Consider the following 57,671-nt stretch of genomic DNA (forward strand, 5'->3'; position numbering starts at 1 on the left):
TTACAACAAACAACGGCATCTTCATAAACCAAAATATTAGTCTGTATTATTGATTCATACAAAATAATAGCGTTATTAACTGTAGTTCCAAAAAGAACAATTAATGCAATTATACTATTAATATTTATGCTTTGATTAGTTATTAAAAGTAATAAAAACGCCCCTGAAAAAGCTGGTGGAATAGCAAGCAGCATAAACACAGGTATTATAAAAGACTCAAACTGAGCACCCATTACACAGTACAACAAAAATAAAACAAGAATAATTAAAAAGACAGCATTTTTTAATAATTCATTAAACTGTATTCTTCCTAATGAAATTACATTGTTATCATTCAATAATTGAGTTGACAAATTCTGAATTATTTTAGCTTCATTCCTATTATACCTATAAAATATTTTTTCATTTTCTGTATATTGTACTTTACCAACAGCATCGATTGGAACATTAGTATTTCCTATCATCAATTTAGTTTCTGATAATTGTGAAATATTTGAAATAACATCCTTATTGTATTTTATTATTATTGGTATTTCGCGACCATTTGAATAAAAATCATTTGCAGTCACACCTTCAAGAGTATCATATATTATCTTTGCTGTCTGAACAGAAGAAATATTAAAACGGGCACAAGCAGTTCTATCTGGTTCATATTCAAGTTCTTTTACAATACTGTTAGGAATATACTGCACTCCATTATAATCAGAACTGCTTACGATTGCTTTTAACGCATCTTCATTGTCAGCGAAGAGAATTTCTTCATCATTATTAATCATTAAAACTTCTTCAAGGATACTCATATCAGATTCTATTTTATAGTTTAATCCAGTATTCTCAAAAATTTGATTTAGTTTTCTTTTAGTATTTTTTGTATTATGAGTTTTAATCTGAATCAACAATCTTTCTTTTCGAGTTCCTGGATTTGACAATTCTGTATATGAATCATTTTCTATACCACCAATTGAACAATAATATTCAACATTTTCATCACCTTGTAACAAAGAACAAATATACTCAGAATTTTTGCTTATATACGAAAGTGAAACATTTTCATCAAATAGTATGTCCACAGATATATTATCATTATAAGTTCTAGGAAGTACTTCCTTTGGTAAAAGTTTTAAACAAATAACTCCAACCATCGAACAAGACAAAATAACAACTGGTATAAACCAACGTTTATGAGACTTATTCAATAAAGATTTTTCAAAACGATTTTCTATTTTTGAGAAATTTAAGAATTTACTCTTAAACTTATCTTTAGCTAAAAGAATTGTTAATAATGCAGGTATTAAAGATAACGACAAAGCACATGAATAAACTACAGATGAAATAACAGAAATAGATAAATCACTAAATAGCTGCCCAGTTATCTCAGACAAGAAGAAAAAAGGAATAAAAACAACAACAGTTGTAATAGTAGATGATATTGCTGATCCAGAAACCTGCTGCGTACTTGAATAAATTAATGCTTTTATATCCGGATATTTTATTTTATTAACACGATATTCAGAGATTATATTTTCAATGCAAACAATAGAAGGGTCTATAACCATACCTATTCCAATAGCAATTCCTGAAAGAGCCATAAGATTTATTGATTTTCCGCAAATTGTTAGTGTCAAAACAGAGAACAAAATACTAAGCGGCATTATGCTTGAAACAATTAAAGAAAGGCTAACGTTATGAAAAAAAATTAATATTATAATAATTGTAATAACAATTCCAACTATAACAGAAGCAAATAGTTGTTTTAGAGATTCTTTTAGTTGGTCAGATTTATCAATCAAAAAATAAAATTCATAATTATCTCCGTACATATTTTCCAATTCTCTAACTTCAGAATGAATTGCTCTTGATAAAATTGAAGGACTTACGTCACTTTTTTTATAGACACTTATAGCAATTGCATCATTACCGTTGTAATTGAAGAAAGTCTTTCTTTCTTGATTAGAATACTCAACTGTACAAATATCACGAATTAACAAAATCCCATTCTCGGTATAACCGATTGGAGTTTCTTCTATTTCTGAAATATTTTTGTATAAACCATTTGTTTTAAAAAGAAACTGCTTATTTCCTTCATCTAAATTTCCTGCAGGATATTCGTAATTTGAACTGCTTATTATTTCCGCAATAGACTGTAAACTTACCCCCATTGCTTCAATTTTTGTTTTATTCGGAATAACTCTTATTTCAGACTTATCACCACCTGCTATCGTAATTGAGGAAACTCCTGAAATTCGTTGTAATCTTGGTTTAATATCATTTTCGACAAGATATCTGGAATATTCCAAATCATTATCTTTAGAAATGATAGCCAGCATGATAGTTTCTTTTGAATAAGGATTAAAAATTCTTACAGAAGGTTTAGTACATCCATTGGGTAAAATTTCATAACTTTGGTCGATTAGCTCTCGACATTCTATCATCGCAAGATTTATATCTGTTTTCCACTGTAATTCAATTTTCAATAACGATAATCCATCTCGAGTAACCGATGAAACAGTTTTTATTCCTTTTAATGAAGCTAAAGAATCTTCAAGAGGGATTGTAACAAGTTTCTTCATTTCATCAGCAGGGATTCCATCAAAATCAGCATTAATCAATAAATATCTATCATTCATCTTAGGAAGAAAATCTACTTGAATAACATTTAAAGATACTAAACCTCCAATAATTAGTGCTAAATATACCATGAGAATTGATATAGGATGTCTTACTGAAAAAGATATTAGATTTTTCATTTATTTAACAATTTCTACAAGTTGCCCTTCTCTAATAAATGGAGATGGATTATTAATGACTACGTCATTTTTTGATAAACCTTCAGAAACCCAAACATATCCATTTTTCTGTTCTTTAATTATAACGGTCTTGATGACTGCATAATTTTTATTAACACAAATAACTTTTGCTGTATCATCTGCTCCCTGAATAATTGCAGTATTCCGGATACATGGTAATACTTCAGGATTTGATTTTTGAATTTTACATTTTAAAAACATACCTGGTTTAATTACATTTTTAGGATTATCGATTGAAGCCTTAACTGAAAAATTACCACTTTGAGAATCGGCAATTGGACTTATTTCAGAAATAGTAGATTTTATGTTTTTGTTTAATGAAGGTATTTCAATGTCTACTTGTGTTCCTATAGAAAAATTAACAATGTCTTTTTCCTGAATATACATAACGGCATCAACAGAAGATGTATCAATTAATGTAAGTACTTTCTCATTTTCTTTGATATATTCTCCATTTTCATAATATTTTTGTCCGACAATTCCAGCAACATGTGATTTTATTACCAATTCATCAATTAACAAATTTACAGATCTTAACTGCTGCCTTGCAGAATCTAACTGTGCTTTTGCGGCATTTACCTGAGCCTTTGAAGTACGAGTATTTAAGTCAATTATTTGCTGATGAAAAACTTCTGGATTTTCTGAAGGTAGAATTCCATTTGAAATCAAATCTTCTTTTCTGTATCTTAAATAACTTATTTCTTGTTCCTTTTTTAAGATTTTTAGTTCAGTTTCAAGGGAACTTAATTGCAGCTCCATTTGTTCAATATTATAATCTGTAACACCACCAATCTCATGTAATGATTTTTGATCCTCGAAGTTTTTCTTTTGAGCCTCATATTCAAGTTCTTTTTGCTTTATTGTTAACTCTGCTTTTTCCATTGACAGAAGCTTGCTTTCAACTGCTAATACAGATTCCTGATATTGTGCCGCTGTTAAATCATAAGATGCAGTTGCAGATTCTATACTACTTAGACATTGATCTTTTTGGATTTCCAATTGCAAATTTCTTAACCTTGCAACTACAGTCCCAGCTTTTATGTATTGTCCTTCTTTTACCGGTAAAGCACTTATTGTTCCTGCAACAAGCGAAGTTATATCATTTTTTAACTTATATGAAATTGTTCCAAAACTATTTAATTCATTATCTAATTGTTTATTTTCAACTGTAATTGTTTTTACTGCGAGTCTATTTTTTTCAACCTTTTCTACTTTTTTTTCACATGAAGTAAAACATAATGATAAGAAAATAACAATTAAAAAAAATATTATTTTATGTTTAAGCATTGTTTTAATCCCCCAAATGGTAAATCTAATGCAATCTCTAAAGTCCTTGTCAATTCATGAAAAGATGTAATTGATTCTAAAAGAGAGATTTTCTGTTCGGCTAATTCTTCTAACTGTTTAAGATAATCAATTCTTTTTAGCGTTCCTTTTTCAACCTGTTTTTCACTTATAATTAATCTTTTATTTTGTAAATCTACTGTTTCTTTTATTCTTTCGATATTGTCTATACTATCATCATAAGAAGCTATTTGCTGAAACAAGTTTTCATACATGGAGTTCACAGAATCTTTTATTGATTGTTTTTTTTGTTTAAGTTCAATATTCTGCATATCTATTGCTGCTTTATAATTTAATTGAGGGACTATATTTGAAGAAACTGCATTAGTGGAACCTGTCAGTTGACCTTTATTGTTAAAGCCAAAATCGGTAGAAATTGAGGCTGGTAAAAATGGATTATTTGGAAAACTAAAAACTAGTTTTGCAGAATAGGAAGGATTATTTAGCGGATAATTTCCTCCAGAAAAAGATATACCACCCTGAAAAGAAATATCAGGAATGAGCAATAACTTATTCTGTTTATTTTGCAATTGAGAATAATACAAAGAAGTTTCCTGCCTACGTAATTCAAGACTTCGAGATTTTAATAGTTGCCATAAAGATGTTGAATATGGTTCAAGATAAAAATATTCATCTAAATCTAATATGTTTTCTTTTAATAGAATAGCAGCCTCTGGTTCAAGGCCTAGTATTACCTTAAAAACCCTATATTGAGTTCGTAAATTTCGCTCTAAAATTTTTACGGAATCTTGTATTTTTCTATATGAAATAAGATATTCTAAATAATCATTTTCAAGAGCTAACCCCAAAGCAACTTCTCGTTCAATTATTTCTAATTGTTTTTTCGTGTTCTGTTCCAAATCTTTCTTAACTTCGAGAGTTTTTTCTAATAACAAACATGAATAATATTGGCTAATGACACTTGATTTAAAGTTTGCTGTTTCAATATCAACAGAATACAAATCACTTGATTTCTCGGCCTGATTCATTTTGTATGAAATATATTTCTTTCCAGCATCAAATACTGTCATTTGCATATTCATACTAAGAGTTTTGTTTCTACTGTCAGCACCGCCAAATCTTATATTATCAGCTTCCGTCCATGAAATATCAAATTTTGGCAAAAAATCTTGAATTGATAAATTTGCCACTTCAAGAGATGATACAGCATTTTGTTTTCGCAATGTATAATTGACAGAATTAATCACTGCAAAAATACTTGCATCTTCTGCACTTTCAAAAACAATTTGAGCAAATAAATGAGAAAAATATAAAAAAGAAATTATAATAATAACTATTCTTTTCATTTTATTTTTATATTTTCACACTTCTTTAAAAATGAACGAATTCTTTTATTCATATGTTCAATTAATTTATAATCAATTGTGCTTGATTCAATTGTGTCTGAACAATCCAAGGAATAAGAGCTATTAAATACTACTCTTTCACTTTCATCGATTAATGAATAAACAAAATAAATTGAGTTTTGCTGTCTGATACCTTTGTAATAAGATCGCTGTTTTATTTCCAAATTAAGATGCAAAGTGGAGTCATAATCTTTATTAATTAAATCAGATAACAAGGTTGTTGAGATATCCTGTATCTGTGAGATTAAATCACTATCACTTATTGTATCCTTTTTTACCTCAATAGAATTTAAACATATTGAATATTCAGTACTTACTTGTGGAAGAATATAATATTCTTTCTCTTTTGGAATATTAAATACGGAAACACAACTGGTTAATGAAAGACATAAAAATAATAACGAATATAATATAAACTTTTTCATATAAAAACTCCTATTTATTTAATATAAAATCATATTTTCTATCTAATTGATTTTTCAATGTATCCTGTATTTCAGTTTCTAATATAAAGTGGACTAACCCAGAATTACTTGAATTAGTAACCTCAAACACAACATAAAAAATATCAACTTTACCTGCCGTGCCACTAAAATCAACATTAAATAAATTTATTACATTTGAAGGAAGCGTATCCATTTTTTCAATTGTTTTTATTACAATTTGACAACAATTATTTGTAGTCGATACAGAAAGACCATCTCTTAAAGAATAAACATCAATTCCATTTGATTGATTTGAAGTATAAAAAAGAAGATATGCTTCTGATTTTCTAGCATTCCCTACGGTGTAATCATTTGAGAAAGAAATATTTGAATAATTTTTTTCTTCACTTAAATAAGCATAATCTATAGTTTCATATAATGTAGAATTTTTCCAATCAGAAGTTTGAATAATACCTTCAAGAAATTTTGGAGGCATATTCAATTCATTATCTGTTGTAAACGTGTATACCTGAACATACTGATATCGTTGACCATAAATATCTGGCATTCCATTTAAGAATGTTAAATCATATTTTGCATTCCATTGTGCATTTGTAATATTAAAAATAACATACTTTCCATTTATTTCATCTTTTAGAATTTTGTAATCTACAATCGGAGTAAAATAAAAATAAGCAGATACTGCAGATAAATCCATTTTATGTTCAAAGTCAATTCTTATAGAACAATTTGCTGGAATGTTATGCTCATTTGCGTTTGGATTAAGTTCTGTAATAAGCAAATCATCAGTATCATAAATAGAAACTTTATAGTCAGGAAGAATATCTTTTCTATTATAAAAAAACATATATTTTTTTTCTTCCAACATTGTATTTCTTGCTAGATCTGATAATTCTGTATTAATTGTAATTACATAATCAGTATTTAACGTCAATGGCTTTTGAGGAATTATTTTTACCTGCGAATTGTTATCATTAAATTCAAGAAAAAATTCTATACTTGGTGAAATATCTAATGCATTTATAAATGATTCTTGTAAAATTGGTTCTGAAAAAGTGATATCAATATAATTTAACTCTGTATCTATATATTGCTGATTAGTTGGAACAATTGAAATTACATGAGGTCGTTCATGTTCATCTCTAGTTGAAAATGAAAAATGATAATCTTGCATAAGACTATTTCCATTTCTATCTTCACAAGCAGTTGATATAATCAAATCATAATCATAATTTTTTTGAATTCCATTAGAAGGAAAAAAAACTATTTGACTGTCCAAGCATTGAAAATAACCTATTACAGTTGCACTATCTTCCAGCAAAGTTATAGATTTTTGAACAGAATCTTCATCTACATCTGTTGTAAAAGTTATTGTTATTTTGGCATCATCATAAATAACATCGCTAACATTTAATTTTTGAAAAAGAGCATCTGAACACGAAACTAAAAAAATGACAAATGAAAATAATATACTTATGAAGATATTTTTATATGGATACATATACTATCCTCCATATAGCGTCCATTTCCAGTTGATATACCAGATTTTCCACCATTAAATTTTAAATCGTAATAACTTTTGTTTTCACTTGTACTTTTAGTTATATTTCCCCAATTTAATGTTAAAACAGTATTAGAAGAATCCCATTTTGATGAAAGCAATATAGGAGATGCTGATGTCATTGGAAACTGCAAATTTAATGATATATTATTCACAACAGCATATCTTGAGTTTATATCAATTGGATTTGAAAATGTAATTACAGCAGCCAAGATTTCATTTGCATTTACAGTTGTAGTTGAGGCTTCTAATTCATCAGGAATAGATGAATAATCAATACCACCAATATTTAAAGACACAATCTCTAAATATGAATCTCCTGAATAAAATTCTTTTTTTATTTCTTGGTATAATGAATTTCCTATTGAATCTTTTACAGAAGATGAAATTGTGATCAAATACTTTGTTTCAATTTCATAATTAGATAATGGGACAAAAAGAAATCTTTTTCTATCTGATGTAGCTTGATAAAAATATCCATTAATATTTGGTGAAATTGAAATCCCAGATTTTAATGTAGAAAAATCCATCGATTTTGAAAATATAAATCCAATACACTCTCTTTTTGAAATATTTCTATCTATGTCTGTATTCTCAAACCCATATCGTGGGATCAGATGTATCACTTACAGGACAAATTTTTAATAAATCAGGATTTTCGATATCATTTTGTATTTTAAAGAAGCCATTTGTTATCCCTGACAATCCCCAATTATCAATTGATATTAAATTACTAATTTCCCATTTATAAATTGTATTAATTTTCCAGCCTGAAACAGGAGTTATTGTTATAGTTTTCTGATCAGAGCTAATTGAATATGATATTTTTTCTGAAGGGGAAATTTTAAAGGCTTTGTTAAAATTTACATACGATACTTCATGATTAAATGAAAAAGAGATACTATCAGACACCAATAATGCAGTATCATCAACAGGTTTGCTTATTAATGTAAAAGAATCATTATTATTCCCATAAACAAAAGAACATTTATAATCAACAGAAAACAGAGAACCATTATATTTAAGTACAGAACCATTTACGACTAAAATATAACATCTTCCGTTTACCCAACCAATTTCGGGCTTTGCGTATAATGTATTCGAACCCCATTTAAATACTAGTTCCAATGGCTGATTATTATTTTGTATTTTTATACATTGTTCTGCAGAATAATGATCTACCTCACAATTAAAGGCTACTTCCACATATTCCTGACTATAAGATTCTGAATCACTGGAAGGCAAACAAGATATTTCATCATTTCCAAAATCAACAATATTACAAGAGCTTATTAATAAAGTAAGTAAGAAAATAAAAATTATCTTATTTCTCATAATGAATCATTTCCATTTCTTATATATCTTTTTAATTCCTTAATCGTTTGAGAATCTTCCATGACAACTTCCGCTTTATCTAATTCATCCAAAGCCCGTTCTCTCATTCCCAACATAAGCCATATGTCTGCTAATTCTAAATAAATTTTTGAATTTTCACTTAATAAACTTTCAGCTTTTCTATACATTGACAACCGTTCATCAATCCTACCTAATTTCGCACATAAACTTCCATATTGATAGAAGACTCTGCAATCACCTGAATTAAATGACAATTCTTTTATTAAAGCAGTTTCAGCTTCGTCATATCTTTCTTGAGCAATAAGAACTCGAATATACCATATGCGAGCATCTGTATATTCAGGATATTTTCTGATTGACTTATGTAGTACCAAATTTGCATCTTCCAACATATCCTGAAAATAGAAAATTTTTGCTTTTAATAAATCTGCTTGATAAAAAGAAGAATCATTTTTTTTTGCGGCATTCACAAATTCTAAAGCAGTTTCAAAGTCCTGCTTAGAATAAGCTTCCACTGCTCTTAAATAATTAAATTCAGCATCTTCTTTTTTTGTACATGAAAAAAACAAAAAAGAAACAAGAACAATAAGAAATACTTTATAAACTCTTTTTATTACTATAACTCTCTTAAACATTTTTTACTTCTATTGTTTTATTCAACTAAGAATATAATTAATTCTTTCTTTCAATCGCCCACTTGCAGTCAAACTTTTTTCATACAAAGCCTGACTAAGTGTTTTATTATCTATATTTTGTTTTATAACTTGAGTACCCTGAATTACGTAATCACAATCCGGTAAATTCAGAAGTGAATAAATATATTCCAAGGCTCTTTTATCACTATCATTAATATAAATTAAAATTAATCTTTGAACTTCCTGAGGTAATAATATTTTAGATGCATCAGAATCATTTAAGCCACATAATTTTCCTAATATAACTCGTGAAGAATCATAGTAATCTGAATTACCGAGCATAATAATTTTTTCGAGTATCACTTTCCAATTTGATAAATCGCCAGCCTGAACCTTTGGGAGCATAGTCCACAAATTCCAATAATAACAAGGGAAGTTCTTAAAATATTTTTCCAATGCCATATATTCATTAAATTCTTTATTGGACCAAGCTCTATTCTTTGCAGTTTTCTTTAACTTTATATATTCAAAAGGAAAGAAATCGATTTTAGGTTCTTCTACATCTGTGCCCAAATACAACGACAACATGTAATCAACTGCATTTATTGATTCCTCATCTTTAGATTCAGATACTAATTTATTACGTAATTCATTTAAATTTTGTACAAAACGTTTATCATCTGCATTCCCAAAACATGATTGATATTCATAATCCAAAAAAGCACTAAAAATTGATTCAACGAACAAATTGTTTTTTTCATATACTCCGGAAGCAAACAATCCAAGTCCAGAAAAGAACTCACCTTTTTCAAAATATAATTCAAGTAATTCCTGAGCTTTTTTATAGTTTTTTGATTCCCCTAATAAATACATATAAGATCGGATCTCTTCACCTGTAATTAGATTAGGATATTTCTTATATGTTTCATCAAAATACTTTAAAGCTTCTTCATTTCTTTCTAGAGTTGTTAATATTCTACCAGCTAAATATCCATATATAATTCCATATTTAGGTACAGCACATGCTTTTTCAACATATGAATACGCAGTCTCTACTTCATTATTCATTAAATAAAGAGTTGCATAACATCCATATAAGGCTGCTTCATTTTCTTTTGAAACTTGTTTTGGTGACTTTTTTGCAATTGACTCAGCTCTTACTAAATAAGGCCAAGACTGATTATAACTTCCCACTAATATATAATAACGTGCTAAATCTAATTTAGATTCAAAAAAATCAGGATTTTCTAAATCATATAAATAAACATCCTGATACATGCTTTCAAGATTTTTGTGAGATTGCTTAATCTGTTTATAAGACTTCATATTTTCCGAAGAACAACCTAAAAAGAGAAATGTAAATAAAAATAAAACAGAGAAACACTTTTTAATAATCATTACTTTATTTGTAATGATGTTAGTTTATAAAACAAAAGATGTCAACAATCAAAAAATCTTTCTGTCTTTTTTAATAATTCGTAAGCGATTTTGTCCAAGAAAATCGTAAGGGATTTTGTCATATACAATGGAGGCATGAATTACATGGACAAAAACAAACTGAAAGTGATGTGGCAGGTTGTAGATGGATATCAATCTGTACACTGGGCCGCTGCAAAACTTAAGAAGTCTGAAAGGATAATAAAAAGGTATGCTGCGAGGTTGAAATCAAATCCAGATGATGATTTGATTCATAAAAACAGAGGAAAGGAACCCGTGAACAAAACCGATCATGAAAAAATCTGGCAGCTCTACATGAAAAAGTATTACGGGATGAATATTACTTTCTTCTGCGAAAAACTTCTGAAAAATGGAAATACAAAAGTCAGTGAAGGACTTGTAAGGTTGATTTTCAAGGAACATGATGAGTTCTCTGTTCAGGTATGGCACAGGACAAAGAATGAGCTGAGAAAGAGACTTCGTGAAATGAAAAGGCTCACAAAGCAGCAGAAAGAAGTTCTCGTGCAGCTCGAAGCGGAACCTTACATCAAGACAACTCACCCGACTCAGCCAAGATCGAAATATTTCGGAGAAGAGCTTCAGATGGATGCAAGCATACATCTTTGGTTCGGAAAAAGAAAATGTGCCCTTCATACTGCCTTAGATGATGCTACCGGAATGATTGTAGGCGCTTATTTTGACTGGCAGGAGACACGAAATGGGTATTATCAGATTACACGCCAATTCGGATTTTACCCTTGTTTCGGGACGTGAGGTCCTTGTTTACTTCACAACCGGAAACAATGTAGCTGCTCCAACGCTGAATTTTGCCGGAACAGGCACGATTCCGCTTGCAGCTATGGAAGGAAAATCTGTACATCCGTTTGCGGCCGGAACCTGGCTTCATCTAAAATATGTGGATGTAACTATTTCGGATACCCGGCATCAGAAGTGGCTGATTATGGGCTCAAACTACGCACAACAGGATCACAACGTTCCTCGTTGGATTAACGGTGTTTTAGGTAAAGATATCACAAGCTACTACAATGACGGCACTTTATGGAAGCGTCTGAATGGCACAGACGGCTTTGCCCTTTTTGAAGATATTTATGCCGGTGATTATTTTAAAATGAGTCGAGCAATTACCTCTCCTAAGCAGAGTTCACAATATGCGGTTACCGGGTCGCAATGGGTTACGAATGCCGGAATAAACTCCTTGAAATGTTGTGGTTATGAGATCAGTATAGATTATAACCATCTTGTCATGATACCGGGCAAAGGCGAAGAGGGCTCTTTTCACTTTGGAAGAAACAGAATGTATTCTGCAAACACAATAACCGGCGGCTATAAGGCAAGCGAGATGAACACTGATATAATCGGCGCTGTAGTATCTTTTGGAAGCATTGCAGCCGGGGCAACTGTCAATCAGCAGCTCTACGCTGAATTTGGCTCTCACTTAAAAACAACAAGAGAATTGATTTCAAATACAGTTACAGCATCTTTATATAACCGTCTTGGCAGCGCGACAGGAGCCTCCAGCAACTGGAACTGGGAATATATGCAGGCGGTTTTTATGAGTGAGGTTGAAGTTTTCGGCGCGACAATATGGAGATCTTCCGGTTATGATACAGGAACAGCGTGCATGAGGCTCCCCCTCTTTATGTACTCGAGAAAGGCAATCAATAATCAAAGTTCGTATTATTGGCTAAAAGACGTTGCATCTGTCGCAAATTTCTGCATTGTTAATTTGTATGGTGGAGCGTTATACAGCTACGCCAACAGCGCAGACAATTATGTTCGACCTCGCTTCGTGCCCGGAGCATAGAAAGCAAATTTTACAAAAAAGTGGTATATAAAAGTGGTACAAAATTTCATGTACCACTTTTTATTTTATTGTATTAAAATATACTGAAACACACTTGCAATAACTAACAATTTGTTGTAACATAAGGAAATAACAGGTTATAACATACTTGTGTGAATTGTACTGAACTATACTCTTAGGGGCCTTCTAAGCAGCAGGTCGACAGTTCGATTCTGCCAAGCATCAATTTAAATCTTCGCTTAAAGCGGAGATTTTTTATTTAACAAAAAAACTGTAAATCAAAATAAGTTTTTTAGTTATCGGCGGAATTTGAATCTATCAAAATAGTCCCCAAAAACAACGGAGTGCTATAGATTTCTTTAAAAAGAGTATCTACGCCTACCCCGACGGCAAACATCGCAACGTACCATCTGGAGTCGGAAGATGAACCCGACATATTTACATCGAGATTTCCATCAGCTTCGTTGTCATTTGCCGGCACAACATCATTTTCTCCATTGCGGCCAAAATTAAATGTTCTATTGGACTGATAACGAACCGGGACTACTCTTACGAGCGAATTATAAGGATTGTTTCCATCTATCAATATTTTTGAGGCAAAATCAGAACCTGACGAATAATCTGTCAACCTGATTACAACTGTCCTGTTTCTATTTTCAGAGGGAATTAAAACTGATGAGTTTTCAAAATTTTTTATAAGTGCTTTCAGTTTTTGATATTTATACGTATGAATTAATTTATCTGAGGCATTAGAAGTTGCTGTCAGAGAATTGATATTCGATACTTCACTTTTCATCACACTCGAACTTTTATATATTTTGTAATATACATCAGTCCCGCTGAAAGTAAATCCGCTTACATTTTTTTCATTTGTTTGAAAAGAAAAGTATCGCTCTGCATAACCAAGACTCGTACCGGAAGAGTTTTCATCTTCGCTCGGTTTGTTTGAACCGCTATATGGAGGGTCAATGACATAAAAAGTGTCAAGTCCGCACGAGATGTTAAACAAAATAAAACACACAACAAATGAGTAATTTATAAATTGTTTAACAGTTTTGCCTCTCTTATTCATAAAGTTTATAAGCTTTAGCAGTTCTGACAGTCAGACTACTCGACCTTTCCTTGAACTTTAAGCGCAATAATTCTTGACTTTGCAAGTTTTGCCCATGAATCATCAGGATTGCTGTCATTAATTTCTGTGAAAACTGAAACTGCTTCTGCATATTTTCCCTGAGCTTCAAGAACGCGTCCGTAACTGAACTTTGCATGATTTTTTATAACAAACGACTTATTATCAGCTGCAATTTTATAATTTTCCGCAGCAGCATCAATGTTGTTCAATTGTTCATAACAAACTCCAATATTAAAATAAGCGATTGGAGCAATGTATGATTTTTTTGCCTTTTTTGCAGCGGCTTTCCAAAAATCAGCCGATTCCTGATACTTTTTCTGTTGGAAAGCAATTTCTGCGCAAATCATGTTTGCACGAGCACCTGCAATTCCATTTTTTTTTGTAAAAGGAGCAAGCTGTTCAATAGCGGTATTGCTTCTTGCTTCGAGCTCAGACTCTTCCAGAGAACCGCTTTTATCTGTGAGTGTAAAAGTAATTTCATCAATCCTGCTCAGATTTTTATTTTTTAAACTATTGTAAATTGCATAAGTGGTAATGTATCCTGCCAATGCACATGCAACAACAATTAAACAAACGATAAATTTTACTTTATTTTTTTCAATCAAGTTGCCAATTTTCTGGCTTGTTGCCAATTCTTCTCTTTCTGCCATTTTTATATCCTCAAACTCAATTTTTCGTTATTTTATAGTTAATTCTTACGAATTTCTAATTCATTGATCAATTTAATCACATAAGTACGTTGAATTTCAAGCACGCGCGCTGCCCTTGTCTGATTCCAGTTATTTTCTTCAAGAATCTTTGTGACATATTCTTTTTTAAACATATCGACAGCTGTCTTAAGAGATTTGTCGTTTCCAAAGTCTGCTATATTTTCAACAACTCTGTTCACGACAGAATCTTCATTTATGAAGCCTAAATCAGCCTCATCAATCACAGGAGGTTTCCCAACTATAAATGCCCTTTGAATTGAATTAATCAATTCGTCAACATTTCCCTTCCAAAAGTGTTCGAGCATTGAAGTTTTTGCAGCCTCAGAAAAACGGACAAATTTCAAACCCGATTTCTTGCTAAAACTTGTCAGATAACTTTCTGCAATCGGTATAATGTCTTCTTTATGAAGTCTCAGAGGCAAAACGTTGATAACGACAGTATTCAACCTAGATAAAAGCTCAGGCAAAAACTTTCCATTCGCAACTTTTTCCTCTAAGGAACATTCGGTGGAACAGATAATTTTCAAGTCAAGCTCTTTGGCAGCTGTTTTTTTTATCATTTCAATAAACGATTTTTGCAGCTCCAGAATCATATCTTCGACATGACAAACAAAAAGAGTAATTCGCTGGTCAAAAGCAATCAATCGGCTTACATCATCAAATACAACTTGAATCTGCTCTTTGTCAAAGGATTTACAATTGATTTCAAAAAAATGATCAATCTTCGCCGAATTTGAATAATGAATATGACGAGCGACAAGACGTTTCCCAGAACCTCTCTCTCCGACAATCAAAACAGATGCATTGTTCGCAGAAAGAGTCTGGACCAAAGTCTTAATTTCCTTGATAAAACTGCTAGAGCCAACCAAAGGAGTAATGTTTTTGTTCATTCCACCAAAACAATCAATTTAGTTATTTTTTTGTGATTTAATCATATCACCAAGTGTATATGCTCCGTCATCATTATCGCTGGCAGTCATATACTGTGAGATTTCATCACGTTGCTGCTTTCTCTTGTATTCACGCACAGAAAATGCAACTTGTTCTTTGTCAACTTTTACGTCTACAACAAACACATTGATTTTGTCACCAACTTTATACTTTGCAACAGCTTCTTCAAATGGAACATCTTTATCATCGCTGAGGTTAGCTTTGTTTACAAGGCCTTCAATTCCGTTCGGAGCTTTCACAAAAATACCGAAATCTGTGATCGAAGTGATTTCACCTTCAAGTGTAGAACCCGGTTTGTATTCTTCTGCGAATGCTTTCCAAGGATTGTCAGTGAGCTGTTTGATACCAACTTTAATTCTGTGAGCTTCAGGGTCACATTCGATGACAACAACATCAATTTCAGAATCAACTGTGAGTTCGCTTCCCGGATGTTTAATTTTCTTTGTCCAAGAAATATCGTCAGCGTGAAGGAAAGCATCGATTCCGTCCTGAAGAGCGACAAAAGCACCTATGTTAGTGATTTTTACAATTTTACCTTTTAATTTTGTTCCTACAGGATATTTTTCAATTATAGTATCCCAAGGATTTTCTGTAGCCTGTTTGAAACCAAGAGAAACGCGACCGGCCTGAATGTCATATCCAAGTATCATCGCTACAACTTCGTCTCCAACATTTACCATGTCGCTAGGCTTGTTGATTTTCTTTGTCCATGAAAATTCAGAGATGTGAACAAGACCTTCGATTCCTTCTTCAAGTTCAACGAAAGCACCGAACTCAGTGAGCTTTGTAACTTTACCTTTCACGATGTCGTTGACATGGTACTTTTCTTCAAAATGAATCCAAGGATCTTCTGAAAAATGTTTGAGAGAAAGATTTATTCTCTTTTCTGCCGGATCAAGGCGGATAACTTTGAGCTCAATTTCCTGACCTTTTTTTACAAAGTCTTTAGGACGAGCAACATGACCCCAGCTCATATCATTGATATGAAGAAGTCCGTCAAATCCACCCAAATCTATAAACGCACCGAAACTTGTAAAACTTTTTACAGTACCTTTTACTGTGTCACCAATCTGCACCGAATTGAAGAATGCGTCGCGTTTTGCATCGATTTCTTCTTCGAGATACTTGCGGCGGTTTACTACAGGATTAAGTTTTTTGTCTGAATAAAGACGTTCAATATAAAATTTTGATTTTAAACCGAGTAATGATTCAGGTTTTTCGATTTTTTCCGAATCTGCTTGGCTGATCGGCAAAAACGCAGTGCGGTCGATTCCAAGATCAACTTCGTATCCGCTTTTAACTACTTTAGAAATCGTTCCATCAACAGGAGTCTTATCCTTAAATGCTGCTTGGATTTCTTTCAAATAGCGTTTTGAATCAGCTTTTTTCTTTGACAATACAGGACCGTTAGCGTTGTATCCTGATAACAAAGCCTGAACCTTATCCCCTTCCTTCGGCATTTCGCCTGCGAACTCCTCAACGGGAATCAAACCCTCTGACTTATCTCCAATATCAACATAAACGTAGTCATAAGTAACCTGAATTACTGTTCCTTCTACCAACTGACCAGCTTGTGGTGCATTAAATTCTTTCAGAGACTCCTCTAATTGTGTCTGAAAGTCTCCCTTGGAGTTCTGGGATTCTTTCTTTTCCACTTCCATTTCTTCCATTGTAAAACCTTTAAATTACGAAATTTGTTTTAATATTATCTCACAAACATTGTCTATCGTCAAGTTAGATGTGTCTATATAGGTTGCATCTGGGGCAATCTTCAAAGCCCCCTCCTTTTTGTTTTTATCCATTTCGTCACGCTCTATGATCGATTTTTTGATTTGGTCAAGAGTTAAATCACTGACTCCTTGGTCAAATCTCCTTTTTGCTCGAACTTCCGCTGAAGCATCAAGATAAAATTTGTATTGTGCATCTGGAAAAACGACTGTAGTCATATCGCGCCCTTCACATACAACGCTCAAAGATTTTGTTATCTCACGCATCAAATCGTTCACATAGTGGCGGATTGGGACAATAGCGCTGAGCTGAGATGTATTCAAAGTTACACGATCATCATGAAGATGAGAAGTTACATCTTTTCCATTTAAAATAAAATGGCTTTCTTTTGTATATTCAATCTTTTGTTTTTTGCAAAATTCAATAGTTTTTTCTTCATCTTTGATATCTATCCCTGAATCTAAAGCGGCAAGCGTGAGCGTACGATAAAATCCGCCGCTGTTCAAAAAGGTGATGTTTAATTTTTCGGCAATCATCGAAGCGATTGTACTTTTTCCGGTTCCAGCAGGACCATCGATAGCAATAATCATATTTTCTTCCTCGTTGTAAGTTTTTTTTAAGGGCGACTAAAAAAATCAGCCACTTAAGATAATTCATTCAATAAATTTTCAACTTCCTTTGTTGTCAAATCACGGCTGTCACCGGGCTTCAAATCGTCGAGTTTTATGCAGCCGATGCGAACACGTACAAGCGATTTTGTGCCGATATTCTGACTTTCTAAAACTGTGCGGATTTCTCGGTTTTTGCCTTCTATAAGCACTATTTTTATTTTGCGCGGCTTTAAGATTTTACATGATTTACATTTGTAAAAGACATTATCTATGCGGATTCCTTTTTCAAACATCTGAGGAAAAGTGTTTGGAACTTCCTGACTCGTCTCTACTATATATTCTTTTTCGAGCTGACTCGACGGATGTGAAAGTTTTGCAGCAAAGTCACCATCGTTTGTAAATATAATCATACCTTTGCTGTACATATCAAGGCGACCGACATTATACAAACGTTCAGAATATTTTTCTTTAAGTAAATCTGCGGCAACTGCCCTTCCTTTTTCATCAGATGAAGAACAAACAAATCCTGCAGGTTTATTCAATAAGACATATCGTTTTTTTGATTCGAGTTTTATTTTTTTTCCATCTACAGTGATTTCGTCTTCGTCTGTGACTTTTGTGCCGAGCTCTGTGATGACTTTTCCATTTACGGCAACGCGTCCGTCTAAAATAATCTGTTCAGAAGCGCGCCGACTGGCAACACCACAATGCGCAATATACGCTTGAAGCCTGATTTTTTCTTTTTCTGCATTCCGGTTAGCGGGCAAGTTCAAAACGCTCCTGTTCGTCTTCGTCAAGTTTAGGCAATTCTGCGATTGAATTCAAGCGGAATAATTTAAGGAATTCTTTTGAAGTTCCGAACAAAGTCGGTCGACCAGGCGCTTCTTTCTTTCCAACTTCTTTTATGAGATTTCTTTCAATAAGCAATCGAATCATATTGTCAACTCCAACTCCGCGAATCTGCTCAATTTCTGCACGTGTAATCGGTTGAGAGTATGCGATTATAGCGAGAGTTTCCATCGCAGATTTTGAAAGACGACCTTCACGTTTGGAGCCGTAATATTCTTTTAACACGTCCCAGTATTCTTTTTTTGGTGTAAGACACCAGCCGCCTGTAATCATTGTGAGTTCTACACCTGAATCTTGAGCTGAATATCTTTCTTCAAGTTTTTCAAGGCATTTGGTTACGACTTCTTCTGAAAGTTGAGCTTTGTTTGAGATGACTTTTACGCTCAGAGGTTCGCTCTCCAAAAATAAAATGCATTCGATTAGCGCCGATTCTTTATTAAATTCCATAACATTCCTAATTTGACGTCAGTTCATCTTCGCTTGGCAAATAACCCAAGTTATCTTCTCTTACACATATTTTTATATCACCAAAAAGCTTATTTTGAAAGATGGTAATCATCTTAAATTTTACAGCTTCAAGGATTGCCATAAACGCACAGATAACGTCCATTTCGTTTCCGGTCCGTGTAATCAAATCTGTAAAAAGGCATTCTTTTTTTTCTTCCAGGAGTTCATTCATCAAAGTGATTTTTTCGTTGACAGAAATTTCCTCGTACATATTGAGGATTTTTTCATTCGAATACTGGTTCATGATTGACTTGAACGTATCTTGCATTTGCTGCAATAAATCCCAAGTGTCAATCTCTTCCCAGATATTTTCATTTTCATCAAATGGAAGCACTCTCTGAATTTTTTTGCGTTCAAAGTTCCATTCAGATTCATCTTCTTGCTCTTCCATAAGCAAAGAAAGTTTTTTGAATTTCTGATATTCGATCAACTTATCTACTAATTCCTGACGAGGGTCTTCTTCATCTTCATCATCATAAGCAACTTCAACAGGAAGCAGCATGCGGCTTTTTATGTATATAAGTTTTGCAGCCCAACTGTAGAATTCTGAAAGGTCTCCGAGATCTGTTTTTACTGCATAATCAAGGTATTCAAGATACTGTTCCGTAATCTGAGCAATAGGAATATCATAAATATTTACTTTACTTTCACGGATTAAAGACCACAACAAGTCGAGTGGTCCCTCAAATTCTCCGGCTTTGTAAGCATGTTTTGCAAATGTTTCGGTTTTAGTTTTTTTAGCTGTTGCAACTGTAAAGTCGTTCTGTTCCATTTTCTACCGCCTTCGGGAATTCAGATATTTTTTGAATTCCATAACCCTTGCCGTTTTCCTTTAATTTGGCAAGGTATTTTATATATCGTTCTCTGATAATTTCATCGGCAGAATCTGTAAAAATCTCAAGTGCCGGAATTAAAACAAATTCTCTTTCGTGCATCCTTGCATGTGGGATTTGTAATTCATGAGTATTGATTTCTTCGTCACCGAACAGCTCAATATCTATATCTAATGAACGAGGTCCGAATCTGAGTTCTTTTGAACGGTCACGCCCATATTTTTCTTCAATTTTATTTATTGTTTTTAAAAAAGAAAAAGCGTCTACATCGTCTTCAACGTAGCCAACGGCAGCAGAATTATAAAAATCATCTTGATCTTCAACATACATCGCTTTTGTTTTGTATACATAAGAAAACCGAACATCTTTCATAATTTTGCGGAGCTCAATTCCAGCAAGGAAAAGCAGCTCCGCAGGAGAAAAACCGTTGTATGTTTTGTTAGATCCAAGTCCCAATAGAACGCGTTTCACTTACAAACACCGCTACATATCAAGTTTTGGCTGAGCGCCGTTTTCTTCAGCAGCAGTTTTTGCTTTCTTTTTTTGGTCTTTACTTTCGATTACCTGATCCGGAAAAACAAGAGCTCGAACTTTGGCTTCAACTTCAGCAGAAACTTTTGGATTAGTCTCAATAAAGTTGACAGCATTTTCTTTACCTTGTCCAATTTTTTCTTCGCCCATTGTATACCATGCACCGCGTTTGTCGATAATTCCGTGCTTTACAGCAGAATCGAGCAAACTTGCAGCCCATGAAATTCCTTTTCCAAAATAAATATCGATTTCACACTTTCTAAACGGAGGCGCAACCTTGTTTTTTACAATCTTAACTCTTACACGGTTTCCAACAGCATCGTCGTCACCTTTTCCTTCAATAGTCTCTATTCGCCTAATTTCAAGCCGAACAGAAGAATAAAACTTCAATGCCTGTCCACCAGTCGTAGTCTCAGGGTTACCGAACATAACGCCAATTTTCATACGAATCTGATTGATGAAAATCACTATACAATTCGATTTCCCAATAATCGCAGTTAACTTTCTCAAAGCTTGGCTCATCAAACGCGCCTGCATACCCATAACAGCGTCGCCCATTTCACCCTCGATTTCCTTTTCAGGAGTCAAGGCTGCAACGGAATCGACAACAACAACGTCGACAGCACCGCTTCTCACCAAGTTTTCTGTAATCTCAAGAGCCTGCTCTCCCGTATCCGGCTGGGAAACCCACAATTCATCAATGTTGACACCAAGGTTTTTAGCATAAACAGGATCAAGAGCGTGTTCCGCATCAACAAAAGCAGCAACTCCACCGAGCTTTTGAGCTTCAGCAATAGCGTGCAAAGCAAGAGTCGTCTTCCCCGAACTTTCAGGACCATACATTTCAATAACCCGCCCGCGCGGATAACCGCCGATTCCAAGAGCTTCATCAAGCAAGATAGAACCCGAAGGTATAACTTCAATTCCCGAAACGTTGGCTTTATCGCCAAGCTTCATGATAGCACCCTGACCGAACTGTTTTTCAATCTGAAGACGTGCAGCCTCCAGCGCTTTCATTTTCTCCGCAGTATCCATTGGAGCTGAACTAACATTTGACATACTGCCACCTTCCTCCCAAATATAATATGGTCATCTATTTATGATTTTTGACAAAAATTTACAAATTTTTATAAGAAAAATGGAAAACTTTCAAAATCAATTTCGACACATTCTACATAATTATAAAAAAATAAGGAACACATAAAAAGGAAACGTATTATAAAATTTGAAACATAATCTTTACATTTCAATTATATTTTGCAGTGGCAGCGACAAACCCATTTATAATAAAAAAAACTAATTATGAACACTCTGATAAACAGCTCGTCCTTTCAGAACAACACTTCCGTCCTGCATCATAACTTTTCCAAGTATTTTTACCGGTTGACTTCCGTCTATAACAGGAACAGAATCGAATTCAACTTTTATAGTGCCTTCATATTTAGAAAGAGTCTGGTCACCAACAAGCAAATCACAAGAATAAAAACCGTTTTCATTTGTGACCGCATTTGAGATTTTTCCACCCCACACTACCCAGCAATCAAGGTAAAGTGCGGAATTTGACAAAACATCGGAATAAGACGGAACATCAGTGATAGAGTCAAAATCAGGGATTTCAAAATACCCCATCAATATGCGAGCTTTTTGCTTGATAGCAAGAGAAGCGTCTGAATTCAAAATTACATTCACTTCAATTTGAGCAGCATTGTCTCGGTGATTTTGAAAATACATAAGAGCATCATTGTAGCGTTTCGTTATCTCTTTATTTGAAAGGATGTATTTGTAAGATTGAGTTGTCAAATCTTTTTCTTTAGCGTCAGTTTTTTCATCTAAAGAAAGTTCAAGGCGGCTCAAATCTACGCGTGGACCTCTGTAATTCCCGGCCTTTGAAAATTTTGGAAAAAAGATAAGCGCAAAAATGGCACCAATCATACATGCGATGATTGGAATTGCAGTCAGCAAAATTTTATCAGGATTTGGACCTAACGGCGGATAAAATTGCTCTATTCTGCCGGTGTCGACCCAACGACATATCGTATCGTAATCACCGTGAAGTCTTATAAACTCCATTGCGTTAGCTGCCGTTTTATTCTGAGGCTCATTTTCTCTTATTTCAAGGTAGTATTGAAGAGCGCGTGCAGTGTCTCCACGTCGCAAAAAAATTGCAGCCTGCCCGAGCAAAAGCCGTGTTTCCGTAAGCCTTATTTTCCTTGCCCTTTGGAAATACGACGAAGACGAACCGATATCTCCTACATAAAGACATGCAATGCCAAGAATAAGATAATATTCAAAATTTCCTTCATAGATATCTGCACGAGCTTCGAGGCGTTTGATGGCGGTTGCAAAACGCCTTCTTTTCATATCCTGCCACGCAAGGCTCAACACATCTTTCGCCATAAAAATTATTGCTGCCTCAATGCTTCAAGGATTGCATCTAACTCTGCGTTAAGCTGTAGAAGTTCTTCTCTGTTTATATCAGGTTTATTTTCTTCAAGCGATGCTATTTTATCGAGAAGAGCCTGAACATATTCAGGAGAAAGCTGTTCCTTTCCCAGTTTTTTTACAGTAAAATCTACGCTTTCCGAAACTTCAGGCTTAGAAGGAGTTATCTCGAGCACATCAGCAGGTTCACCCATTTTTTGCGTACTCTGAACTTTTGTTTTTTCAGTTTCTTCATCTTCAAGATATTCTTCGTGAAATAAATATTTATCGCCATTCGGTTTTCTTAAATCAGAAGCGAGCGCTATATAAAACACATTTTTAGAAGTTTCGAGAGGAGCTATTTTTGATTCTTGCCAAATTACACCTACAGCAGAATTGTTGTATGAAAGAACTGTATCAAAAGCTCTGTAACTCAGCATGTCCGGTTCCCAGCTCCTCTTTTCTAAAGTCGAATAGTTTGCAAGAGCGACAAGAGACGGGGCTGTGCAGTCGCTGCCGTCAAACAAAAGCTGCATCGATGCCAACTCATTTTTTGACAAAACCCATTTTTGATTTTGCATAGTCCTGAACATAACTTCATTTTTGACAGGCATCCCATCTGAAGTGTAAAAATGATATTTATCAGATTCTCCGAGCACAGTATCTAAAATCGCCTTCAAAGAAAAAGTCTCATTTTTTTTCCCTTTATTTGTTATCGTAGCAGTCACTCTAATCATATCGTCATCGCCGGGAGTTTCAGAAGGGAAGCAATACATATCAACAGCGACATCTGCTACTTTTGGAATATTGTATAATAGCCTTATCGCATTTTTCCCGACAAAAGATTTTGTGTAAACACCTGAACCGGCTGTCAATTTATAGATTTTTTTTGAAGTTTTCAGATACAACGATGTCGATGTATATTCGTTTGAAGACGACAAAACTGAAACATCTTTATTGTCGTCGTTGATAACTCCGATGTTGAACGTCCCGAGGTGAGGTTTTGTCTTAATCCGAATAATTCCGCTTTTGAGACGATTGCCTTCTTTCGCAGACTCAATCCAGCTTGTGTAATTTTTATCTTCGGTATTTTTGTCATCCTGTTTTACGGCTTCGTTTTTAACTTCGCTTTTTTCAACGACATCAGCCGATTTACATGAAACAAGCCCAAATAAAATTGAAATGACAGCTGTAGAAAACAATAATTTATTTTTGCTCATCATTTTCCTCACTTTTTCCCTGATTTCGCTGATTAAGAATTTTCTGCGCTTCTTGGGCTTTCTTTTTCAATATTCTAATCTGCTCCGTCCGTTCATCGTAAGGCTCCGACTCAGGCACGTCAACTTTTTCCGCCGCTTTTTCAGCTTCGAGAGACGTAATTTTTGACTGAAGCTCTGCTATTTCAGCTTCAAGTTGTTCATTTTTAGATTGCGCTTCAACAAGCCTTTGTTTTGTCAAATCTATTCCTTCAGAATTGTAAAGCCTAAGCTGTTTTTCATACTCTTCTTTTGCAGAAAGATATTCTTCTCCAGTCTGTTTAAGAAGATAAAGAAGTTTTTCTTCACGAGTGCGCTGCAAAATCGTATCGATCCTGTATTGTGCAGCCGACGTCTTTGGAGAATCTGGATATTCCGTGACGATTCTGACAAAAATCTGCTCCGCTTCATCGTATTTATAGCATGCAAAAAGAGACTCGCCAATATAGAAAAGAGCATACGAATACAGTTCATTTTTTTCATTTTGATGGCAAAAATCGCTCAAAGTTATTATCGCTTTTTCATATTCACCGAGATTGTATAAAAGTTTTCCTTTTTGATAGCAGATGTACGGATAGTAGATTGTGTCCGGAAAATTTTCAATGTATATATCGCAATCTTCGAGGGCGCTTTTGTAATCAGAATCGTACACTTCAGATGTAATCAGCATATAATAAACGTCAGGATTTAAGTTTTCGGGATAATAGACAGCTTTTCGCAGCATAAATTTTGCAGACTGCCAATCTCCTTCGGCATACGCTTTGCAACCTTCAACAAAGGCAGAAACGGCAGATTCAGATGATGCTGCAAAGATAGAAAATAAAGCTGACAGTGTAAGGATCGCCGCCGCGATAATTTTTTTCATAAAAAGCTAAACTCCACTAATTCCACTTGAGGCTTCCGTTAAAAAATGAGGAACCGGAAACAATTACATCGGCACCGGCATCTAAAACAGTTTTTAGGGTATCATTATTTATGCCGCCATCTACAGAAATTAAATAATTGTAATTGTGTTCCGCTCTGATTTTTTTCAGTTCTGCCACCTTGTCTGCACAAGATTCAATAAATTTCTGTCCACCCCAGCCCGGATTTACAGTCATCACTAATATAATATCGGCATATTCAAGGATTTCCGACAGTGCAGATACGGAAGTTCCCGGACAAATTGAAACGCCTGCCTTTAATCCTCGTTCGTGAATCATCTGAATAAGACGGTGAGAATGCGCAGTTGCTTCAATATGAAAAGTAATCCAATCTGCGCCGGCATCTGCAAATGAAACAATATGATTTTCAGGTTTCTCGACCATAAGATGTACGTCAAAAGGAAGTTTTGTCAAGTTTCTAATTGAACGAACGACAGGCTGACCGTACGTGATTTCAGGTACAAAATGGCCGTCCATCACATCGATGTGAACTACAGAACCGCCGTTGTTCTCTATTTGTTTGATTGCACTTTCAAGATTGCTAAAATCAGCAGATAAAAGTGACGGAGCTAAAACTGGAGTTTTCATTTGTAAGTATTTTAACAGAAACAAAGCGGATTTTCAAGAAAACAGACTGATATCAGTCTACAATCTGGCACATCACTTGTAGCTTATTCTAGTCCATATAATTCATACCTCCATTGCAAGAGACAAAATCGCTTACGGATTAGTTAAAAATACACAAAATAAAAAAAATACTTGACAGATTCAAACGTTAGATGTATAAACTTTATCCCAAAATTTTTATTTTTGTATATTTTTTGATTGACTAATAAACTCGTTTTTGTATAAAATTGAATTCAGACCTTATGGAGATTCAAACGAAAGACAGCTTAAAAGATGCTCTGAACTTTTTAAAGCAAGGGAATCCTTTTGAAGCACAGAGAATTATAAGTACCTTATTTGAAACTGAACTGGAAAATAGGGAACTTATATACACTAATAAGTGCTGTATCTTTTGGATTGATTCCATTAAACGTCTGAGAGAAATTGAAGACTCTTACGAGCGCAGCGAAAATATTCTTTTGGAATGGAAAACTTTTCAGCATTACATTTCAAGGGAAAACAGCTGTTTTGAGCCGGCATTGATTGCGGTTCAGCAGGGATTTTTTACAAACGCTCTCGCCGAGTTCAACAAATTACTGGAAGAAAGAGACCCGCAACAGAAAGCAGAAATCTATCGAAAAGCGGGAATTTGTTACAAAAAACTTGGAGATTTTGAGAACGCAAGGGTTTTTCTGACAGAAGCAAACAAAATCTGCCCGAATCTTGCTTCGGTTATTGCGGAACTTGCAGATTGCTATTCTCTTTGCGGAGATGACAAGATTGGGAAAGTCCTGTTCAGGGAAGCATTTTTTAATGACCCCGACAGCATTGATTTGGATTTTCTTGATTCGCAGCTCATAAAGTGCCTTATTGAGCGGACAGAAAAAAAAGGTTATTCGGGAAAAGAACTTCGATACTGGATTCCGATTTACGGCGTCCTCAGCGGAGTTTTCAATATAAAACGAGAGTTGACTTCTCAGGAAGTCGCCAGACTAAAAAAAGACATTTTTGCATTGGAAAACGAGATAAATGACCCTTCGTGCAAGAGCGAAATTCTTGTTCCTCGTCTGCTAAATTGTTATTTCTGGCTTATGGATCATTATGACTTAGCAAACGAAAATCAGGCTAAGATTAGTGAAGTTTTAGTAAAGATTAAAATTTTGGATTCTTCCATATACGAAGCATATACAAAATAGAAAACTTTAATTCAAAATCAAAGGGAGTTTTCCAATTTTAAGGAGATTAAGATGGCAGATTTAATTCAGTCAATTCAGGACATGTTGAAAGAAGAAACATGGACAAGAGCGACAATTAGCAATTACACTCAAAACAATCTAAAAGAACTTGCAAATATCGTTGAGCAGGCTCGCAACGAAAACTGCATAAAAGATATACAGGCTGTTTGTACAGAACACCTAACACATTCAAAAGACAGTATCATAGCACTTTACATCTGCGGAATTCTTGATTTGCAGAAAGGGTCAATCGACAACTCTAACCTCATGACTCTTGTTGACATTTTTCAGAAAAACCACAAAGAAAACATCGTGACTTACCTTTGTGAAAGCATTCTCGAAGATGATCCGAATAACAGGTTTGCACTTAGAACTCTCGCGCAAAGTTATCTCGCAGAAAACAATGAAAAAGTATGGGGACTTTATGAAAAAATCGTAAAAATCGATATTGAAGAAGCAAACCTTGCTAAAGTCCTCGCTGAGCATTATGAAAATGCCGGAAACAGAGAAAACGCTATAAATTATTACAAAAAATCAATTATCCGCTTCATAAACAACGGAAATTATAACGCCGTAAAAGAAGTTTGGACAAAACTCGTTCAGTTCATTCCTGAAAAAATTGAAACATTTCAGATGATTCGCAGCAAAATTGCTAAAATGATGGGTGAAATAAAAACAACTATCTTGATGCAAGAACTCTACGACTGGTACGAAAAAAATAAAAAATGGGACACTGCAATCATGATTCTAAAGCAGAATCTTGAGATTGATCCTAAAGATGACTGGGCTCGCAAAAAGATAACGGAATGTTTCCGCCAAAAATATGCTAAACATGCCCGTCTCAAAGAGTACATTGATGCATCTAACCTTGAAAAAAATTACCGCGACGTTTTTGTAGCTATAAATGACTTTGAAAAACACATAGCTTTTGACAAAGGCAACTACATTTTCCACAGAAACTGGGGCGTTGGCGTAATAGGAAAACAAGATAAAGACAATCTTTATATTTATTTTGGAAGAAAAGATGACCCACGTCAGATGAAGCTTTCAATGGCTGTGACGGCTCTTAAGCCTCTTTCAAAAGATCACATCTGGGTAAAAAAAGCGACGATGAAAAAAGATGTTCTTTCAGCTGAAATCAAAAAAGATCCTGCAAAAGCTCTTGAAATTATCATCAAGAGTTTTGACAACAACTGTGATTTCAAACGCATAAAAGCGGAGTTGTATATTCCTGATAATCCGAACGCTTCGATTCTCAAACAAGGCGAATGGACTTCATGGAGCGCAAAAGCAAAAAAAGAGCTGGCGACAAATCCTAAATTCGGGGTAAATCCAAACGACAATTCAATGTACATAGTCCGCGACGGAGAAATAACTCTCGGTGAAAAACTTTCAAGCGAATTTAAAGCGCAGAAACAGTTTTTTGCACGCGTAGACATCCTCATGAAATATTTTGAAGAAGATGAAACCGACAACTCAAGCGAACTGTTTACAGAAATGTATTCATATTTTACAGGCTTCCTCAACAATATTTCCAAAGTTACAGAGCAAGTTCTTGCATCTTACCTCATCGTAAAACACATAAGCGCAATAGACAAAAATCTCGCTTATCCTGTAAAAGAGACTTTTGCGGAAATTTATAACAGAATCGAAGATCCTAGAGAAATATACACTCGTCTAAAAGATTCTAAGAATACAAACCTTCGCGAAGAATTCCTCGCTGCAATTAAGATGCTTCCTGACTGGAACGTTCAGTACATAAAATTGTTCCCTACAGTTCTGAACGAGAAACTCCTTAAAGAACTAATCGACAACGGCTATACGGAAGATTTACAGAAATTTGTAAGGACAGCGTTTGACATGTACAAAGATTATCGCGAAACTGTCCTCTTTTTCTTTGAAAAATGCCGAGAAAAAGAATGGTATAAAAACGCCGATATTTCTCTCGACAAGCAGATAATCACTATCATCAACATTATTGAGCTCACGTTCCGCGAAATCAACAATCATGTAAATTCAACGGAAAACAAGAAAATCAACAAGAATGCAACATCGCTTCTCTTTGATAACCCTGATGTATTTGAATACATGTTCGGCGGTTCCGAAGACTTTGTAAAAAAGATGTACACTCTGATCGACGATATCGTTGATTTCGATCCTTCATATAAATCTGATGCGCGCAACAAGATTTTATCTAAATACCCGGACTTTAAGTTCCGCGTCGCTTCTGAAGAAAAATCTTTGCAGCCAAAAGGTATGATTGTAACTTCTAAAAAACTTGCAGAAAAGAAAGCCGAAATCGACAATATCAAAAATGTTGAACTTGAAAATAATAAAAAAGACCTTGCCGACGCAAAGGCAAAAGGCGACTTGAAAGAAAACGCAGAATATCAAGCTGCAAAAGAGCGAAAGCATTATCTAGAGCACACTCTTGCAAAACTTACAGAAGAACTCAACAGAGCTGTTATCTTTGACCCGACTACAAGCACAACATCTTTTGTCTCATTTGCAACAGTTGTTACAATGCACAACAACATTGATAATAAAGACGAAGTGTTTACAATTCTCGGTCCTTGGGAATCTGATCCGGAAAACAATGTGATTTCTTACATGTCACCATTTGGAAATGCAATACTTGATAAAAAAGCAGGCGATAATGTCAAGTTCACAATCAATGAACATAAATATGACTACACAATAAAAAATATTGCAAAGGCAAAGAATATCTAGAAATCTGATTTAAGATATTCCGGCAAAGCAAAAGGAATCAAATGGATAACATTTCGGCAAAGATAATAGAATTAGCGTCTGGAGTTTATGTCATACCTGGAAACACGAACGTAGGTGTTATAATAAGCGGTGACTCTCCGGAAAAAGAAATTTATCTTGTTGACTCCGGCTGTACAGAAATTGATTCGGAGTACATTCTTGACGTTTTGACTGCTTTTTTTGAGCAGCAAGGATGTACTTTTAAACTTGTAGGGCTTTTGACAACGCACTCACATCCCGACCACTGCGGCGGACACAATTACCTAAAAGAGCACACAGGAAGCCTTATCTATGCAGCAAAAGGTGAACAAGGAGCTATGGAAACTCCAATTGTTCAAAGTGCTGTTCTCTGGGGCGGCTATCCTCCTCATGAACTTCGCACACTTTATTTTAAACCGGCGCAGACTTTTGTGGACAAAATTATTTCTGAAAAATTAGAAATTGATATTTCCGGCGGCAGAAAAATCAACTTTATAGAGCTCCCAGGTCACACAAACTCAAGCATGGGCGTCATAATAAGCGATAAACGAGGAAAAAAAGTTATTTTTGCCGGAGATGCGATTTTCCCACGCGACGAAATCGGCAGGTACTGGATCCCTTTGATCATAAACCCTGACGAATTTATGCAGTCTCTCGATAAACTCTGTGAAATTAAAAACGTCGACTGGTGTATTCCAAGCCACGGCGATTTTCTTAGAAAAAACATAAACGAAGCTGCGGAGCTGAATAAAATTGCAATACTTTCTACAAGGATGTGTATATTAAACGCTCTAGAAAGCGGGAAAAAGATGACTGCTGACCAGCTCGTAAAATATGTTGCCGATAAAAATTATTTAGAAATGACAGTCAGCCAATTCGCACTGATAAGTTCAACAGTGCGTTCATATATCTCCGTCATGCACGATGCCCACGAGATCAAGTTTGAGATGAAAAACAATATGCTTTATTTTTACAAAGCATAGAGATTTTAGAACAGTATTTTAATCCATGATTGTGATTTCGACACGTCTGTTTTTTGCACGCCCCTCTTCCGTTGCGTTGCTTGCGACTGCTTCGCTTGAGCCTTTTCCCTGAGTATAAATGTGTTTTTTATCGCGGACTCCAAGCGACTCAAGATAATTTGCAACGCTGTATGCTCTCTGTTCGGAAAGCAGTTTCCGTGATTTTTCGGAACCTCGATCTGCACAATGCCCCGTAATCAACAGATCATTTGAGAACTCTTTTAAGATTTCAGCGATTTTTTCAAGTTTCTTCTTTTCCGACGCCCTGAGGATATTCGAGTCCGGTTCAAACTGAATTGCGTCGAGGCTGATTGTAAGACCTTTTTCGCCGCGCTTTACAGAGACGTTGTCGAGTTTCATTTTTTCGACAGAATCCTGAACTTTTTTTATGTTTTTGTCGTCGTTCACTGAATGATATTCTATAACTTCACCTTGAGAAATCCCGTGATAAAGATACTCATTTCGCTTTATATCATACATTTTGATTTCAAATTCTTCTTCATAGTGTGAAAGCTCGCCTTTTTCGTTGTCCCAAAACAACTTTTGTTTTGCATAACCAAATGTCTTTAGATAAGTCGAATTGCGGTACGAATTCTTTCTATATGATTCATCATTCAATTCGTAGTAAACTTCTATTATCTGAAGCGCGCTTCCTGAAGAATTGTCGTCGTCGACATAAGTATAAGTCGCAGTAAAAGGAATCTCGATTGCATCCGTCATCTTAAAAAGCTGGCGGCAGTCGTGTACTTCAAGACCTTTGCTATTCCACGATTCACCTATTTTTACAGGATAATCAGGGAAAGAAGGAACGTTTCGAACTGTTGGCAAAAAAGCGTTATCGGAATCGTAGAGCATTCCTGATGTTGTCCTTTTTATGTTGACATAATCTTCTTCGTCGAGTTTGTAACTTGAACCAAAAGAGCTGTTTGTCTCCTGAGTTGTCATGTATTTTGTATTGAGTTGCGCATCTTCGTTTTCAAATACATCGACTACAGTCGTAGAAGTTCTGTTTACAAAACGAGTGTAATTTACCCTATATCCGTTTATGTATGCTTCTTCGGAAACTGTAGAAACGTGCGAAACCGAATCTCCTTTTTTGTGCTTAAACTTAAAAAGCACGGAATTTTCTGCGGCAATGGCAAAAAATCCTAAAGAAAATAAAATTACAGCGACAAACCTTTTCATCATGATTCTCCTTGTGTTCTGACTGGAACTCCCATCGCACCAAGCTCTTTTTTTATTCCATCGACTGTGTATTTTTTGCTGTGAACCATTGTCGCAATGAGAGCTGCATCGGCTTTGCCTTCAGTAAGGACTTGAGCAAGATGTTGAGGTGTCCCGCCGCCGCCGCTCGCAATCACTGGGACTGAGACATTTTCAGAGATCAGTTTTGTCAACTCTATATCGTAACCGTTTTTAGTTCCATCTGCATCCATTGAGTTTAAAACAATTTCACCAGCGCCGAGTTTCACGCATTTTTTTGCCCATTCAAGAGCATCTAATCCGGTGTCTACACGACCACCGTTTATTGTTGTGCCGTAACCGCTTGGTTTTGAATTGTCGCTGCGAACGTCCATCCCAAGCACAATGCTTTGATTGCCAAAAACGCGTGCGCCTTCTGTTATAAGATTCGGATTTTTTACAGCCTGACTGTTCAGCGAAACTTTTTCAGCGCCTGCTAAGATTGTGGAGCGTATGTCGTCGATTGTTCCTATTCCGCCGCCGACACAAAACGGGATGAAAACTTGGGAAGCGACTTTTGAAATCAGCTCGAGAATTGGACCGCGTCCTCTGGCAGAAGCCATGATATCGTAAAACACAAGTTCATCTACGCCCTGTCTGTAATATTCTGCTGCCATCTCAACAGGGTCTCCAATATCGATATTGTTTTGAAACTTCACACCTTTTGTGGTGCGACCGTCTTTTACGTCAAGGCAAATAATTATTCGTTTTTTCAGCATATATTTCCTTATTCAGCGGCGACTCTAATAAAAGCGTCCCGCATTCCGCATCTCAAAATCATGTCAAATTACAGAAATTTTCGATTATCTTCAATCCTGTTTGCCCGGATTTTTCCGGATGGAATTGACATGCGAATATATTGTCTTTTTGAATTACCGCTGGAACTTTTATTCCATATTCTGTGTACGCTTTTACAACGGATTTACAAGTCGGGCAAATGACGTATGAGTGGACAAAATAAACATCGGAATTGTTTTGAACACCTTTTAAAATCTGACAATCGCCATTTTCAAAAGTAATATTATTCCAGCCAATCTGCGGAACTTTGATTTTTTGTTCTTTCATTCCCGGCTCTATCGAATAAAAATGTCTGATATTTCCTTCAACAAGTCCAAGACAAGCCGCATTTCCTTCTTCTGTTTTTTCAAATATTATCTGAGAACCGACGCATATCCCAAGCAATTTTTTCCCATCTGCCACTTGCTTTTTTACAAAATCATCAAATCCACTCGCTTTGAGCTGGTTCATCGCGTAAGAATCGTCTCCATCTCCTGGGAAAATAAATTTGTCGCAATCTTTTAACTCTTCTGGATTTTTTGAGCTAATATATTTAATTTTAAGATAATCAAGAGAGCGTTCAAGGCTTGTGATATTTCCAGCATTAAAATCAATAATTCCAGTCATAAACTGATTATAGAAGAAATTGGTGTGATTCGCAACTAAACATCACAGCCCATTATTCCGATAAAAAGATATGTCGTTCAAAGAATATTTTTCGCTTATTTTTAGCGTTTTAAAAGATTTTCGCGTAATAGGCACAATTGCCGTTATGATAATTGTGATTGAATTTGCGAAATTTGTGACAACTTATAAAAAAAAGCCGCCTAGACCAAGAAAACGAAAAGCACCGAAATCTTCTCCACCGCAAGCTCCTGAAGAAAAAAAAGAAGAAAACGCTGAATCCGAAGAAGAAGATAAAAGCGCTTCTAAAACATCGTAAACTTCCTAAAATATCACATCTGTGACCATTATATATGTATGGAAACACAGACAGAAATTGAAAAATTGATTGAAAGCGTTGAAGCTCAAAGTGATGATTATGTTGCATTTACCGCTCATGATAATTTTGGAATCAAATACATGTATCCGTGGCAGAGACTTGTAGTTGCAAATATACTCGACGCATTTGAGTATCAAAAATCGAAGCGTATAGAAAAAAAATCTGATGATAATTACGGCGGCGCTGAAGATTTAAGCGATGATGATTCTTGCTGCAAAGGGCGTCAGATTGTGCTTTTGCCTACAGGAGCCGGAAAATCATTATGCTTTCAAGTTCCTGCCATTTTGCTTGATGGTCCGACTTTAGTTATTTACCCTCTTGTTGCGCTAATGGCTGACCAGCAACGGCGCATGGAAGAAGGAAATCTCGAATGCGTCGTTTTTCGCGGCGGTCAGACTGAGGAAGAGCACAAAACAAATTTTCAGAAAATCAAAGATGGCGCTAGAATAATCCTTGCAAATCCTGAAGTTTTGCAAAGCGAAAAACTGCTTGAACAGCTTGCCCTTACAGGCATCAGCCACATTGCGATAGATGAAGCACACTGCGTTTCCGAATGGGGAGATTCTTTTAGACCGGCTTATCTTGAACTCGGTAAAATAATCAAAAAGATTGCTCCGCCTGTTATAACAGCATTTACAGCGACGGCGTCGCCTCTTGTGCTTTCCAGAGTTGCGGAAATTTTATTCGATGGCGAAGCTCACATTGTAAGAAGTGAAAGCGACCGTCAAAATATCCACTATTTTGTCCGCTATACGTCAGCTAAGAAAAAAGAAGCTCTCGTGCTCGCAAAAGAAGAACTCCGCCCTATGATTATTTTTTGCGGAACACGAAACAAATCGGAAGATATGTCTCATGAATTAAATATATGTTTTGGGCACGGAACATCGCGTTTTTATCATGCAGGCCTGACAAAAGAAGAAAAAACGGAAACAGAACAGTGGTTTTACAACAGCAAAGACGGCGTTTTATGTGCAACATGCGCATACGGAATGGGCGTTGATAAAAAAGATATAAAAACTGTAGTTCATCTTGAAGCGCCTGCAACGGCAGAAGCATACATTCAAGAAGCAGGGCGCGGAGGAAGAGACGGAAGCGTTGCAAAAGCGATACTTTTATGGAGCCTTCAAGATTCATTGGATTATTCTGTCTTTGACAAAAATTCCCGGCAAGCATCGATTAGAGAATTTGCAGAAACGACTGAATGCCGCCGTCAAGTTCTGCTAGACGCACTTGGTGCAGAAAAAGCAGTTTGCAGCGGCTGTGACATCTGCAGCGCACGTGAAAAATACCATAAAGCAGACAACCTACCTATAATAAAAAAAATAATGTATCGCCGCAAACTTGAAAAAGCAAGATATGTTGCAGATTGGCAAGAGACGTATTCAATCGTAAAAAAGAACCGCAATTTTTACAGTGAAAACGATATTGAAAAAGAGCTGTTTCAAAAACTCAACGCAAAAGACAGAAAATCAGTTGGCGTAAATATTTGGACGCATGGAGAAAGCGCTCAAATTGTAAAACAACTAAAAGATAGCGGAAAAGTAGAAGCAGATAATTTTTTTTGGAAAGGAAATTTGCGGATTAAAAAAGTCAAAAAACTTCAAAATGAAAACTTCAAAATGAGCTGACATAAAATCCGAATGTTGTCGCAAAATCCGAATGCAGCGGCAAACTTGAATGAGCGCTCGCCTCGTAAACAAAACCTCTAATTTCAAATACTATGCGACTTCTTCACTTAAATCAAGATAAACGTTATAATCTGGCTATGACTAAGTTGCTTTCTCAATTGCTTCCGGCTTTTAAAAATACAATCGTTGCAGTCGACGGTTCTGAAATTACAGACCTTTCTGAAATAAACGACATTCCGATTTCCAACCTTGTTTTTGATTCTCGTGAAGTTTCAAAAAATTCTCTTTTTTTTGCACTTCCGGGCACGCATACTGACGGAAACCTTTTTATAGAGCAGGCGATTCTTGCAGGTGCAAATGCTGTTGTTTTTCAAGGGGAACTTTCTCCTTCTCAAAAAAAAGATGTTGCAACTGCGATAATAAAACGGACGATCGAAAACGGACTTTCAGATGAAAAGACAAAATTTGCTCCAGTTTTAATAAATGTCCCGGACTCACGTTTTGCAATGGCTCCGGTTTCAGCATGTTTTTATGACAATCCGTCTGAGCGCTTAATCGTAATCGGAGTTACTGGGACTGAAGGAAAATCTTCAACTGTGAGTTTTATCTGGCAATATCTTCGGGCATGCGGTTACAAAGCTGGATTTATATCGACTGTTGAATATTCTTTTGGCGACGATGCTCTTCCGAATCCTCAGCATCAGACAACACCGGAGTCCCCTGTTATTCAACATCACTTAAATGAAATGCTCCAAAACGGATGCACTTACGCAGTGATTGAATCTTCTTCGCACGGGCTATCTTCAAAATTAAACAGATGTGGAAACATTATCTTTGACTGCGGAGTTTTTATGAACGTTACGCTTGAGCACCTTGAGTTTCACAAAAACTTTGAAACTTATCGCAGTGATAAGGCTAACCTTTTCAGAATGCTCGATAAACATAACCATATAAAGACAATTGCCGGCGAAAAGAAAAAAATCAACTCTATCGGCGTTGTAAATCTTGAAGACCCTTCCGCAAAATATTTTATTGAAGCTACGAAAAAAAATGTTTACGGTTTTACGACAGGTGGGAAAGCAGGAAAATCGGCTGCGGAATCTGGAGCAAATGCAATTCCGCTCCCTGAAATCCCAAAAAATCTACGCTATATGAAAGGACGAAATATCGCCTCGGCAACGTATGGACTTACGTTCGACATAGACGCAGACGGAACTTCGGCATTTTATCCTGAGAATTACGACGCAGTTATTCCGCGCGAGCACACTCATTTTTCAGTTCGCGCAAATCTTCCAGGAGCATTTAATGCATACAACATCATGGCATCGATCATCGCTGTAAGCAGTGTTACAGAACTTCCGTTTGAAAAAATAGCTGAAAAAACCGGTGAACTGACGCCGATTAAAGGGCGGATGACAGTTATTGACGAAGGTCAGCCGTTTGAGCTAATTGTAGATTACGCTCACACTCCTTCAAGCTTTGAAACAATATTTCCTCCGCTAAAAAAAAGATGCAGCGGGCGAATGTTTGCATTATTTGGGAGCGGTGGCGAACGAGACCTTACAAAAAGGCCTCTTCAAGGGCAGATTGCGGCGAAGTTTTGCGACGTTGTAGTCCTTGCAGATGAAGATCCGCGCGGAGAAGACCCTGTAGAACTTCTTAAGATGATCGCAGAAGGAGCTGAAAAAGAAGGAAAAGTTATCGGCGAAAATCTTTTTATAATTCACGACAGGCAGCAGGCAATCCGCGAAACTTTCAAAATGGCAGGAAAAGGCGACATCGTTCTTTTGCTCGGAAAATCACACGAAAACAGCATAATCTACAAAGACCATGTAATGCCATACGATGAGATTTCAGAAGCAAAAAAAGCGCTCAAGGAACTAGGGTGTTCGAGGAACTAGAGTGCTTACCAACTCGGAATAAAATAAAATTAAGACTATAAGTATAGGGGAAATATAGAAATGAATATTTGTGTAATATATGGCGGACGTTCGGGTGAACATGAAGTCAGTTTGGTTACCGCAGCAGCAATCACGCGTGGTATAGACAAAAGCAACCGCGTTATACTGATTGGAATCACTAAAAACGGAAAATGGTACCTCCAAGAAGATTCCGAATACGAACGAATATGCAAAGATGATAAAGCATCGTTTGTAATTAAGACCGATGAAAGTAAAATTGTAAGCCTCGTTCCCGGTGCAAAAAAAGCATCTTTTGTTGTAGAAGGAAAGCCTCTTAACGTTGATGTTGTTTTCCCTGCCCTTCACGGAACTTATGGCGAAGACGGAACAATACAAGGGCTTTTTGAAATGGCTGATATTCCATACGTTGGCTGTTCACATACGGCATCGGCAATCACTATGGATAAAGAAAAAACAAAAATGATATGGCAGAGCGTGGGGCTTCCTGTAGTCCCTTATGTCTGCATAAAACGCTGTGTAGTGCTCGACTCTGTTGTTTATGATGCGGTTATAGAAGACACAGAAAAAGAACTCGGATATCCGATGTTTGTAAAACCGTGCTGTGCAGGAAGTTCAAACGGAGCGTCTAAAGCATCAAACAGAAAAGAGCTTTCATTTGCCATAATGGAAGCATTCGAGTGGGACGACAAAGTTTTGATTGAAAAATCTATCAATGCGCGCGAAATAGAATGCAGCGTTACAGGAAACTCAGTTACTTATCCGGCAGACAGCGATATTGAAGATGTAGTTGCATATATTCCTGGAGAAATAATTCCAACTCACACTTTTTACGATTTTGATGCAAAATACAACGACCCTGACGGCGCAGAATTTTTGATTCCGGCTGCTCTTTCAGAAAACGATTTGGAAAAAATCAGAAAAACCGCGTGCGCTGCCTACAAAGTGCTCGATACGACAGGACTTGCCAGAGTTGATTTTTTTATTGAACGCAATACGAAACAAGTTTATCTCAATGAAATCAACACAATGCCGGGCTTTACTCCAATCAGCATGTTCCCAAAACTCTGCGATGCAGCCGGGCTAAAATTCAACGCTCTCATAAAGCTTTTAATAGAAGAAGCAATCGCACGCTATGAAGCAAAATGTAAACTTGTCACAAACCGCACATAAAGCACATAAAGATTGAAGTCAAAAATGCTGGACTAAAACAAAAGGTGCATTTAAAATATAGCGAAAACGTTTTTTTGCAAATTTCGATTTTGGAGTTTGCCATCAAAAAATCTGAAAAATAAAATATGGAGTATAATTATGAAGAAAATTGTTGTTGCCGGTGGCGGCGTACTCGGAAGTCAAATCGCTTTTCAAACAGCTTATTGCGGTTTTGATGTCACAATCTGGCTGAGAAGTCAGGGAAGTATTGGAAGAACTCAGCCGAAACTTGATAGCGTGAAAAAAAAGTACGAAGCCGCTGTTGAAAAAATGGCTTCGGATGGCGATAATCCTAGAGCTTGGAGTTATGGGCTTGCCGACAAAGAAAATTTCAACAAAGAAGAATGCCTCGCAAAAATCCAAAAAGCGTATTCGGGAATAAAGATTGAGCTTGATTTACAAAAAGCAGTTGCAGATGCAGATTTAATAATCGAGTCGATGGCGGAAGACAAAAAACAAAAAATCGATTTTTACAAAAAACTTGCACCGTTCACGGAAGAAAAAACGATCGTCGTTACAAATTCATCGACTTTGCTTCCTTCAGAGTTTGCAAAATTTACTAAACACCCGGAAAAATATCTTTCTCTTCATTTTGCGAACGATATTTGGTACTGCAACACCGCAGAAGTTATGGCTCAGCCGATAACCGATAAAAAATATTTTGACGCAGTGATTGAATTTGCAAAAGAAATCAGAATGGTTCCTCTTCCTGTTCACAAAGAAAAAGCCGGTTATCTTTTGAATTCAATGCTCGTTCCATTTTTGAGTGCCGCTATGGATCTTTACGCAACCGACATTTCCGATCCTGAGAGTATCGACAAAGCTTGGACAATCGGGACAGGAGCTCCAAAAGGACCGTTCCAGATTCTTGATATCGTCGGGCTAACTACAGTTGCAAACATAAACAAGCGCTTTGAAAAGATTCCGTCATTCCTTGCGCCGTTTAATTTCAAAGCGATAGGAAAAATGCTCAAAAAATACATTGATGAAGGAAAACTCGGTGTAAATGCGGGCGAAGGATTCTACAAATATAAGTAATTTTAAAGCAAAAGCAACGATTATTGTAAAATCGCTTTAGTGACGCTAAAGATTAGCACTGTATTTCAACACGCTAAAATTATCGCTGGACTTCACATAGATTATGTGATAATATTAGCCCACTATTTTAAAATTAATAAAACAAGGACTTCATAATGAAAAAAAATATTGCATACACAATTGGTTCAATAATTGTTCTTTTGATCAGTGCATTTTGTTTTATTGCACTTCCGGCTTTTACAGGCAATAGTTCAAATCAGCAAGGCTACGAGACATACGGAAAATACGGCAAAAAAGCAATCACAAACGAACCTGAATCTATATTTACAGACTACGTAAACCGCTACGTACAGCTTTATCAGCAATACGGACAGCAGATTGATCAGTCGAGTTACTTTAGAATCTTGAACAATGCTTTCAACGCAACAGTTTTAAATTACGCTTATAAAGATGAGGTAAAATCAAGTGGCTATGTTGTCCCAAAATCTGCCGTAAACAGACAAATTTTGCCATATTTTTACGATGAAAACGGAAGATATTCTTCTAAACTTTACAAACAGACTCCAGATAAAACAAAAGCAAAAATCGTAAAGTCTACGGAAGATTCTTTGACAGCCGACCGCTTTTATTCCGACAACTTCGGCTCAAGCTCTGAGATGATTGGAAATAATTCGCTTTTTGGACTTAAAGTTGCAGAGAATGAACTGAACTTTGTTGCAGATATGGATACGGAACGACGCGGATTCAGCATGGCTCTTTTTCCTATGGGCGATTATCCATCATCTGAAAAAGCAAGTTTTGGAAAAGCTCACGCAGAAAAATTCAACAAATACGACATGTCGGTTATCACAGTTGAAGATAAATCAACGGCATCGACTGTCGTAAAACGCATCGCCAATAAAGAGCTGACATTCGAAGACGCAGTTTCCGAATATTCAGATAAAAAATACTCTGACACGCAGGGAAAACTGACAGGTGCTTATCAGTATCAGATTGAAAACATCCTTGAAAACAAAGACGATTTTGAAAAAGTTTCTTCAACAGCTAAAGATGACGTAAGCGAAGTTATTGCGACAAAAAGCGGCTTTTCAATTTTCAAAAATAACGGTCCTGTTGAAAAAGCCGATTTCGACACAGAAGTAAGTCAGCAGGCTGTTTACGCTTATCTTACAACTTACGAAAGCACAGTGATAGAAGATTATTTTACAGATAAAGCTATTGCGTTTGTTGCAGACGCAATGAAAGGTAATTTTGAACAAGCGTGCAAAAAGCATTCAGTAAAGAGCTATACAATCGCTCCGTTCCCGTTGAACTATGGAAACTTGAGCATCCTTGGTAAGCTCGACACATCTGTTTCAGGACTTTCAAATGCCGATTCAAATGAAAACTTCCTAAAAACTGCTTTCACTCTTAAAAAAGGAGAAATTTCAAAACCGATAGTTTTGAACAACAACGTAATCGTCCTTAAATATACAACTTCGGAAAATAAATCGGCAGAATCTCCAGACGCTAACAAAAGCCAGTTTGCGAGTTATGACGAAGAAAGTGCCCGTAACAGTATTCTTTCAAGCAGCAAAGTTAAAAACAACGTTATGAGCGTATATTTCAATTCCATGATAAAATAATTGCAAAACACTTCTATAAATCAAAAGCCCGGTGTTGTTCAAACTTCGCTGGGCTTTTCAGTTTCATATCAAAATCGCCTTCTCTATTCAAAATACAATCCTTCAAAATCTATCATTCAAACAGTAAACAGTCTGCAGATTTTATCTGGTACGATTGTATTATGTTTTTCACCTCTTTTATGCTATGGACTCAAAGAGCTTTATGAGAAATTGCCTGAAAACTGTATTTTGTTTTTGTGCGAAAATGACATGGAACTTTATGATTTCACTATCGAAAACCTAAAAAATTCAATTCTCTTTGATTTTGATAAAAAAGTAATAAAATTTGTGCCGCAGGAAGAATTAAGCAATCTGCCCGACACTGTTTACGATTTAGCTTCAAGTGGTCTTTACAAACGGACAGTCAGAATCGATTTTTCGGCAGGAACTCAGTTTCACACAGATTTCTACAATCAGCTTTATGATGCCTGCTGTGAATCAATTATGACTTTTTGGAAAAACAGAATCACGTTGACGAAGTTTGGAAGGCGCTATTCTAAAGATTTGTTCCAAAATTTAAAAATACTCGGGGAAACAACTCCTCTCGTCTCTTATTTTAACACTGTCGAAAAGCCTATATTGGTTTTTGGGGCCGGCGAAAGTCTTGATATATTTTTAGAAGAAAACAGCCATTTTGATTTCTCAGATTATTTTATTTTGTGCGCAGACACTGCGATGCAGCCGCTGCTAGCGAGAAAAATTGTCCCTGATGGAGTTTTCATTGAAGAATCACAGCAGATTATAACAAAGGCGTTTATCGGGATACCTCAAGATGTTCACGTATTTGCAGGATTGTCGGCTATTTCAACAATCAGCAGAATTACAGATAAAAAAAATATTTCTTTTTTTGCGACTCAATATGCGGATGCAATTTTTTTTGAAAAACTAAGGCAAAACGATTTTTTCCCGCCGGTAAACGCTCCTTTTGGCTCTGTCGGAATCACAGCCGTCTACTATGCTCTAAAATTTCGAAAAGATGAAAATACAAAAGTTTTTGTGTGCGGGCTAGATTTTTCTTTTTCAGTTGGCAAAACTCACGCGAAACAGACAGTCGCACACGACCAAAGGCTTATAGACACTACAAAGCTCGTTCCCGTTCAAAATTATAAAGCTGCTTTTGGATTTGGAGCTGAAAAAATCAAAGGCAAAGACAATAAAACTTTTATAACGACACCGTCTCTAAAAACGTATGCAAAAATATTTGACAGCCGTTTTGAAAGGATTAAAAATCTGTTCGACGCAGGGAGATGCGGGATTCCACTTGGAATAACAAAAGAAAACCCTGTCTTTAAAAACTCAAAAAATTCAGCCATGAATTCGGAGAATGAGAAAGAAAGAGAGACAGAACAGCATTCACGCCTGATAAAAATCATTAAAAACAGATTTTCCGACAGTTATTCGGACAAGCAATGTGTTGAAATTGAAAAATATTTATCGAATGAACGCTCAGTTTTACAAAAACTCAAAAAACTTTTAACAAGCGGCACAAAACTTTCAGAAGAAGAATTAAAGCAAAAAATAACTGAAATTGCCTGTTGCAGAGAGTATTTATTTTTGCACTTTGCAGACGGAACACAGTTTGTTTATTCTCAGTCGTTTTTGAACAGAATCAGAACTGAGATAGACTTTTTCCTGAAGATTTTAGATTAGATAACGAGAGCGTAGATTAAAGTCATAAAACCGAACTGCCATGATGAAGCAGAATCTTTTAATCTTCTTTTTCTTTTAAAACCGCAAGGAACGCACTCTGAGGCAACTCAACATCGCCGATCATCTTCATTCGCTTCTTTCCTTCCTTTTGCTTTTCAAGAAGTTTTCGTTTACGAGTTATATCACCGCCGTAACATTTTGCAAGGACGTCTTTTCGGACAGGGCTTACAGTTTCGCGGGCAATAACCTGACTTCCTATAGCACCTTGAATTGCAATCTTAAACTGCTGGCGTGAAATTTCATCTTTCAGGCGTTCACAGACTTTGCGAGCACGGTCTACCGCATTTTGACGGAACGTCAGCAGAGAAAGAGCATCTACCATCTTTCCGTTTAACAAAATATCGACTTTTACGAGCTCTGTCGGTCTGTAACCTATGACTTCGTAGTCAAATGACGCATATCCTCGGCTGTAGCTTTTAAGTCTGTCGTAAAAATCAAAAAGAACTTCAGCGAGCGGCATTTCATAAGTGATTTCAACGCGCTTTGTATCAAGATACTGCATATTTGTCTGCAAGCCCCGTTTTTCCGTGCAAAGCGCCATAATTGAACCAAGATATTCGGCAGGAGTTATTATAGATGCTTTGATGTAAGGCTCCTCTGCCTCTTTGATTCTTCCCTGAGGGTATTCGGACGGATTATCGATGAACATATCTTCTCCGCTAGTGAGATGCAGAAGATATCTTACAGATGGCGCTGTGAAAATTACAGCTTGATCATAATCGCGTTCAAGGCGTTCTTGAATAATTTCAAGATGAAGAAGTCCTAAAAATCCGCATCGAAAACCGTTTCCAAGCGCAAGCGAATTATCTTTTTCATAAATGAGGCTCGCATCGTTCAGCTTTAATTTTTCCATGCTGTCTTTAAGCTCTTCATAATCGTTTGAATCCATCGGATAAATTGACGAATAAACGACAGGTTTAACTTCTTTAAATCCCGGAAGCGCAGTCTCTATTCCATTTTGAACTGTTGTGATAGTGTCTCCAACCCGAACATCGCTTACAGTTTTCAGTCCCGAGATTATATAACCGACGTCGCCAGCTTCAAGCACTCCAGTCTCTTCGTAGTTGATTTTAAAAATACCGCACTGCTCTACTTTGTAATGTGTATCGGAACTCATCATCTTGATGAGGTCTCCTGTCTTCAATTTTCCTTCCATGACGCGGACGTGAACAACGACGCCACGATAAACATCGTAATGGCAATCAAAAATCAAAGCTGCAAGTTTTCCGTCAGGATTACCTTTTGGCGAAGGAAATTTTGTCACAATAGCTTCAAGGAGTTCATCGATGCCCTGACCAGTTTTTGCAGACACAAGCTGAGTATCTGAAGGGTCGAGCCCGAGCTCATTTTCAATCTGATTTTGACATGAAGCAACATCTGCAGACGCAAGGTCAATTTTGTTGATTACAGGAACAATTGTAAGGTCATGCTCAAGAGCCATGTACATATTTGAGACGGTTTGGCTTTCAACCCCCTGTGTTGCATCGATTAAAAGCAGCGCACCTTCACAAGACGCAATTGCCCGTGAAACTTCGTAAGAAAAGTCTACGTGACCGGGCGTGTCTACAAAGTTCAATTCATAGTCGTGTCCGTCTTTAGCGTGATAAGGGATTGTGACTGCCTGACTTTTTATTGTGATACCGCGTTCGCGTTCAATATCCATATTATCGAGAATCTGGTTCACCATTTTACGGTCATCGATTATCTGTGCTTTTTGAATGAGTCTGTCTGACAAAGTCGATTTGCCGTGGTCAATGTGAGCAACGATACAAAAATTGCGTTTATATTTCATTTCAGCCATAGCTTTCCCCTGAAAAGTTATTTGTAATTTAATTTAAAAATAATATGGGCTGTCTAAAAGGGTCGCCATCGTCATCACTATATCAAGAAAACCTTTTTTTTGTCTTTTTGTATAAAGCTGAACATAGATGGCGTTGTTTTTATCATCAACAGAAACATCCCGTATTTGCACAGAGTCGTTTTCAGAAAAACTCATTTCATCTGCGCTGCTGCCCTGAATAATTTTTTCTATTGTATAGGAATTTTTATTCAATGTCGATGACGACTTTAGCTTCATCCCGAACAACGGTTCCATCGCATTTGAAATCAAATCAGATTCATATATCTCTTTACCCGGATTTTCAGAGCGTTTATCAAGATATATTTTACATTCTCTATCACTTCCGTCAGAAGTTAAATATTTGCACTTCAGCATTGTCTCGTGCTCGTAAGCCATCAAAATATAGTTCATATCATCTAGCGAAGTAATTTTATTTCCATCAAGTTCATAAATCACATCTCCTGAACGCAGCCCGCTTATAAATGCTGAACCTCCCGGCATGACATATTGAATTTCAACGCCGACTTTCTTTTTTCCATTTCGCTTTGTGTGACCGTAACAGCCAGTCCACGTATGGACAACTTCGCCGTTGCTGTACATTGAATTGAGCACCTGTTTTAAGTATTCAACAGGAATCGCAAAGTTCAGCCCCTGATAACGAAGCATCCCTGCAAACACGACAGCCTGAACGTTCATATTAGAGTCAATCAGCGGGCCACCGGAGTTTCCTGAATTTATCGCAGCATCAATCTGGAATACATTTCCAAGCGAAAGAAGTTTGCGGTCTGTAGATGAGATGATTCCCGAAGTCAACGTGCCTTCAAGCCCAATCGGAGTACCGATTGCAGAAACTTTATCTCCGACGTGTAAATCTTTACTTGAATTGAGACTTAGGACATATTTTGGAGTGATTTCTGTTTTTAGAAGCGCAAGGTCTAAAATCGGGTCATAACCGATAACTTTTGCAGGAATTTTTGTATCAGGGTCTTCAAGTTGTTTGATGTAAAGCCTTGAATAGCCTTCGTATTTCGGGTCTACCATCGACTCTATCACGTGATGATTTGTGACGATGTAGCCGCGGCTGTCAATAAAAAAACCCGAACCTATCACAACATCGGCATATCCTGCTCCATTTTGCACTTTTACACCGCGGTCAACCAACACAGTGACAGTAGCGTCTATACAGTCGCCTATAGACTTTGGAGCATGCTGATTTTTTTTTGAAATTCCCGGTATATCTTTTGCAATCAAATCATCTATGGCTGCTAAAGAATATTTAACATTTTTCCATCCTGCCGATTCGAGAGATTTATAATATTTTTTTGCATCAAAATATTTTTTTTCTTCAATTGATTTTGACAGTTGTGTCTCAACATTTTTTATACATCTGTCGATTACATCTTGATTTCCAAGCAAAATAGAGCGCCACATTGCACGGACAGGCTCAAATTCAAGATAGGAGTTTATTCGTTGTATTTCACTCTCTACGATGTCTTTATCAGAATAATCAAGAGGTTCAATAATTTTTTTATTTACGGAGACACAAGAGAGCAACCACAAAGAAAGCCCGGCAGCACACAAAGCAGATTTTATGACTTTTGTTCCCATTACTTAGAAACCTCTTCTGTAACTTCTGACTGAGGAAGAATTCTTAAATAATAACAATTATCGACTTTGATTACGGAAATCCGCTGCCCTTCAACCTGAATGACAGATAAAGTTCCCTGTTCAAGTTTATCGCTTATTTTTTTTATAACTTTTATTTCAAGGTCGCCCGAGCCTCTTTCTTCAATCCAATATATATTTTCAGATTCTCCTGCATAAATCATAACTTCTTGATTATCGTAAATCATTTTTACAGGAATTTTATCAATTACGGTCAGCGAAAGTTTTTTCAATCCGTTAGAATCAAAATAAATTGTCTCTTCAATCTGCTCTTCACCGTCTTTTTTAGGATATTTTATGTATTGGCAATCCCATATACCATTATCATCACTATCCCAAATTGTGACTTTTCCTCCATCTTCAAGATATTCTTCAGTAAATTCATAGTTTGTGTTGCCGTTGCGGTCAATCTGAACTTTTCTGAGATATAGATTAGAGCTGTTTGCAGCTGATGTAAAAATATCTGTCACCATTGTATCTGCAGGCATTGAACTAGGCGCATAATCATAGATTTCTGATGTTTCGTAATAACCATCATTGTCGTAATCAACATACCGAATAAAAGGAACGCCTGTTGTAAAATCGCATGTTGCATATTTATGTTCCCCTTGTATAAAGTTTGCAAATACAAGTTTCCCCTCGTAAGTCGTGTAAACTACTTTTGCATTTTCGCGCTCTTTTGTCGGCAACTCTACGCTCGATGAAAGCAATACAAGTTCTCGCGGTGTCGGCAATTTTTCGCTTTCATCAATCAGAGGAATATAAAATTCAAGATTCAGTTTTGAAAATATTTCGTCCTTTACAAGCTCAAAAGGGCTTAAAAGTAGAGAATCTTCAAAAAAATTGAATGTAAAATTGTCATTGTTGAACACGACCCTTGAGACTTTTGGATATGTATCGTAAAAAATTTCCGTATTCTTTGCATTAAAATAGGCAAAAAGAGGAACCCCAAAATCGAATGAAGAATATAAGTCGGTGACACCGTCGTTGTCCTTGTCGTATTTTATATAAGATGGACGACCAAGTTCGTATTCGACTGTCAGTTCATTCTGTAAATCATCATTTGTATCGATGAAAATTGAACCGTTGAAATTTGCAAGTTTTTCGGCAATATTTTGCTTTACGCCATCATCCTTTATAGCCTTTACAAAACTCTCGAGCATTTCGAGCGAAATTGAATTGCCAAGAGAATCAAAAAACATTTCAAATGCCTGCTTTTCTGAATAAATACCGCTTTGCAATCCGAGGTATGCGAGCAGAGGGCTTTCGGAAGTTTTTTTTGCATCTATTGCTCGCAAAAGTCTTTCTCGTTCTGATTTTTCTGCAAATGATGTTGCAAGAAGTTCAACAACATAGTTTTTGTTTGAATAATCAGGTAGCTTTATGATGTATGACGAAGCGATATCTTTTACAATTTCGGGGATTTCGTAATCAACATCTTCAAGGTATGATTTATTGACAAACATCGATTCAAACAAAAAGAAAATATAAGGGAAGCGTTCATCATCAGGATAAATCCTTCTCACGCTGTTCAATTTGAGCCTTGCATTTGCAATAGAATCTGAAGTTTTCATTCTGTAATAATTTTTTATTCTGATAAACTCGGCGTCGGCAGAATATATAAATGATTCACTGTCAAGGACGTTTAAAGATTGGGCATATTTTCCTGTGTCGGACAAAAGATCTGCCAACAGTATTCTAGCACCTGCTTTAGAATATCCAACCCAATTGTTTTTGTCGAACGCAGCCTGAATAATTTTGAGCACTTCGGCGCGTGTTTTTCCGGCGTTTATTTCTGCACCTGCTTTTACATAAAATAAATCGGAGATGCTGTCATCATAAGAAATACCTAAATCTGCCTGTTTTATTGCATTTTCCCAGTCTTTGCCGGCAAGACAGCTTTCTGCGAATTTCAAGCATCGCAGTGCTGTATTTTTGTTTGCGGTTCCGGCTGAATTCTGTGAGAACACGCAAAATGCAAAAGATAAAAAAACAAATGATATTGCTAAAAACTTTTTCATAACTTTACGATCCAATCCTTATATCCGAGAAAACATGCAAATATGCATTTTATCGGTTGTGTACTGCCGGAAAGTTCCTGAAGTACAACAACTTTTTCCCTATCTTCATTTGAAACGTGCCAATCCGACAGTATATCGCTGACATTTTTCATTTTTCCATCAGCACTTTTTATCTGATCCCCGATACGCACGCTCCTCAAACAAAAAGGGGAAGTCGCCCCGAGTGCCTTTAATTGTAAAACATCAAATTTTACAAAAGGTAACTCAATCTCACAATTATCTTTTAGACAAGCTTCGTCTATTATAACAAAAAAATTTGAATCGGTATCGCTTTTAGAAAGTTTTTTTACACTTATAGTGCCGTTTTTTACCTCGATTTTAATGCTGCTAAACTGTTTAATAAAACAGCCTGACTTTCTATTTTCTGACACAGAATTGATAACATCTTTTAGAAAAGCGTATGGAATCCGTTTTGTTTCGCCGGCATCATTGCATGCTTTAAGCAAAACGCGTATTTTTACAGACTCGGGAAGCTCAACAAAATCAGAAAGCGATATTTCACATTGTTTATGATTTTTTAGAATAATCGATATCATCTGATTTATTGCATCGGAATCTTCCACAGATTTTTCTCCACCGCTCAAAACAGCTTTTTGCCAGCCTGGAAACTCTTTATCTAAAAATGGAACGAGTTTTAATCTGATTTTATTTCGGAAATATTCTGTTTCAAAGTTTGTGCAGTCTGTCCGCCATGCAATTTTTTTTTCATTTAAATATTTTTCAATTTCACACCGTTCGATATTCAAAAGAGGTCTGACAAATTTTCCGCGTGTGGGTTTTATTCCACCGGAAGAATCACAAGAACTCCCCTGCAAAAAACGCATGAGCAATGTTTCTAACTGATCATTTTTATTGTGTGCAAGGCATAGCGCATCAAGATTTTTTTCTTTTATAAAAGATTCAAACGCCTGATAGCGCAGAGCTCTTGCAGCTTCTTCAATTCCTCCAGAGCGTTGTCGAGAGACCTCCGCAACCTCACCTTTTTTTAGTTTTACAACATCGCATTCAACTTTTAATCCGTCTTGTCGCAATTTACGGCACATCTCTTCGACGTAATTTGCATCTCCATCAGATTCCTCAGCCAAGCGAATATTGTGATTGACAGTGATTACAAATAGAGGGATATCTAATTCAGAAAGAATAGAACTCAATGAAACTAAAAGGGAAATCGAATCTGCACCGCCGGAAACAGCCGCTCCGAGCCGCATTTTTTTTTCGAGAGTAATTCCACATTTTATAAGATTATTTTTTACATCATTTTCAAATTTGCACATAAAAAAAGACTGCCCTTTTAGGACAGCCTTTATTATACAACAGATTGTATCTATTATCTATCGAGCCATCAAATTAAGATTAACGTGCCGGTGACACAGTAACCAATGGAAGATTAGAATCTGTAAGGATTTCAACTTTTTTACCGAGATCCAAATCTTTTACACGTAGTGCTTCGCTTATATTGATGTTGGAGATATCTGCAACAATTGTTTCAGGAAGGTCAGTGATGGCAGCCTTGATTTTGATTTCATTATTTCTTTCAATTTTGAAACCACCTTTAAGAACGCCGGCTGGTGTTCCTGTGTAATGAATTTTAATTTTCATTACAAGCTTTTCGTCTGCATTTGGGGCAAAGAAATCTGCATGAAGAACTTTGTCTGTGCGGATATTGTACTCAACATCCTTGATCAAAGTTGTAAATTCCTTTCCGTCAACTACAAGTGCAATATTTGTTGTAGGTGTAACTGTTCTCCAGATTTTGTTGAATGCAACTTCATCAACGTCAATAGAAGTAGCCTCCCCTTTTCCATTGTAAACAACAGCAGGGATACGTCCTTCTTTGCGAAGATTTTTAGCAGCTGTTTTTCCGGTTACAGTTCTTGTTTTAGCATCAAGTTTCTGCTTACTCATTTTCTTAAAGCTCCTTATATCTCTAAAATGAACTGGGTCGGCTGGATTCGAACCAGCGGAATGACGGCACCAAAAGCCGTTGTCTTACCACTTGACGACGACCCAATATAGGAGCTTAGTATATCACAAATCAATCATCAGGGGAAGTACCTGTTTCAACATGTCCTGCATTATATTCATAAAGAATTTTACTTTGAAGCTCAGTTCTAAAATCAGGACTAATAGGATGAGCTACATCTTTATATTCCCCGTTAGCAGTTTTTCTGCTGGGCATTGCAATGAAAAGTCCACTTTTCCCATCGATAATTTTTACGTTGTGAACTACGAAACAGTTGTCGAAAGTTGCAGTTACATAAGCCCGAAGTTTTCCTTCATCATCAACCTTTCTAATTCTTAATTCTGTAATTTGCATAACACACCTCCACTAAATTACACAATGACTTACACAGTCTTAACAAGTTTACAATTCCAAGCACATGCAAGCAAACTACTTACAGCTTCAGCTTGTTGTCTTTCAGTAAACGCTCCAAAAACAGTCGAACCCGAACCTGACATTTCGGCATAACAACATCCGGCTTTCTTTAGCTCGTTGATTGCTCGTCCAATCTCCTCATAATGAACTGCAACTACTGGAGTAAAGGTATTCGCTAATGTCCATTCTTTTAGCGGCTTATGGTAAACGAACTCAAATTCATCTAAATCAGGGGCATCAGATTTTTTTTCGACTTTGAACTCTTTATCTACAAGCTCGTAGGCAACTTTCGTAGAAGAGCTGACTTTCGGAAAAATCAGAAGTAAAAACAAATCATGTCGTGGTATAATATTATGTACAATTTCTCCGCGGCCTGAAACTAAAGCACAGCCTTTTCCTTCTTCATCACAATGCATAAAAAAGAAAACATCGCTGCCTATTTTTGATGAAATAAGATCAAGTTTCTCCTCATTTAACTTGATTTTATTTAATTTTTCGAGAACCTTGATTAAAGCTGCGGCATCCGAAGATCCGCCGCCTAACCCGCCGCCAGAAGGAATCCGTTTTTTAAGAAATACATTGACACCAATTGAATTCTTTCCGGTCACATCACAGAATGCGTTATAAGCACTTACCAAAGTATTGTTTTCGGGCAACCGCATTGAATCGCAGTGAACCTCACAGACCATTTTGGGAACAGGAGTCACAATCAACTCGTCAAATAAATCGATTGTCTGAAATATACTCTCTATGTTGTGAAATCCGTCAGCTCGCTTTTGCAAAACTTTTAAGCCAAAATTTATTTTAGCGTAAGCTTTCACCGTAATTTCACGCATACACTTACATTGTATAACGTTTTTAACTTATATGTCAAAAAAAAATCAATTTTTCTTCCATATATATATATATATATATAAGTATAGTATTTTAATTAAAACAAAAATAATTAATGACAAATCTCTTTTTATAATATAGAGTTATACTGGCTAAGGCGAGGCAAGATATGCAAAATTCTTTTTATGATGTGAGGATGTGCCCTGAAAATTCTAAATGGGAACAGGCCATCTCGCGGGAAATTGTTCTTTACAACAGAAATAACGATATAAGAACAGATTTTGAACGCGATTACACTCGTATTTTGCACAGTCAGGCTTACCGCAGACTTAAGCATAAAACTCAAGTTTTTTTTGCTCCGCACAACGACCACATCTGTACAAGGATGGAACACGTTTTGCACGTCGCATCTGTCGCTTCTACAATTGCAAAATATCTTGGGCTGAATGAACAGCTGGCAAGTGCAATTGCAATGGGACACGACATCGGTCATGCGCCGTTCGGGCATCACGGGGAACACTGCCTCAACAGCTTGCTCGAACAAAAAGAAGGGAAAAACGCACCAAAAAAATTTTGGCACGAACGAAACAGTCTTTTTTTTGCCGACTACATTGAAACTCTCCAAGACCCTGACGGAGTTGAACAACCGCTAAACTTGACGTATGCCGTGCGGGATGGGCTTATATGTCACTGTGGAGAAATTGACCAGCAGGGAATTAAACCTCGTGATGAGGCTATTGATTTATATTCGATAAAAAGGCCGGGACTCATTCAGCCGTTCACTTGGGAAGGCTGCGTCGTAAAGATTGCCGATAAGATTGCGTATCTCGGGCGGGATATTGAAGATGCACGTTCGTATCACATAATCGATATGTCATCATACCGCACTTTGCGCGAGATTGTAGGGTCAACGCTAGGATTTGAGAATAAAGGTGCTCATGCTCTGAAAAGTGGGAAAGCAGTAAACACAACGGTTCTCATCAACGACCTTATATTAGACTTATGCGAACAAAGCAGCCCTGAAAAAGGACTTTGTTTTTCTGACCAATACTTTCGATTTATCATTGAGCTAAAAAAATTCAATTATTCACACATTTACAATCACTGGAGGCTCGGCGAATTTGGTATTTATGCAGATAACATAATCGGAACACTTTATCGGACACTTCAAAAAACATATTTATATGCACAAAACGGACGAGTTGCACAAGCTCTAAAATTATACCCAAAACTCTGCGAGACTTTTGAAGACTGGCTTATAAAATACACAAATTACAGACCGTTTATCAGCGAACGCCATTCGTTTGTAGATAAAAAAACAATATTAAAATACAACACTCAGACTGTATTTGATTTAAGCGATTCAAATTCTTTTACAAAATGCATAATCGAATACATTTCCGGGATGACAGACCAGTTTGCAATCCAAGTTTACGAAGAAATAATCTCATTCTAAAACTGGGAGTTTGCTGCATTTGTATTTTTTGCGAACACATTTTCGTGCACATTTTTGACAGCATTTATTTTAATTTATTTATTTATTGATGAGCTTTATCATTTTATAAGAAAAGCCCGCCCTTATCATTGCCGAGATCAATTTTTCTCCCTCTTTTCCCTGTTTCAAAAAGGTTTCGTAAGCCCTTTTGCAGATTTCCATTTCGTCATGTTCAGAAAAAAACTCATCTAGCGCAAAAGTTGAAATCTCTTTTGAGATTCCCCTCGATATCAGCTCCGACAAAAGCCTTGTTCTTCCTTCATAATGTTTAAGACTCCTTAGATGAAGCCACGCCCTTGCAAACCTCTGATCGCTCAGGTAATCGTTGTTTTCAAGATAATCGAGAGCGGTTTCTATATATTTTTTATCATATTTTTTTTTCAGCAATTTAAGAGTAAGCCCAAAACGGCTTTGTTCTGAGCGTCCTAAATATTCAACCGCCTTTAATTCAATAACTGATACAAGACCTGCATCTAATATTTTGCCGCTTTCTTCTTCGTCGAACTCCGTACCCGCTTCAATCCTGGCAAAATCCAGGTCAGGAATATATTCTTTTCTGACAAAAAAGACCGCGCCGTTTTCTTCTACAACTTTATACATTCCGCTGTAAGAAGTTTCTGCAATCGATTTAATTTTCATATTATAAATATACCGTCAATAAATGATTCCGGGCAAAAAAAAACGCAGACACAACCGGCTGCGTTTTCGGATATTGCGGACTACCCCGCAACAAAGAGTTTGAATACTAACGTTTAGAGAACTGGAATCTTCTGCGGGCACCTTTCTGACCGTACTTCTTACGTTCAACCATGCGTGAGTCACGTGTGAGATAACCGTTAGCTTTTAACGATGTGCGGGCATCCGGATCAATCTGTACGAGAGCACGGGAAATACCATGCAGACATGCTGCTGCCTGTCCGTTCAAACCGCCGCCTTCTACATTGATTAAAATATCATATTTTGCACCCATTGAAGTTACAAGCAAAGGCTGCTGAACAACTTTTATCTGTTCTTCTGTTACAAAATAATCTTTCAAATCTTTACCGTTTACAACAATCTTTCCAGAACCGTCGCGAACAAAAACGCGAGCTGAAGCTGTCTTTCTTCTTCCTGTACCAATAGCAATATTTTTTACCATTTTCTAACCTCTGAATTAAAGTTCTACCGGCTGTGGATTCTGAGCAACGTGTGGATGTCCAGCACCAGCATAAATTTTTACGCAATCCATCATCTTGCGGCCAAGACGACCGTTTGGAAGCATTCCGGCAACAGCGAGTTCCATCGGTTTTGAAGGATGTTTAGCCAACAATTTTTCATACGTGTGAGCACGAAGCCCACCAACAAATCCTGTATGATGATAGTAAATCTTCTTCTGTTCTTTTCCACCAGTAACCAATGCTTTTTCAGCGTTGATGATAACTACAAAGTCACCCATAAGCTGGTTTTTTGTGAATGAAGGTTTGTTTTTACCACGTGCAATATAAGCAGCTTTTGCAGCTACACGTCCAAGTGGTTTTCCGGCTGCATCGATTATGTACCATTTGCGAGCCTGTTCGTATTCTTTGACGAAAATAGTTTCCATGATATACCTTACTAAAAATAAAAGTTTATCTGCAATTTAAAATCTTTGCATCTGATTTAAAACTGCAAAGGATTTTAGATGAGCGGTCAAAAATCCTTTAACGGGTAGAATATAATATCAAAAATTAAGGATAAATGTCAATTGCCTATGTTTTTTTGTCATCAATCCGTGATATTTTAGAAATAGATTTTTTGAAAATAAATTATCGTTCTTCAGCTTCGGAAGATTCAATTTTTTCGTTTTCTTCTTTTTTTGCCTCTCGTTTGTCTTTTACATCAGCAGCTCCGATAAACAAACAGATTAAACCGACGAACGCAGCCAAAACAGGAAGCCCGCCTTTTAAAAAAGCAATCACTTCCTGACCCCAGTTGAGCGGACACATCGGAAGAACTGAAAACACTGTAAAACCAATAAAAATAATGCCGACGATTATCGAAATCATATAAATACCTCTGTACAATTTTTTCTACGACAACTGATATTTTCCACAAAAATAATCATATTAAAAGATAAATCAAAAATTCAATTCTTTCAACTGATTTTTAATTTAATTGATTGCTGATTGTCATGCAAATACTTTTCGCAAATCTTTTACTTAATTGTTATTGACATAATCAAATATATGGTGCATTTTATTTTTAGAAAGAAAAAATAAAAACGAACCAGACAAATAGCTAAGTTTTTGAAAAAGCGCTTTTTATCATACGTATGTATGATATCATACGTATGTATGATATATCATTTTTAAGATTGAGGTCACTTGAGTGAACGGAAGTCAGGTTACCATTGATCATGTATCCAAAAGATTTGGCGACTTTGTTGCTTTGGATGACATCAACTTTACTATTAAACCAGGCGAATTCTTTTCATTGCTTGGTCCATCAGGATGCGGAAAGACTACTTTGCTCCGCATTATTGCCGGCTTTGAATTTCCAGACGATGGAGCGGTTCTTTTTGATGATAAGAATATAATTCCTATTCCACCTGATAAAAGACATTCAAATACGGTATTCCAGACTTATGCATTGTTCCCGCACATGACGATTTACGAAAATGTAGCGTTTCCATTGCGTTTGAGAAAGTTACCTAAAGACGAAATCGATAAAAAAGTGCGTGAGTACGTACATCTTGTTCAACTCGACCAGCATATAGACAAAAAACCTAACCAGCTTTCGGGCGGTCAAAAGCAACGAGTAGCTATTGCGCGTGCTTTGATAAATGAACCGAAAGTTTTGCTTTTAGACGAGCCTCTTTCCGCACTCGATGCAAAACTGCGTGCAAACCTTCTGATAGATTTGGACAGACTTCACGATCAGATTGGAATTACATTTATTTACGTAACCCACGACCAGTCGGAGGCTCTTTCAGTATCCGATAGAATTGCTGTCATGAATGCAGGTCACGTTCTTCAAATTGGTACTCCTTACGAAATCTATGAAAGTCCGGCAACACAGTTTGTAGCGCAATTTATAGGTGAAACAAACTTGTTTGATGCTGAAGTTGTAGACTGCGTACCTCATAAAACAGCTTCCGGCGATGATGACTTTATGGCAACTCTAAGCGTTCCCGAACTCGGCAAACAAGCTCCCCTCGCTACTGATACGGAAGCAACTGCCGCCCTCGACCGCTTCATGCAAGTCACCGATTATGAACATACAAAAAAAGGACAGAAAGTTGCATTTACAATCCGCCCTGAAAAAATCCGCATCACCCTTGAACCACCTGCCACAGGCGGTCGCACAGATGTAAACGTATTCAGTGGAGTTGTAGAAGAGCCAATTTATTCAGGTTTCCAGTCAAAATTCTATGTAAAACTCGACACCGGCAAAGTGATCAAAGTGTTCAAGCAACACACTGACTATATGGATGATGGTCCTGTAATTCAATGGAAAGACAGAGTTTACGTTTCATGGTCTGCAGAAGATGCATACATTGTTGAGGATATTGAAAAATAAAGTATAAGACATCATGATAATGCGTCATGCCATTTGTTTTCAATTTGAATGCGTTAAAATGCAAAATCATTTTTAGCTTATCATTATGGGGTTTTGATTTAATGAAAGAAAAGAAATTGAAAAATAACGAGGGATTTTTTCTGTCCGGCTCAAGTTACGGTTGGCCAATGGGGCTCTGGCTTGTGATTTTTTTTGTAGCACCGCTTGTGATTATCTTTATCTACAGCTTTTTGAAAAAAGGAATTTATGGCGGCATTGAATGGCAATTCTCTCTAAAAGCTTACAAACAGATGTGTAAACCGGAATATGGACTGATTGTTTTACGAACGTTAAAAATATCTGTCATCTCTACGATAATCACAATTTTGGTTTCTATTCCGAGCGCTTACGCCATGGCAAGAAGCAAAAATCAGACACTGTTTCTATTTCTTATCATAATCCCATTCTGGACAAACTCGCTTATCAGAATCTTTGCATGGATGAGCATTTTGAACAACGACGGTATTCTCAATCAGTTTTTGATTAAACTTCATCTTATAAATGATTACATACCTTTTTTATATAATACTAAAGCTGTAATACTAGTAAGTGTGTACATGTACATTCCATACGCCATACTCCCTATGTTCACCGCTGTTGACCGTTTTGACTTTTCATTACTTGAAGCTGCACGCGACCTTGGGGCAACAAAAACTCAGGCAATCTTAAAAGTTTTAATTCCAGGAGTCAAAAGCGGCATAATTTCTGCATTGATTTTTACATTTATTCCAATCTTTGGTGCTTACACAGTTCCACTGCTTGTAGGAGG

50 protein-coding genes, 1 tRNA gene and 1 pseudogene (2 of these 52 running past the window's edge) are annotated in these 57,671 nt (G+C 36.3%); 15 read left to right on the plus strand and 37 right to left on the minus strand.

Going from position 1 to position 57,671, the window contains the following annotated elements; all coding sequences use genetic code 11:
- The 9 genes in view from H9I37_RS08610 to H9I37_RS08650 are tightly spaced (at most 21 nt apart) and all read right to left on the minus strand, a layout consistent with a single transcriptional unit that may run on beyond the window.
- Positions 1-2,747: the 5' portion of an efflux RND transporter permease subunit gene (locus H9I37_RS08610; protein ID WP_187382148.1), read on the minus strand. The gene continues 202 nt to the left of window position 1, outside the view; the window shows 2,747 of its 2,949 coding nt (coding positions 1-2,747); the start codon lies at positions 2,745-2,747; the stop codon falls past the left edge of the window.
- Entirely contained in the window at positions 2,748-4,094 is a 1,347-nt protein-coding gene (locus H9I37_RS08615) for an efflux RND transporter periplasmic adaptor subunit (RefSeq protein ID WP_187382150.1), read from the minus strand.
- Positions 4,076-5,458, minus strand: coding sequence for a TolC family protein (locus tag H9I37_RS08620; RefSeq protein ID WP_187382152.1), 1,383 nt, complete (start codon positions 5,456-5,458; stop codon positions 4,076-4,078). The genes H9I37_RS08615 and H9I37_RS08620 overlap by 19 nt, the downstream gene beginning before the upstream one ends.
- Positions 5,455-5,943, minus strand: a complete 489-nt coding sequence (locus tag H9I37_RS08625) for a hypothetical protein (RefSeq protein ID WP_187382154.1) — start codon at positions 5,941-5,943, stop codon at positions 5,455-5,457. The genes H9I37_RS08620 and H9I37_RS08625 overlap by 4 nt, the downstream gene beginning before the upstream one ends.
- A gap of 10 nt (positions 5,944-5,953) precedes the next feature.
- Positions 5,954-7,465, minus strand: a complete 1,512-nt coding sequence (locus tag H9I37_RS08630) for an Ig-like domain-containing domain (RefSeq protein WP_187382155.1) — start codon at positions 7,463-7,465, stop codon at positions 5,954-5,956.
- Positions 7,438-8,151, minus strand: coding sequence for an Ig-like domain-containing domain (locus H9I37_RS08635; RefSeq protein WP_187382157.1), 714 nt, complete (start codon positions 8,149-8,151; stop codon positions 7,438-7,440). Before H9I37_RS08635 ends, H9I37_RS08630 begins: the two co-directional genes overlap by 28 nt.
- Positions 8,120-8,860: an Ig-like domain-containing domain gene (locus tag H9I37_RS08640; RefSeq protein WP_187382159.1), complete on the minus strand. Its 741-nt coding sequence runs from the start codon at positions 8,858-8,860 to the stop codon at positions 8,120-8,122. Before H9I37_RS08640 ends, H9I37_RS08635 begins: the two co-directional genes overlap by 32 nt.
- Entirely contained in the window at positions 8,857-9,516 is a 660-nt protein-coding gene (locus H9I37_RS08645; RefSeq protein WP_187382161.1) for a tetratricopeptide repeat protein, read from the minus strand. Before H9I37_RS08645 ends, H9I37_RS08640 begins: the two co-directional genes overlap by 4 nt.
- 21 nt (positions 9,517-9,537) lie before the next feature.
- On the minus strand, positions 9,538-10,914 hold the full coding sequence (locus H9I37_RS08650; protein WP_187382163.1) for a tetratricopeptide repeat protein: 1,377 nt from the start codon (positions 10,912-10,914) through the stop codon (positions 9,538-9,540).
- Between the two features lie 144 nt (positions 10,915-11,058).
- On the opposite strand from H9I37_RS08650, the gene H9I37_RS08655 reads away from it, so the two are divergent.
- Both H9I37_RS08655 and H9I37_RS08660 read left to right on the plus strand, forming a co-directional pair.
- Positions 11,059-11,727, plus strand: coding sequence for a hypothetical protein (locus H9I37_RS08655; protein ID WP_187382165.1), 669 nt, complete (start codon positions 11,059-11,061; stop codon positions 11,725-11,727).
- A complete protein-coding gene (locus H9I37_RS08660; RefSeq protein ID WP_187382167.1) occupies positions 11,672-12,778 on the plus strand; it encodes a hypothetical protein in 1,107 nt (368 codons plus the stop codon). The genes H9I37_RS08655 and H9I37_RS08660 overlap by 56 nt, the downstream gene beginning before the upstream one ends.
- 292 nt (positions 12,779-13,070) lie before the next feature.
- Here the strand turns inward: H9I37_RS08660 and H9I37_RS08665 are convergent, their stop codons facing one another.
- The 13 genes and pseudogenes from H9I37_RS08665 to rpe form a co-directional block, all read right to left on the minus strand.
- Positions 13,071-13,850, minus strand: coding sequence for a hypothetical protein (locus H9I37_RS08665; RefSeq protein ID WP_187382169.1), 780 nt, complete (start codon positions 13,848-13,850; stop codon positions 13,071-13,073).
- Between the two features lie 35 nt (positions 13,851-13,885).
- Positions 13,886-14,560 (minus strand): tetratricopeptide repeat protein, encoded by a 675-nt coding sequence (locus tag H9I37_RS08670; protein WP_187382171.1) that lies wholly within the window; start codon positions 14,558-14,560, stop codon positions 13,886-13,888.
- 38 nt (positions 14,561-14,598) lie between these two features.
- Positions 14,599-15,510, minus strand: a complete 912-nt coding sequence (locus H9I37_RS08675) for a sigma-54-dependent transcriptional regulator (RefSeq protein WP_187382173.1) — start codon at positions 15,508-15,510, stop codon at positions 14,599-14,601.
- Positions 15,511-15,528: 18 nt separating this feature from the next.
- Positions 15,529-17,889 (minus strand): annotated as a pseudogene (gene rpsA, locus H9I37_RS08680) (30S ribosomal protein S1).
- A gap of 53 nt (positions 17,890-17,942) precedes the next feature.
- Complete coding sequence (locus H9I37_RS08685) at positions 17,943-18,677, minus strand: pseudouridine synthase (RefSeq protein WP_187382175.1); 735 nt, start codon at positions 18,675-18,677, stop codon at positions 17,943-17,945.
- Positions 18,667-19,206 (minus strand): SMC-Scp complex subunit ScpB, encoded by a 540-nt coding sequence (gene scpB, locus H9I37_RS08690; RefSeq protein ID WP_187382177.1) that lies wholly within the window; start codon positions 19,204-19,206, stop codon positions 18,667-18,669. The genes H9I37_RS08685 and scpB overlap by 11 nt, the downstream gene beginning before the upstream one ends.
- Before the next feature lie 7 nt (positions 19,207-19,213).
- Entirely contained in the window at positions 19,214-20,038 is an 825-nt protein-coding gene (locus tag H9I37_RS08695) for a segregation and condensation protein A (protein ID WP_187382179.1), read from the minus strand.
- Positions 20,004-20,570 carry a 2-amino-4-hydroxy-6-hydroxymethyldihydropteridine diphosphokinase gene (folK, locus tag H9I37_RS08700; protein ID WP_187382181.1) on the minus strand — a complete coding sequence of 189 codons (567 nt, stop codon included), beginning with the start codon at positions 20,568-20,570 and terminating at the stop codon, positions 20,004-20,006. Before folK ends, H9I37_RS08695 begins: the two co-directional genes overlap by 35 nt.
- Positions 20,571-20,582: 12 nt before the next feature.
- Complete coding sequence (gene recA, locus H9I37_RS08705; protein WP_187382183.1) at positions 20,583-21,689, minus strand: recombinase RecA; 1,107 nt, start codon at positions 21,687-21,689, stop codon at positions 20,583-20,585.
- Positions 21,690-21,926: 237 nt separating this feature from the next.
- Positions 21,927-23,027, minus strand: coding sequence for a tetratricopeptide repeat protein (locus H9I37_RS08710; RefSeq protein ID WP_222864197.1), 1,101 nt, complete (start codon positions 23,025-23,027; stop codon positions 21,927-21,929).
- Positions 23,028-23,032: 5 nt separating this feature from the next.
- Positions 23,033-24,274, minus strand: a complete 1,242-nt coding sequence (locus tag H9I37_RS08715) for a hypothetical protein (RefSeq protein WP_187382187.1) — start codon at positions 24,272-24,274, stop codon at positions 23,033-23,035.
- Complete coding sequence (locus H9I37_RS08720) at positions 24,258-25,172, minus strand: tetratricopeptide repeat protein (protein WP_187382189.1); 915 nt, start codon at positions 25,170-25,172, stop codon at positions 24,258-24,260. The genes H9I37_RS08715 and H9I37_RS08720 overlap by 17 nt, the downstream gene beginning before the upstream one ends.
- A 16-nt stretch (positions 25,173-25,188) precedes the next feature.
- Positions 25,189-25,818 carry a ribulose-phosphate 3-epimerase gene (gene rpe / locus H9I37_RS08725; RefSeq protein ID WP_187382191.1) on the minus strand — a complete coding sequence of 210 codons (630 nt, stop codon included), beginning with the start codon at positions 25,816-25,818 and terminating at the stop codon, positions 25,189-25,191.
- Between the two features lie 281 nt (positions 25,819-26,099).
- Between rpe and H9I37_RS08730 the strand changes: the two genes are divergently transcribed.
- The 3 genes from H9I37_RS08730 to H9I37_RS08740 are packed head-to-tail and all read left to right on the plus strand — an operon-like array spanning position 26,100 to position 30,802.
- Positions 26,100-27,032, plus strand: a complete 933-nt coding sequence (locus H9I37_RS08730; RefSeq protein WP_187382193.1) for a tetratricopeptide repeat protein — start codon at positions 26,100-26,102, stop codon at positions 27,030-27,032.
- Between the two features lie 51 nt (positions 27,033-27,083).
- Complete coding sequence (gene greA / locus H9I37_RS08735) at positions 27,084-29,801, plus strand: transcription elongation factor GreA (protein ID WP_187382195.1); 2,718 nt, start codon at positions 27,084-27,086, stop codon at positions 29,799-29,801.
- Positions 29,802-29,842: 41 nt separating this feature from the next.
- On the plus strand, positions 29,843-30,802 hold the full coding sequence (locus tag H9I37_RS08740; RefSeq protein ID WP_187382197.1) for an MBL fold metallo-hydrolase: 960 nt from the start codon (positions 29,843-29,845) through the stop codon (positions 30,800-30,802).
- Between the two features lie 18 nt (positions 30,803-30,820).
- On the opposite strand, the gene H9I37_RS08745 is transcribed toward H9I37_RS08740, so the two are convergent.
- Genes H9I37_RS08745 through hisH form a run of 3 tightly spaced genes read right to left on the minus strand, consistent with a single transcriptional unit; the run spans position 30,821 to position 33,487 of the window.
- Complete coding sequence (locus H9I37_RS08745; protein ID WP_187382198.1) at positions 30,821-32,029, minus strand: OmpA family protein; 1,209 nt, start codon at positions 32,027-32,029, stop codon at positions 30,821-30,823.
- A complete protein-coding gene (hisF, locus tag H9I37_RS08750) occupies positions 32,026-32,802 on the minus strand; it encodes an imidazole glycerol phosphate synthase subunit HisF (protein WP_187382200.1) in 777 nt (258 codons plus the stop codon). The genes H9I37_RS08745 and hisF overlap by 4 nt, the downstream gene beginning before the upstream one ends.
- Before the next feature lie 58 nt (positions 32,803-32,860).
- Positions 32,861-33,487 (minus strand): imidazole glycerol phosphate synthase subunit HisH, encoded by a 627-nt coding sequence (gene hisH / locus H9I37_RS08755; RefSeq protein WP_187382202.1) that lies wholly within the window; start codon positions 33,485-33,487, stop codon positions 32,861-32,863.
- 70 nt (positions 33,488-33,557) lie between these two features.
- On the opposite strand from hisH, the gene H9I37_RS08760 reads away from it, so the two are divergent.
- The 7 genes from H9I37_RS08760 (at position 33,558) to H9I37_RS08790 (ending at position 42,974) form a co-directional block, all read left to right on the plus strand.
- The gene (locus H9I37_RS08760; protein WP_187382204.1) at positions 33,558-33,803 is read left to right on the plus strand and encodes a hypothetical protein; all 246 of its coding nucleotides are present in this window, start codon (positions 33,558-33,560) and stop codon (positions 33,801-33,803) included.
- Positions 33,804-33,841: 38 nt separating this feature from the next.
- Positions 33,842-35,491, plus strand: a complete 1,650-nt coding sequence (locus H9I37_RS08765) for a RecQ family ATP-dependent DNA helicase (RefSeq protein WP_255422527.1) — start codon at positions 33,842-33,844, stop codon at positions 35,489-35,491.
- Positions 35,492-35,628: 137 nt separating this feature from the next.
- Complete coding sequence (locus H9I37_RS08770; protein ID WP_187382206.1) at positions 35,629-37,392, plus strand: Mur ligase family protein; 1,764 nt, start codon at positions 35,629-35,631, stop codon at positions 37,390-37,392.
- 60 nt (positions 37,393-37,452) lie between these two features.
- Positions 37,453-38,583 carry a D-alanine--D-alanine ligase family protein gene (locus H9I37_RS08775; protein ID WP_187382208.1) on the plus strand — a complete coding sequence of 377 codons (1,131 nt, stop codon included), beginning with the start codon at positions 37,453-37,455 and terminating at the stop codon, positions 38,581-38,583.
- 138 nt (positions 38,584-38,721) lie between these two features.
- Positions 38,722-39,660, plus strand: a complete 939-nt coding sequence (locus H9I37_RS08780; RefSeq protein ID WP_222864198.1) for a 3-hydroxyacyl-CoA dehydrogenase — start codon at positions 38,722-38,724, stop codon at positions 39,658-39,660.
- A gap of 155 nt (positions 39,661-39,815) precedes the next feature.
- A complete protein-coding gene (locus tag H9I37_RS08785) occupies positions 39,816-41,285 on the plus strand; it encodes a peptidylprolyl isomerase (protein ID WP_187382210.1) in 1,470 nt (489 codons plus the stop codon).
- Positions 41,286-42,974: a 6-hydroxymethylpterin diphosphokinase MptE-like protein gene (locus H9I37_RS08790; protein ID WP_187382212.1), complete on the plus strand. Its 1,689-nt coding sequence runs from the start codon at positions 41,286-41,288 to the stop codon at positions 42,972-42,974. It abuts the gene before it with no gap.
- Positions 42,975-43,032: 58 nt separating this feature from the next.
- Here H9I37_RS08790 and lepA read toward each other — a convergent pair whose 3' ends face one another.
- The 8 genes from lepA to ispE form a co-directional block, all read right to left on the minus strand.
- The gene (gene lepA / locus H9I37_RS08795; RefSeq protein WP_187382214.1) at positions 43,033-44,835 is read right to left on the minus strand and encodes a translation elongation factor 4; all 1,803 of its coding nucleotides are present in this window, start codon (positions 44,833-44,835) and stop codon (positions 43,033-43,035) included.
- 33 nt (positions 44,836-44,868) lie between these two features.
- Positions 44,869-46,482, minus strand: coding sequence for a S1C family serine protease (locus H9I37_RS08800; protein ID WP_187382216.1), 1,614 nt, complete (start codon positions 46,480-46,482; stop codon positions 44,869-44,871).
- Complete coding sequence (locus H9I37_RS08805) at positions 46,482-48,560, minus strand: tetratricopeptide repeat protein (protein ID WP_187382218.1); 2,079 nt, start codon at positions 48,558-48,560, stop codon at positions 46,482-46,484. The genes H9I37_RS08800 and H9I37_RS08805 overlap by 1 nt, the downstream gene beginning before the upstream one ends.
- Positions 48,557-49,894 carry a tRNA lysidine(34) synthetase TilS gene (tilS, locus tag H9I37_RS08810; RefSeq protein ID WP_187382220.1) on the minus strand — a complete coding sequence of 446 codons (1,338 nt, stop codon included), beginning with the start codon at positions 49,892-49,894 and terminating at the stop codon, positions 48,557-48,559. Before tilS ends, H9I37_RS08805 begins: the two co-directional genes overlap by 4 nt.
- A gap of 79 nt (positions 49,895-49,973) precedes the next feature.
- Positions 49,974-50,525, minus strand: a complete 552-nt coding sequence (locus H9I37_RS08815; protein WP_187382222.1) for a 50S ribosomal protein L25 — start codon at positions 50,523-50,525, stop codon at positions 49,974-49,976.
- A gap of 32 nt (positions 50,526-50,557) precedes the next feature.
- Positions 50,558-50,630: transfer RNA gene (locus H9I37_RS08820), tRNA-Gln, on the minus strand.
- Between the two features lie 25 nt (positions 50,631-50,655).
- Complete coding sequence (spoVG, locus tag H9I37_RS08825) at positions 50,656-50,937, minus strand: septation regulator SpoVG (protein WP_187382224.1); 282 nt, start codon at positions 50,935-50,937, stop codon at positions 50,656-50,658.
- Between the two features lie 29 nt (positions 50,938-50,966).
- Complete coding sequence (ispE, locus tag H9I37_RS08830) at positions 50,967-51,833, minus strand: 4-(cytidine 5'-diphospho)-2-C-methyl-D-erythritol kinase (protein ID WP_187382226.1); 867 nt, start codon at positions 51,831-51,833, stop codon at positions 50,967-50,969.
- Between the two features lie 167 nt (positions 51,834-52,000).
- Between ispE and H9I37_RS08835 the strand changes: the two genes are divergently transcribed.
- On the plus strand, positions 52,001-53,287 hold the full coding sequence (locus tag H9I37_RS08835) for a deoxyguanosinetriphosphate triphosphohydrolase family protein (RefSeq protein WP_187382228.1): 1,287 nt from the start codon (positions 52,001-52,003) through the stop codon (positions 53,285-53,287).
- A gap of 78 nt (positions 53,288-53,365) precedes the next feature.
- On the opposite strand, the gene H9I37_RS08840 is transcribed toward H9I37_RS08835, so the two are convergent.
- From H9I37_RS08840 to H9I37_RS08855, 4 genes are all read right to left on the minus strand, one after another.
- Positions 53,366-53,965, minus strand: a complete 600-nt coding sequence (locus tag H9I37_RS08840; RefSeq protein WP_187382230.1) for a regulatory protein RecX — start codon at positions 53,963-53,965, stop codon at positions 53,366-53,368.
- Between the two features lie 106 nt (positions 53,966-54,071).
- Positions 54,072-54,464: a 30S ribosomal protein S9 gene (rpsI, locus tag H9I37_RS08845; RefSeq protein ID WP_187382231.1), complete on the minus strand. Its 393-nt coding sequence runs from the start codon at positions 54,462-54,464 to the stop codon at positions 54,072-54,074.
- A gap of 15 nt (positions 54,465-54,479) precedes the next feature.
- The gene (gene rplM, locus H9I37_RS08850; RefSeq protein WP_187382233.1) at positions 54,480-54,908 is read right to left on the minus strand and encodes a 50S ribosomal protein L13; all 429 of its coding nucleotides are present in this window, start codon (positions 54,906-54,908) and stop codon (positions 54,480-54,482) included.
- Positions 54,909-55,110: 202 nt separating this feature from the next.
- Positions 55,111-55,350 carry a hypothetical protein gene (locus H9I37_RS08855; RefSeq protein WP_187382235.1) on the minus strand — a complete coding sequence of 80 codons (240 nt, stop codon included), beginning with the start codon at positions 55,348-55,350 and terminating at the stop codon, positions 55,111-55,113.
- Between the two features lie 322 nt (positions 55,351-55,672).
- Between H9I37_RS08855 and H9I37_RS08860 the strand changes: the two genes are divergently transcribed.
- The gene (locus tag H9I37_RS08860; protein ID WP_187382237.1) at positions 55,673-56,863 is read left to right on the plus strand and encodes an ABC transporter ATP-binding protein; all 1,191 of its coding nucleotides are present in this window, start codon (positions 55,673-55,675) and stop codon (positions 56,861-56,863) included.
- 101 nt (positions 56,864-56,964) lie between these two features.
- Positions 56,965-57,671, plus strand: partial view of an ABC transporter permease gene (locus H9I37_RS08865; RefSeq protein WP_187382238.1) — the 5' portion only. It continues 202 nt past the right edge of the window; 707 of the gene's 909 nt are visible here — the first part of the coding sequence; its start codon is at positions 56,965-56,967; its stop codon lies off the right edge, out of view.

It is taken from the genome of Treponema sp. Marseille-Q3903, assembly GCF_014334335.1.
Lineage (GTDB): Bacteria > Spirochaetota > Spirochaetia > Treponematales > Treponemataceae > Treponema_D.

Coding starts and splice junctions, on each gene's coding strand:
- H9I37_RS08615 (WP_187382150.1), bottom strand. CDS start 4,094: ATGCTTAAACATAAAATAATATTTTTTTTAATTGTTATTTTCTTATCA.
- H9I37_RS08620 (WP_187382152.1), bottom strand. CDS start 5,458: ATGAAAAGAATAGTTATTATTATAATTTCTTTTTTATATTTTTCTCAT.
- H9I37_RS08625 (WP_187382154.1), bottom strand. CDS start 5,943: ATGAAAAAGTTTATATTATATTCGTTATTATTTTTATGTCTTTCATTA.
- H9I37_RS08630 (WP_187382155.1), bottom strand. CDS start 7,465: ATGTATCCATATAAAAATATCTTCATAAGTATATTATTTTCATTTGTC.
- H9I37_RS08640 (WP_187382159.1), bottom strand. CDS start 8,860: ATGAGAAATAAGATAATTTTTATTTTCTTACTTACTTTATTAATAAGC.
- H9I37_RS08645 (WP_187382161.1), bottom strand. CDS start 9,516: ATGTTTAAGAGAGTTATAGTAATAAAAAGAGTTTATAAAGTATTTCTT.
- H9I37_RS08650 (WP_187382163.1), bottom strand. CDS start 10,914: ATGATTATTAAAAAGTGTTTCTCTGTTTTATTTTTATTTACATTTCTC.
- H9I37_RS08655 (WP_187382165.1), top strand. CDS start 11,059: ATGGACAAAAACAAACTGAAAGTGATGTGGCAGGTTGTAGATGGATAT.
- H9I37_RS08660 (WP_187382167.1), top strand. CDS start 11,672: ATGGGTATTATCAGATTACACGCCAATTCGGATTTTACCCTTGTTTCG.
- H9I37_RS08665 (WP_187382169.1), bottom strand. CDS start 13,850: ATGAATAAGAGAGGCAAAACTGTTAAACAATTTATAAATTACTCATTT.
- H9I37_RS08670 (WP_187382171.1), bottom strand. CDS start 14,560: ATGGCAGAAAGAGAAGAATTGGCAACAAGCCAGAAAATTGGCAACTTG.
- H9I37_RS08675 (WP_187382173.1), bottom strand. CDS start 15,510: ATGAACAAAAACATTACTCCTTTGGTTGGCTCTAGCAGTTTTATCAAG.
- scpB (WP_187382177.1), bottom strand. CDS start 19,206: ATGGAATTTAATAAAGAATCGGCGCTAATCGAATGCATTTTATTTTTG.
- H9I37_RS08695 (WP_187382179.1), bottom strand. CDS start 20,038: ATGGAACAGAACGACTTTACAGTTGCAACAGCTAAAAAAACTAAAACC.
- recA (WP_187382183.1), bottom strand. CDS start 21,689: ATGTCAAATGTTAGTTCAGCTCCAATGGATACTGCGGAGAAAATGAAA.
- H9I37_RS08710 (WP_222864197.1), bottom strand. CDS start 23,027: ATGGCGAAAGATGTGTTGAGCCTTGCGTGGCAGGATATGAAAAGAAGG.
- H9I37_RS08715 (WP_187382187.1), bottom strand. CDS start 24,274: ATGATGAGCAAAAATAAATTATTGTTTTCTACAGCTGTCATTTCAATT.
- H9I37_RS08720 (WP_187382189.1), bottom strand. CDS start 25,172: ATGAAAAAAATTATCGCGGCGGCGATCCTTACACTGTCAGCTTTATTT.
- rpe (WP_187382191.1), bottom strand. CDS start 25,818: ATGAAAACTCCAGTTTTAGCTCCGTCACTTTTATCTGCTGATTTTAGC.
- H9I37_RS08730 (WP_187382193.1), top strand. CDS start 26,100: ATGGAGATTCAAACGAAAGACAGCTTAAAAGATGCTCTGAACTTTTTA.
- greA (WP_187382195.1), top strand. CDS start 27,084: ATGGCAGATTTAATTCAGTCAATTCAGGACATGTTGAAAGAAGAAACA.
- H9I37_RS08740 (WP_187382197.1), top strand. CDS start 29,843: ATGGATAACATTTCGGCAAAGATAATAGAATTAGCGTCTGGAGTTTAT.
- H9I37_RS08745 (WP_187382198.1), bottom strand. CDS start 32,029: ATGATGAAAAGGTTTGTCGCTGTAATTTTATTTTCTTTAGGATTTTTT.
- hisF (WP_187382200.1), bottom strand. CDS start 32,802: ATGCTGAAAAAACGAATAATTATTTGCCTTGACGTAAAAGACGGTCGC.
- hisH (WP_187382202.1), bottom strand. CDS start 33,487: ATGACTGGAATTATTGATTTTAATGCTGGAAATATCACAAGCCTTGAA.
- H9I37_RS08760 (WP_187382204.1), top strand. CDS start 33,558: ATGTCGTTCAAAGAATATTTTTCGCTTATTTTTAGCGTTTTAAAAGAT.
- H9I37_RS08765 (WP_255422527.1), top strand. CDS start 33,842: ATGGAAACACAGACAGAAATTGAAAAATTGATTGAAAGCGTTGAAGCT.
- H9I37_RS08770 (WP_187382206.1), top strand. CDS start 35,629: ATGACTAAGTTGCTTTCTCAATTGCTTCCGGCTTTTAAAAATACAATC.
- H9I37_RS08775 (WP_187382208.1), top strand. CDS start 37,453: ATGAATATTTGTGTAATATATGGCGGACGTTCGGGTGAACATGAAGTC.
- H9I37_RS08780 (WP_222864198.1), top strand. CDS start 38,722: ATGAAGAAAATTGTTGTTGCCGGTGGCGGCGTACTCGGAAGTCAAATC.
- H9I37_RS08785 (WP_187382210.1), top strand. CDS start 39,816: ATGAAAAAAAATATTGCATACACAATTGGTTCAATAATTGTTCTTTTG.
- lepA (WP_187382214.1), bottom strand. CDS start 44,835: ATGGCTGAAATGAAATATAAACGCAATTTTTGTATCGTTGCTCACATT.
- H9I37_RS08800 (WP_187382216.1), bottom strand. CDS start 46,482: ATGGGAACAAAAGTCATAAAATCTGCTTTGTGTGCTGCCGGGCTTTCT.
- H9I37_RS08805 (WP_187382218.1), bottom strand. CDS start 48,560: ATGAAAAAGTTTTTAGCAATATCATTTGTTTTTTTATCTTTTGCATTT.
- tilS (WP_187382220.1), bottom strand. CDS start 49,894: ATGTGCAAATTTGAAAATGATGTAAAAAATAATCTTATAAAATGTGGA.
- H9I37_RS08815 (WP_187382222.1), bottom strand. CDS start 50,525: ATGAGTAAGCAGAAACTTGATGCTAAAACAAGAACTGTAACCGGAAAA.
- spoVG (WP_187382224.1), bottom strand. CDS start 50,937: ATGCAAATTACAGAATTAAGAATTAGAAAGGTTGATGATGAAGGAAAA.
- ispE (WP_187382226.1), bottom strand. CDS start 51,833: ATGCGTGAAATTACGGTGAAAGCTTACGCTAAAATAAATTTTGGCTTA.
- H9I37_RS08835 (WP_187382228.1), top strand. CDS start 52,001: ATGCAAAATTCTTTTTATGATGTGAGGATGTGCCCTGAAAATTCTAAA.
- H9I37_RS08840 (WP_187382230.1), bottom strand. CDS start 53,965: ATGAAAATTAAATCGATTGCAGAAACTTCTTACAGCGGAATGTATAAA.
- rpsI (WP_187382231.1), bottom strand. CDS start 54,464: ATGGTAAAAAATATTGCTATTGGTACAGGAAGAAGAAAGACAGCTTCA.
- rplM (WP_187382233.1), bottom strand. CDS start 54,908: ATGGAAACTATTTTCGTCAAAGAATACGAACAGGCTCGCAAATGGTAC.
- H9I37_RS08855 (WP_187382235.1), bottom strand. CDS start 55,350: ATGATTTCGATAATCGTCGGCATTATTTTTATTGGTTTTACAGTGTTT.